Genomic DNA, 57,671 nt, shown 5'->3' with positions numbered 1-57,671 from the left:
CCCCGGCCGACAGCGACGTCAGGAACGGCGCGTACTCCGGATGCCTGCGGACGAGCTCCCAGCCCATGCCGTCCACCAGGAACACGCAGACCCGGTCCGCCGGCTCCAGCAGCAGCCCGCTCTCGAAGCCGGGCACGCCGAGGCCGGCCGCCACCGCCGGCAGCAGGTCCGCCAGCGAACCGCAGCCGTACGCCGGAGCCGGGGCGTCCGAAGGATCGAGGATCTCGAAGGCGTCGTAACCGAGCATGCGTGACGGCGGCCTCAGACCCGGTCGGCGATCGTCGCCTCGGACAGCGCCCGCGCGAACACCAGCGCCTGCGACACCGTCTCCGGACCGTCACCCGCCTCCGACACCCGCAGCGACAGGTCGTCCGCCGTCGCCGACCCCGTGTACCCGTGGTCCGCGTCGCAATTCGGGTCCGAACAACCCGCCGGCTCCAGGTCCAGGCGCTGCACCGCACCCCAGCCGATCGTGAGCACCACCTCGCGCGGCAGCGTCCCCGGCGTGTACGTCTCCGGGTTCGCCACCATGCGGCTCACCACCACCGAATTGATCCGGTCCAACCGGACGCTCTCGGTCGACGTCGTCGCGTACGGCACGGGGGTCGCCGCGTCGCCGTTCTGCTCGTCCGTGTGGCTCACCACGAAGCGCGACGGGGTCAGCACCAGCACCGTCACGTGCCGGCGGACCTCGTTCGCGTCGAACGTCGTCTCCTGGTGCACCAGGTAGGAGCTGATCGGCTCGGGGCCCACCGCGGACTCCACGGCCTCGGACACCAGGGCCGGGTAGTAGCCGCTGCGCTCGATCGCCGACCGCAGGTCCTGCGTGGTGGTGGTACCGGTCTTGGCCATGTCTCCATCCTGGCATGTCCCGCCGACGAAGCGGGCGGCACTGCGCCGAGCTTCCGGACCCGCCTTGCCGGGCCCGCCCTGCGGGGGGCTGGTCAGCGCCGCCGAGCGGCGCAGCCAAGCAAGGTTACAGGCTGCTCATCGCCCGCGGACCCAGATCCGTCCGCACCGGCAGCGGCGCGATCCGCACCACCGCCCCCAGCACCGCCAGCCCCTGCGGCGCCACCACCACCGGCTCCAGATCCACCGACGCCACCTCCGGCAGGTCGTCCACCAGCCGCGACACCCGCAGCAGCAACTCCTCCAGCGCCCCGGTGTCCACCGGATCCGCGCCCCGCCAACCGAACAGCAGCGGAGCCGCCCGCACCTCCCGGATCAGCGCCGCCACGTCCCGGTCCGTCGCCGGCACCAGGCGGTGCGCCAGATCACCCAGCAACTCCGCCGGCGCCCCCGCCAGACCGAAACTCAGGATCGCGCCCACCGCCGGATCCACCGCCGCCCCGATCACCGTGTCCACCCCGCGCGGCGCCAGCTGCTGCACCACCAGCCGCGCCTGCGCCGCCCCGCCCAGCAACGCGTCCAGCTCCCGGTGCGCCCGCCGCAGCCCCTCCTCGCCGTCCAGGTCCAGCCGCACGCTCCCCAGGTCCGGCCGGTGCCGCAGGTGGTCCGCCGTCGCCTTCAACGCCACCGGATAGCCCAGCCGCCGCGCCGCCCGCACCGCCGACTCCTCGTCCGGCGCCGGCAGCACCGGCCGCACCGCGATCCCGTAGCAGCCCAGCAGCGCCTCCGCGTCCGCCTCCGGCAGCGTGAACCGGGCCCCGCCCGGCTGCGTCCGCGCCGCCACCGCCAGCCGCGTGCCCAGCGCCCCCTCCACCAGCGCCCGCGCCCGCGCCTCGTCGATCCCCTCCAGCTCGGGGATCCGCGCCGTCCGCTCCGCCTCCGCGCTGCGCCGGCGCCACTCGGCGTAGTGCACCGCGTTCGCCAGGGCGTGCACCGCCCGCTCCGGCGCCGGGAACGCCGGGATCCGGCCCGCCCGCAGCCGCTCCGCCAGGCCTCCCAGTGCCAGGTGCGTCAGCAGCAGCGGCTTGCCCAGCTCCCGGGCCCGCTCCCCGGCGTCCAGCAGCGCCGCCGCGACCTCCGGCTCGTCGTCCGGCTCCGGTGCCCCGCCGCCGTGCACCCCGATCGGCGGGATCGCCACCGCGATCACCGCGTCCACCGCCGGGTCGCCCAGCGCCGTCCCCAGCGCGATCCGGAAGTTCTCCCCCGTGGCCGCCGTCGTCAGGTCCACCGGCGACCGCGGCCGCAGCCCGCTGCCCAGGCACGCGTCGTACGTCAGCAGCCCCAGCGAGTCCGAGTTCCCCACCACCGCCACCCGGTCGCCCGCCGGCAGCGGCTGGCCCGCCAGCAGCTCCCCCGTGTCGAACAGGTCGGTGATCGTCTCCACCCGCACCACCCCGGCCTGCCGGAACAGCGCGTCCACCGTCGCGTCCCGCAGCCGGCTCGACGCCGGCTGCACCGCGTGCCCCGGCGGCAGGCTCCCGGTGTGCCGCGCCCCCTTGACCACCACCACCGGCTTCGACGCGGCCAGCCGCCGGGCGATCCGCGTGAACTTCCGCGGATTGCCGAACGACTCCATGTACATCAGCACCACCTCGGTGGCGGCGTCCTCCTCCCAGAACTGCAGCATGTCGTTGCCCGACACGTCCGCCCGGTTCCCCACCGAGGCGAACGACGACACCCCGAGGCCCCGCCGGTGCGCCGCCTCCAGCAGCGCCACCCCGATCGCCCCCGACTGGCAGAACACCCCGAACGGGCCGCGGGCCGGCAGCACCGGCGCCAGCGACGCGTTCAGCGGCCGCTCCGGGTCCGTCGACACCAGCCCGAAGGCGTTCGGGCCCACCACCCGCATCCCCGCCGCCCGCGCCTGCCGCACCAGCGCCCGCTGCCGGTCCCGCCCCTCCGGACCGGTCTCCGCGTACCCGGCCGTCACCACCACCAGGCCCTGCACCCCGTGCGCGCCGCAGTCCGCCACCACCGCCGGGACGGCCGCCTCCGGCACCGCCACCAGCGCCAGGTCCACCGGCCCCGGGATCTCCAGCAGCGACCGGTGCACCGGCACCCCGTCCAGCACCGTCCCGTCCGGCGCGCTCCGGTTCACCGCGTACAGCTCGCCGTGGAACCCGGCCAGGCTGCGCAACAGGCCGCGCCCCACCGACTGCGGATTGCGCGACACCCCGACCACCGCCACCGACCGCGGCGTCAGCAGCCGCTGGACCGAGCGGGCCTCGGCCCGGTGCTCCCGGCCGCGCATCACCGCCAGCGAGGCCGCCGTCGGCTCCAGGTCGAATTCCAGGTGCACCACGCCGTCGGCGAAGCTGCGGTGCTGGGTGTAGCCGGCGTCGGTGAAGACCTTCACCATCTTGCGGTTCTCCGGCAGCACCTCCGCGGTGAACCGGCGGATGCCGCGCTCCTGGGCGACCGCCGCGATGTGCTCCAGCAGCGCCGAGGCGACGCCGCGGCCCTGGTGGGCGTCCTGCACCAGGAAGGCCACCTCGGCGTCGGTGCCGGTGGTGGAGGGGCGGCCGTCCTCGTCGATCCGGTCGTAGCGGACGGTGGCGATGAACCGGTCCCGCACCACCGCCGCCAGGCCCACCCGGTTCACGTAGTCGTGGTGGGTGAAGCGCCGCACGTCCTTGTCGGACAGCCGCGGGTACGGGGCGAAGAAGCGGAAGTACTTCGACTGCTCGGAGACCTGCTCGTAGAACTCGACCAGCCGCTCGGCGTCGGTCGGGGTGATCGGCCGGATCCGGGCCGCGCCGCCGTCGCGCAGCAGGACGTCGGCCTCCCAGTGCTGGGGGTAGCCGGTCTCGTCGGCCGGGTCGGTGCCCGGCTCGATGGCCGGTTCGGTGCTCGGCTCGGTGGCCGGGTCGGTGCCCGGCTCGGTGGCCGGGTCGGTGCCCGGCTCGGTGCGCGGTGAAGTCCCGGAGTCGTCCACAACCGCCAGGCTATCCGGCGGGGGCCGCGGCGAGCCGCCCGGCGGTGCCGGACCGGCGGGGCCAAGGTGGGAACGAGGGGTGCCGCACCGTTCCGGACGTGCGACGGACGTGCGACACTGGTCTAGACAACTGGCTCCACCCAGCACCACCGAAAGGCACGTCCCATGGCAGAGCGCCGCGTCACCGTCGGTTGGGCCGAAGGCCTCCACGCCCGTCCCGCCTCCATCTTCGTCCGCGCCGTCACCTCCACGGGCGTGCCCGTCACCATCGCCAAGGACGGCGGCAACCCCGTGAACGCCGGCTCCATGCTCGGCCTGCTCGCCCTCGGTGCCGCCGGCGGCGACACCGTCGTCCTGGCCTCCGAGGCCGACGGCGCCGACCAGGCCCTCGACCGCCTCGCCGAGCTCGTCCAGGAGGGCCTCGACGAGCTCCCCGCGGCCTGACCGCGGCCACGCGAAAGGGGTGCACCACGGCGGTCCCGCCGGGTGCACCCCTTCGCTCTGCCGGGTGCCGTCAGAAGACCGACCAGCCGGTCGCCGTGGTCAGCGCGTCCAGCGCCGCCACCCCCAGCACCGAGTTCCCCGCCGCGTCCAGGCCCGGGCTCCACGCGCACACCGCGCCCCGGCCCGGCAGCACCGCCAGCACGCCCCCGCCGACACCGCTCTTGCCCGGCAGCCCCACCCGGTAGGCGAACTCCCCCGCCGCGTCGTACGTCCCGCAGGTCAGCATCACCGCGTTGATCCGCTTCGCCTCGCTACGGGTCAGCAGCCGCGAACCGTCCACCCGCACCCCGTGCCGCGCCAGGAACAGCCCCGCCAGCGCCAGGTCCCGGCAGCTCGCCGTGATCGCGCAGTGCGCGTAGTAGTGCGCCAGCACGCTGTCCACCGGGTTGCGCAGGTTGCCGTAGCTCGCCATGAAGTGCGCCATCGCCGCGTTGCGGTGGCCGTGCCGCGCCTCCGAGGCGGCCACCGTGTCGTCCGTGGCCACCGCCTCGTTCCCCGACTCCCGCCGGAGGAACTCCCGGACCGCCCCCACCGCGTCGCCCGTCAGCTCCAGCAGACGGTCCGTCACCACCAGGGCGCCCGCGTTGATGAACGGATTGCGCGGGATCCCCTGCTCGGTCTCCAACTGCACCAGCGAGTTGAACGGGTTCCCGGACGGCTCCCGGCCCACCCCGCGCCACAGTCCGTCGCCGCCCTCGGCGAGGGCCAGCGCCAGCGTGAACAACTTGGACACCGACTGGATCGAGAACGGCTCCTCCCACGAGCCCGCCCCGAACACACCGCCGTCCACCGTCGCGATCGCCATCCCGAAGGCCTCCGGATCGGCCTTCGCCAGCGCCGGGATGTAGTCCGCCGACCGCCCGCGCGCCGGCGCCGCGAGCGCGGTCTCCATCGATTCCCGCAGAAGTCCCTGGTAGTCCACGCGGCCATTGTGTCCCCGGCCGCCCGTACCACCCCGCCGGGGTCCACGATCCGACATTTCGACTTGAGGACCACCACACCATCGGATGATCCGCCGACGAACCGACCCGCCGCCGGGACCACCCGGCGCAGGCTGGCGCCATGACCGGATTCGACCTCGAAAACCCCGACCACGCCTACATGTTCGGCTTCCTCCAGGCCGACGGGCACCTGCGCCAGGGCCTGGGCAACAAGGGCAGCCTCAGCGTGGAGCTCTCCGCGCGCGACACGCCCCTCCTGGAGGAGTTCAAGCGCATCTGCCCCTGGCCCAGCAGCATCCGTCACCGCACCCGCACCACCAACTTCGCAGCGAACCACACCTCGGCGACCTGGACGGTGTGCGCCCGCGAGTTCCGCGAACGGCTCGTGGCACTGGGTCTGCCGCCCGGACGGAAGTCCTCGACGGTGGAGCCACCACGGGCCCCCTTCGCCGAGCGGGACTACCTCCGCGGCCTGATCGATGCCGACGGCTCGCTCGGACGCACCGGCAAGGACCTGCCGTTCGTCAGCCTGACCACCGCGAGCGAGCCGCTGGCGGCCCACTTCTGCCGCTACGCCCACGCGCTGACCGGCGCCGTGCGCACAGCCCGGCGGAACCGGCGCGACGCGATCTACAACATCCTCTTCACCAGGGAGGACGCCGTCGCCATCGTCCGGCACCTCTACTACCCGGGCTCCCTCGCCCTGCCGCGGAAGCTGGCAGCCACGGCCGACGTAACGGCGTGGACCCGACCCGACGGGATGAGGAAGGTGCTGCGCCGCCCGTGGACGGCAGACGAGGACCGCCTCCTGCTGGCCGCCCGGAACGCGGAGGCGGCAGCAACCGTGCTCGGCCGGTCCGTCAGCAGTTGCTCGGCCCGACGATGGCGGCTGGTGGGACCGGAGAAGGCCGGGGTGCGCTTCCCGCGCACCCCGGCCTGAGCTCAACCCTTCACGCAGACGACCTGCTTGAGGTGGGCGACCACCTCGACCAGGTCGCGCTGCTGGTCCATCACCTTCTCGATGGACTTGTACGCGCCCGGGATCTCGTCGACGACGCCCGCGTCCTTGCGGCACTCCACGCCCTTGGTCTGCTCGACCAGGTCGCGCGTGGTGAACCGCTTCTTGGCCGCGGTGCGGCTCATCTTGCGGCCGGCGCCGTGCGAGGCCGAGTTGAACGCGGCGTCGTTGCCGAGACCGCGGACGATGTACGAACCGGTGCCCATCGAGCCCGGGATGATCCCGTAGTCGCCGGAGCCGGCCCGGATCGCACCCTTGCGGGTGACCAGCAGGTCGACGCCGTCGTACCGCTCCTCCGCCACGTAGTTGTGGTGGCAGCTGATCATCTGGTCGAAGGCCACCTTCGCCTTCGGGAACTCCCGCCGGACGACGTCCTGGAAGAGCGCCATCATGATCGCTCGGTTGCGCTTGGCGTAGTCCTGCGCCCAGAACAGGTCCTGGCGGTAGGCGTTCATCTGCGGGGTGTCCGCGATGAACACCGCGAGGTCGCGGTCGATCAGGCCCTGGTTGTGCGGCAGCGACCGGGCGACGCCCATGTGGTGCTCGGCGAGCTCCTTGCCGATGTTGCGCGAGCCTGAGTGCAGCATCAGCCAGACCGAACCGGACGTATCGACACATACCTCGCAGAAATGGTTGCCGCCGCCGAGCGAACCCATCTGCTGAGCCGCCCGCTCGCGCTTCCAGCGGACCTCCGGGGCGATGCCGTCGAAGCCGTCCCAGAAGCGGTCCCAGCCGCCGGTGGCGAGGTCGTGCAGCTTGCCCGGGTCGACCGGGTCGGTGTGCAGGCCGCGGCCGACCGGGATCGCCTGCTCGATCTTGGAACGGAGCCGGGACAGGTCGTCCGGCAGGTCCTTCGCGGTGAGCGAGGTCTTGACGGCGGTCATTCCGCAGCCGATGTCGACGCCGACCGCGGCCGGGCAGACGGCGCCCTTCATGGCGATCACGGAGCCGACCGTCGCGCCCTTGCCCAGGTGCACGTCGGGCATCACGGCGAGGCCGTGCAGCCACGGGAGCGAGCTGATGTTGCGCAGCTGCTGCATGGCCTGGCCCTCGACGGTGGCCGGGTCGGTCCACATCCGGATGGGCACGCGGATGCCGGGTACCTCGGTGTACGACATGGTGATTCGACCTCCACAGGTCGCTTGTTTCCAGCGTAGGGGGGTGCCGCGCGATGAGTCCCGGTGCGGCTCGGGGAAGGCTGTGGGGCCGCGCTCAGGCGGCTGTGCGCCGGGAGGACGGTCGTGGGGAGCATCGGTAGTCGCGCTCGACCCGCATGGTGACCGCCTCCTCTCGCGCTGTGTGCTGCGGCCGCGGGGTGCGGCTGCGGGGACCATCTACCCACGCGGCCGGGCCCCGGTGCAATGCAATAAACGCGCGGGCCCGGCGGAGCTGACGCTCCGCCGGGCCCGGGGTGCCGTACGTCAGTTGGCGACGACGGTGACCTCGCCGATGCCGAGGTCCCGGACGGCGTCACCGATGACGGAGGCGTCGCCGACCAGCACGGTGACCAGGCGGTCCGGCGGGAAGGCGGCGACGACGGCCTCGGTGGCGGCCTCGGTGCCGAGTTCGGCGAGCTGCCGGTAGACCTCGGCCTGGTAGTCGTCGGGCAGGTACTGCTCGACCTGGTCGGCGAGGGTGCCGGCGACCGAGCCGGCCGTCTCGTACTTCAGCGGGGCGACGCCGACGAGGAACTGCACGGCCTCGTCGCGCTCGGCGTCGGTGAGGCCCTCGGCGGCGAGGGTGCGCAGGATCGTCCAGGTGTCGGCGAGGGCCGGCGCGGTGGACGCGGTGTCGACGGATCCGCTGATGGCGAGCAGCGCGCGGCCGGAGCCGTCGGCGGCGGAGCGCAGCGGCTGGGCGAAGGCGCGGACGCCGTAGGTGTAGCCCTTCTCCTCGCGCAGGACGCGGTCGAGGCGGGAGGTGAGGGTGCCGCCGAGGCAGTAGGTGCCGAGGATCTGGGCGGCCCAGGTGGGGTCGTGGCGGTCGGGGCCGATGCGGCCGATGAGGAGCTGGGTCTGGACGGAGCCGGGCCGGTCGACGATGATCACGCGGCCCTTGTCGTCGGCGGTGACCGGGGCGTGGGCGGAGGGCTCGGCGGGGTCGGCCGTCCAGGTGCCGAGGGTGCTGTCGAGGAGGGCGGGGAGGTCCGTTCCGGTGAGGTCGCCGACGACGACGGCGGTGGTGGTGCCGGGGCGGACGTGGGCCCGGTAGAAGGCGTGGACGGCGGCGCGGTCGATGGTGCGCACGGTGTCGGCGGTGCCGCTGCGGGGGCGGGAGAGCCGGTCGGTGGCGTCGAAGAGGGCGGCGTAGAGGGCCTTGGCGGCGCGCCGGGCGGGGTTGGCGAGTTCGTGGGTGATCTCGTCGAGCCGGTTGGCGACGAGTCGTTCGATCTCGTCCTCGGGGAGGGCGGGGGCGCGGAGGGCGTCGGCGAGGAGGGTGAGGCCGCGTTCCAGGCGGGAAGCGGGGACTTCGAGGCTGACGCGGACGGCGGGGTGGTCGGCGTGGGCGTCGAGGGTGGCGCCGGCGCGTTCGAGTTCGGCGGCGAACTCCTCGGCGGTGTGGTGCTCGGTGCCTTCGTTGAGGGCGCGGGCGAGGATGTTGGCGACGCCGTCGAGGCCGGTGGGTTCGGCGGCGAGGGGGGCGTCGACGACGAGGTCGACGGCGACGAGCTGCTGGCCGGGGCGGTGGCAGTGCAGGACGGTGATGCCGTTGTCGAGGGTGAGCCGCTGGGGTGCCGGGAAGGCCCAGGGGGTGGCGGTGCCTGCGGCGGGCTGCGGGTGGAAGGTCATCTGGCTGGTCACGCGGCCGTCTCCTGCTCGGTGGTGTCGTCGGCGTCGGGGCCGGTGGTGGTGGGCTCGTAGGCGAGGACGGCCCGGTTCTCGGGGTGGAGGCGGGCGGCGGCGACGGCGCGGACTTCTTCGGCGGTGATGTCGAGGACCTTGGGGAGGGCCTCGTTGAGGAGCTTGGGGTCGCCGAAGAGGACGGCGTAGCGGCAGAGTTCGTCGGCGCGGCCGGCGACGGTGGTGAGCCGGTCGAGCCATTCGCGTTCGATCTGGGCCTGGGCGCGCTCGAGTTCCTCGGGGGTGGGGCCTTCGGCGGCGAAGCGGGCGAGTTCCTCGTCGACGGCGGTGCCGACGGCGTCGAGGGTGGCGTCGCCGCTGGTCTTGACGTCGAGCCAGCCGAGGCTGGGGGCGCCGGCGAGGCGCAGCAGGCCGAAGCCGGCGGTGACGGCGGTGCGGTCGCGGCGGACGAGCCGGTTGTAGAGGCGGCTGGATTCGCCGGAGCCGAGGATGGTGAGGGCGAGGTCGGCGGCGTCGGCCTCGCGGGTGCCGTCGTGGGGGAGGCGGTAGGCGGCCATGAGGGCGCGGCTGGGGACGTCCTCCTCGACGAGTTCGCGCAGTTCGCGGCCGATGGTGTCGGGGAGGGTGCCGTCGCGCGGGGGCTGCTTGCCGTTGTGGGCGGGGATGCTGCCGAAGTACTTCTCGACCCAGGCGACGGTCTGCTCGGGGTCGAGGTCGCCGACGATGGAGAGGACGGCGTTGTTGGGGGCGTAGTAGGTGCGGAAGAAGGCGCGGGCGTCTTCGAGGGTGGCGGCGTCGAGGTCGGCCATGGAGCCGATGGGGGTGTGGTGGTAGGGGTGGCCGTCGGGGAAGCTGAGGGCGGTGAGCTTCTCGAAGGCGGTGCCGTAGGGGACGTTGTCGTAGCGCTGGCGGCGTTCGTTCTTGACGACGTCGCGCTGGTTCTCCATGGAGGTGTCGTCGAGGGCGTCGAGCAGGGAGCCCATCCGGTCGGCCTCGAGCCAGAGGGCGAGTTCGAGCTGGTGGGCGGGCATGGTCTCGAAGTAGTTGGTGCGTTCGAAGCTGGTGGTGCCGTTGAGGGAGCCGCCGGCGCCCTGGACCAGTTCGAAGTGGCCGTTGTTGGAGACGTTGCGGCTGCCCTGGAACATCAGGTGTTCGAAGAGGTGGGCGAGGCCGGTGCGGCCCTTGACCTCGTGGCGGGAGCCGACGTCGTACCAGAGGCAGACGGCGGTGACCGGGGTGAGGTGGTCCTCGGAGAGCACCACGCGCAGGCCGTTGGCCAGGCGGTGTTCGGTGATGGCGAGGCCTCGGTGGGAGGCGGGGGCCGGCTGGGCCATGCGCTGTGGGTCCTTCCCTGGTGGTTGTGCAGGTCGGGGGCTGTGTGCGTGTCCCCATTGTGGTGCAACGCGCGGGGGCCCGGGATGTGTCCGCGCAGGGGCGGCGTTCGCCAGGGGCGGACGCGGTGGGGGTCGGCCGCGGCGGTGGGCGGTGCGGGTGCGGGGGCGGGGGCGGCGGGGGGGGGGGGGGGGGGGGTGGGCGTGGCTGTGGGTGGGAGGGTCCACAATGGGGGGCGCCGTGCCCCCGTAGGGTTCGACGCGGCGGCCGGTGGACGGCCGCCGTTCGACAGACGCAAGCCCGACACGCAAGGAGCCCCGCCGCGATGGCCCGCCGCAGTTCGCCCACCCCGCCGCCCGGTGACTTCGAGGAGCGGATTCTCGATGTCGACGTGGTGGACGAGATGCAGGGCTCGTTCCTGGAGTACGCGTATTCGGTGATCTACTCGCGGGCGCTGCCCGACGCGCGGGACGGTCTGAAGCCGGTGCACCGGCGGATCCTGTACCAGGCGAACGAGATGGGTCTGCGGCCGGAGCGCGGGCACGTGAAGTGCGCACGCCTGGTGGGCGAGGTGATGGGTCGGCTGCATCCGCACGGCGATGCGTCGATCTACGACTCGGTGGTGCGGATGGCGCAGCCGTTCTCGATGCGGCTGCCGTTGATCGACGGGCACGGGAACTTCGGTTCGCTGGGCAACGACGACCCGCCGGCGGCGATGCGGTACACGGAGTCGCGGCTGACGGCGGCGTCGATGTCGATGGTGGAGTCGATCCACGAGGAGACGGTCGACTTTGGTCCGAACTACGACGGCAGTGAGCAGGAGCCGCAGGTCCTGCCGTCGGCGTTCCCGAACCTGCTGGTGAACGGCGCTTCGGGCATCGCGGTGGGCATGGCGACGAACATGCCGCCGCACAACCTGGCCGAGGTGGTGGCGGCGGCCCGGCACCTGATCAAGCACCCGAACGCGGACCTGGACACGCTGATGCGGTTCGTGCCGGGTCCGGACCTGCCGACGGGCGGCCGGATCGTGGGTCTGTCGGGGATCCGGGACGCGTACGCGAACGGCCGGGGGACGTTCAAGATCCGGGCGACGACGGCGATCGAGAGCGTGACGGCGCGCCGCAAGGGGATCGTGGTCACCGAGCTGCCGTACAGCGTCGGGCCGGAGAAGGTGATCGCGAAGATCAAGGACCTGGTCAACGCGAAGAAGCTGCAGGGCATCGCGGACGTCAAGGACCTGACGGACCGTGAGAACGGTCTGCGCCTGGTGATCGAGGTGAAGAACGGCTTCGTGCCGGAGGCGCTGCTGGAGCAGCTGTTCAAGTTGACGCCGATGGAGGAGACCTTCGGCATCAACAACGTGGCGCTGGTGGACGGTCAGCCGCTGACGCTGGGCCTGAAGGAGCTGCTGGAGGTCTACGTCGACCACCGCTTCGAGGTGGTTCGGCGGCGCAGTGACTTCCGGCGGCGCAAGCGCCAGGAGCGGCTGCACCTGGTCGAGGGCCTGCTGGTGGCGCTGGTCGACATCGACGAGGTGATCGCGCTGATCCGGTCGAGCGACAACGCGGCGCAGGCGAAGGAGCGGCTGATCGAGCGCTTCTCGCTGTCGGAGGTGCAGACGGCGTACATCCTGGACACTCCGCTGCGGCGGCTGACCCGGTTCGACCGGGTGGAGCTGGAGGACGAGCAGCGGAAGCTGACGGCGGAGATCGCGGAGCTGACGGAGATCCTGGAGTCGGACGCGCGGCTGCGCAGCGTGGTCTCGTCGGAGCTGGGTGCGGTGGCGAAGCAGTTCGGTTCGCCGCGCCGGACGGTGCTGCTGGAGGCGGGGGCGGTGCCGAGTGCGGCGCTGTCGGTGCCGTTGGAGGTGGCGGACGATCCGTGCCGGGTGATGCTGTCGTCGACGGGTCTGCTGGCGCGGACGGCGGACGGCGAGTCGGTGGAGGTGTCGGAGCAGCGGGCGAAGCACGACGTGGTCGTGTCGGCGGTGGCTGCGACGGCGCGGGCGGACGTGGGTGTGGTGACCACGGCGGGCCGGGTGCTGCGGCTGCCGGTGATCGACCTGCCGCAGTTGCCGCCGGGGGGTGCGGCGTCGCTGGCCGGTGGTGCGGCGGTGTCGGAGTTCCTGCGGTTGGAGGCCGGGGAGCGGGCGCTGGCGCTGACGACCCTGGACGAGTCCTCGCCGGGTCTGGCGCTGGGCACGGTGCAGGGCGTGGTGAAGCGGGTGGTGCCGGAGTGGCCGTCGAACAAGGACGAGTTCGAGGTGATCGCCCTCAAGGAGGGTGACGAGGTCGTCGGTGCGGTGGAGCTGGCGACGGGCGAGGAGGACCTGGTCTTCATCGCCTCGGACGCGCAGTTGCTGCGGTACCCGGCGGGTCAGGTGCGGCCGCAGGGTCGCCCGGCCGGCGGTATGGCGGGCATCAAACTGTCGGAGGGGGCCCGGGTGCTGTCGTTCACGGCGGTGGATCCGGGTGCGGACGCGGTGGTGCTGTCGGTGGCGGCGGCGTCGGCGACGCTGTCGGGCGGTGAGCACACGACGTGGAAGGTGACGCCGTTCGAGGTGTATCCGCGTAAGGGCCGGGCGACGGGCGGTGTCCGTTGTCAGCGGTTCCTGCGGGGTGAGGACGTGTTGGCGTTCGCGTGGGCGGGTGCGGTGCCGGCGTTGGCGGCTGCGGCGAACGGTTCGCCGGTGGTGCTGCCGGAGCGGGATCCGCGCCGGGACGGTTCGGGTTCGCCGGTGTCCGCGCAGGTAGCGGCGGTCGGCAGCCGGCTGTAGGGCCGGTTCTGCGTGGGCGGGGGCGCTGCTTCGGCGGCGCCCCCGTCGGCGTTGCGGCGGGGGGGGCCGGTGGTGCGGCCGGGGCGGTGCTTCGCGGCCGGGGCTGCCGGGGGTGGCGAGGGTAGGCTTGCCTGGGTGAGCACCTGCGCGACGTTGTCGCTGGAACTGTCCGAGCCGTTGGCCGCGACCGCGGCGACGGCCTCGACCTGGCTGCTGTTGGAGCAGGCCGGGCCGTGGGGGGCGAAGGCGCTGGTGGAGAGCCATCTGGAGACCGCGGTGGGGGCGGCGTTGGAGGCGGCCGCGGCGGGTTCGGGGGTGCGGGTGGCGCTGGTGCGTTCTCCCGGCCGTCATGCGGACGCCCGGCCCCAGGACCGGCACCGGGTGGTCGTGGCGCACACGGTGCCGGGCCGGTCGTGGGTGCGGCGCTGGTCGGTGGCGGATCCGGCGGAGCTGCTGGGTCTGGACTTCGCGGCGCTGGGTGCGGGGGTGCACGGCGGTCTGGGGGTGGAGCACGACGGCGGTCCCCTCGCGCTGGTCTGCACGAACGGCCGCCGGGACCGGTGCTGTGCGCTGCTGGGGCGTCCGTTGGCGGCGGAGCTGGCGGCGTCGGGCCTGGGCGAGGTGTGGGAGGTGACGCACCTGGGCGGTCACCGGTTCTCGCCGACGATGCTGGTGCTGCCGTTCGGGTACGCGTACGGGCGGCTGTCGGGGGCGGCGGCGAAGGAGGTGCTGGCGTCGACGGCGGCGGGGCACACGGTGCCGGAGTTCTCGCGGGGCCGGTCGTGCTGGGACCGTCCGGGTCAGGCGGCGGAGCACGCGGTGCGCCTCGCGGTGGGTGAGACGGCGGCGGAGGCGCTGACGGTGCGCCAGACGGCGGTGGGCGGTGGCTGGTCGGTGGAGGTGCGGCACGTGGACGGCCGCGGCTGGCGGGTGCCGGTGACGGCGGGGGTGTCGGAGCCGCCGCGTCCGGAGAGCTGCGGGAAGGCGGCGGGGCTGCCGTCGCGGATGGTCGCGGGGCCGGTGGAACGGCTGTGACGGCCCCTCGCCCGCTGTCCGGGAGGGCGGGGGGCCGTCACAGGTCGCGGGGCCGGGTCAGCCGGTGGCCTTGTTGACGAACTCGGTGGTGTAGGTCTTGGCGAGGTCGATGCTCGCCTCCTTGCCCTTGACGTCGGGGTGGAAGGCGCCGAGGACGGCGAGGACGGTCTTCGGGCCGTCGGCGGGCATGACGCCGTCGGTGGTGAACATCGGCAGGGTGGCCTTGATGGCGGCCGCGTACTGCTCGGCGCCGCCCTGTGCGTAGTCGGCGGGCATCTTCGCGGCGATCTCCTCGGGGGTGTGGGTGTTCATCCACTTGAGGGTCTTGACGAAGGCGTTGGCGAGCTTCTGCACGGTGTCCTTGTTGCTGTTCACCCAGGCGGTGTTCATGTACAGCGAGGACGAGGGGTAGAGGCCGCCGAGGGCGGCCTTGGAGCCCTCGGGGGTGCGCATGTCGTACAGCACCGTGCCGATGTTCTTGGAGACGATGTTGGCGACGGTCGGGTCGGTGGTCATGCCGGCGTCGATGGAGCCCTGCTGCATCGCGGCGATGAAGGTCTGGCCGGCGCCGACGGCGATCGGGCTGAACTGGCTGGTGTCGACGCCGTTCTTGACGGCGAGGTACTTGGTGAGGAAGTCGGTGGAGGAGCCGATGCTGGTGACGCCGAGCTTGCGGCCCTTGAAGTCGGCGCCGCTCTTGATGGCGTCGGCCTGCTTGGCGGAGACGACCTCGACCTCGCCGGGGGCCTGCGAGAACTGGACGACGGACTCGACGCTCTTGCCCTTGGCCTGCAGGTCGATGGTGTGGTCGTAGAAGCCGACGGCGCCCTGGACGTCGCCGGCGAGGAGGGCGGTGGTGGCGTTGACGCCGGCGGGCTCGCTCATCAGCTCGACGTTGACGCCGGCCTCGGCGAAGTAGCCGAGCCGCTGGGTGAGCATGGCGGGCATGTAGATGACCTTGTCGAGGCCGCCGACCATGATCTTGACCTTGGGGCCCTCGACGGTGGGGCCGGCCGGGGCGGCGCCGTTGTGCGAGGTGGAGGCGGCGTCGTTGGCGCAGGCGGCCAGCGGCAGGAGGAGGGCGGCGGCGAGGGCGGCGGCGGCGGTTCTGCGCATGGGTGGGGGCCTTCCTGGGTGCGCGGGGGGAGTCTTCTGCGGGGGCTACTGCGGGGGACGTGCTGCGGGGCGTTCTGCGGGAACTGCGGGGTGGGGCTGCGGCTCAGCGGCCGTCGCCGGATTCGGCGGGCTTCCAGCGGAAGAGCCGCTTCTCGGCGAAGGTGAGCAGGCCCTCGGTGAACAGGGCGACCACGGCGAGGATGGTCATCGCGGCGTAGACGCCGGCCGCGTTGAAGGTGCCCTGGGCGGCGGCGACCATCAGGCCGAGGCCCTTGGTGGCGCCGATGTACTCGCCGACGATCGCGCCGATCAGGGCGAAGCCGAAGCTGACGTGCAGGCTGGTGAAGATCCAGGTGGTGGCGGCGGGGATGACGACCTGCAGGGTGACCTTGCGGTTGTCGGCGCCGAGGATGCGGGCGTTGGCGACCAGGTTGCGGTCGACCTCGCGGGCGCCCTGGAAGGCGTTGAAGAACACCGGGAAGAACACCAGGACGACGGCGGAGGCGACCTTGGACGCCGGGCCGAGGCCGAACCAGATCAGGAAGATCGGCGCGAGGACGATCCGCGGGATCGCGTTGAGGACCTTGATGTAGGGCCCGAACACGTCGGCGAGGAAGCGGATCCGGCCGAGCGCGATGCCCAGCAGGACGCCGGTGACGACACCGATCACCCAGCCGCTGAGCGCCTCGTACAGGGTGTAGCCGATCTGCTCGCCGAGCGAGCCCTGGGCGGTGCCGTGGGTGATCCACTGCCAGATCTGCGCCCAGATCTTCGACGGCTGGGAGAAGTTGAACGGGTCGATCACACCTGTGCGGGCGCAGACCTCCCACAGGCCGAGGAAGGCGACGAGCACACCGGCCCGGGCGGCGTACACGCCGTTGCGGCGGTTGCGGGCGGCCCGTTCGCGGACCTGGCTGCGGGTGGCGGCGGGGGCGGCCGCGGGTGCGGCGGCGGGGGCGGTCTCAAGCGGCACGACCCGCTCCTCTCTCACGGGTGATGCGGACTTCCTCGCCGAGGGAGGCCCAGATCTCGCGGTACAGCTCGACGAAGCGGGGCTCCAGGCGGACGGCCTCGACGGTGCGCGGCCTCGGCAGGTCGACGGTGAAGACCTCCTTGACGGTGGCCGGTCCCGCGGTCATCACGACGACCCGGTCGGCGAGGGCGATCGCCTCGTCGAGGTCGTGGGTGACGAAGACGACCGAGGAGCCGGTGCCCGCCCACAGCTCCAGCAGCTGGTCGGACATCAGGGCCCGGGTCTGCACGTCGAGCGCGGAGAACGGCTCGTCCATGAGCAGGATCTTCGGGTCGTTGACGAAGGTCTGGGCCAGCGCGACGCGCTTGCGCATGCCGCCGGACAGCTGGTGCGGGTAGCGGTCCTCGAAGGCGGCGAGGCCGACCCGGGCGAGCCAGTCGCGGGCCTTCTCGCGGGCCTCGTCGGCGCCGACGCCGCGGAACCGGGGGCCGGCGGTGACGTTGGAGAGCACCGTCCGCCACGGGAAGACGGCGTCCTGCTGGAAGACGAAGCCGACGTTCGGGTCGATCCCGTCGACGTGCTCGCCGTAGACCTTCACCTCGCCCTCGGTGGGCTCCTCCAGGCCGCTGACCAGGGTCAGGGTGGTGGACTTGCCGCAGCCGGTGGGGCCGACGACGGCGACGAACTCGCCGGGGGCGACGGTCAGGTCGAGGTCCCGGACGGCGGTGTGCAGGGTGCCGGACGGCGTCCGGAAGCGTTTGGTCGCCCCGGTCAACTCGATCGCCGGGACGGCGCCGGCCTTGTGCGGGCTCACGTGAACCACCTACCTCCTCGGCCGGCGTCGTCGCCGGCTCGGTGCTGTGCTCCGGGACGCTACGAGCGGCACCGGGCGCGGCGGGAGGCTTGCGGGCGTAACGCGGCTTTCCCGCGTTGAGGGCTGTTCTGCTCCTTTTGCTTCCGCTACAACGGCTGGGCGGGGCTGGCACGAAACACGGCCGAAACGTAGGGTGACCGTCCACCCCGCCCCCGCCGAGCACGGAAGGAGCACGCGATGAGGCGTCCGCACTGGCCACGCCGGGTCTTCGCGCAGCTCCTGCTCAGCCAGACCGTGGTCACGGTCGGTGTCACCGCGGTGACGGCGGGGCTGTTCCTCGCGCCGGTCAGCCGGGAGCTCGACCGGGACGCGATGCAGCGGGCCCTGTCGATCGCGCAGGCCACCGCCGCCGACGACGCGCTCGCCCGGGCGGCCGCCGCCCGGGACTCGCGGACCGCCCAGCAGGGCGCCGAGCAGATCCGGCTGGCCACCGGCGCGAGCTTCGTGGTGATCACCGACACCGACGGCATCCGCCTCTCGCACACCGACCCGTCCCGGATCGGACTGCGGGTGTCCACCGACCCCCTGCCGGCGCTGCGCGGCGAGTCGGTCACCGCGATCCAGGACGGCACGCTGGGCCGCACCGCCCGCGGCAAGGTGCCGCTGCGGCTCGCGGACGGGAGGATCGTCGGCGAGGTCTCGGTCGGGATCAGCGACGGCTCGATCCGCCGCCGGCTGCTGTCGATGGCGAACGGCATCCTGCTGTGCGCGGGCGCCGGCCTGGCCGCCGGCCTGGCCGCGACGCTGCTGCTCGCCCGCCGGCTCAAGCGCCGCACCCACAACATCGCGGTCGCCGACATCGCCGCGCTGCTCGTCGAGCGGGAGGCGATGCTGCACGGCATCCGCGAGGGCATGGTGGCCCTCGACGGGGCGGGCCGGATCCGGCTGGCCAACGACGAGGCGCTGCGGCTGCTGGCACTGCCGGAGGACTGCGCCGGGCGGACGGTGGACGCGCTGCTGCCGCCGGGGCGGCTCGCGGACGTGCTGACCGGGCGGATCACCGGCACCGACCTGCCGGCGGTGCGCGACGACCGGGTGCTGGTGGTGAACCGGACGACCACCGCCGACGGCGGCGCCGTCACCACGCTCCGCGACCGCACCGAACTCGAATCGCTGGTGCGCGAACTGGACAACACGCGAAGCCTCACCGAGGCGCTGCGGGCACAGGACCACGAGCACGCCAACCGGATGCACACCCTGCTCGGCCTGCTGGAGCTCGGCCGGCACGAGCAGGCCGCGGCGTTCATCTCCGAGCAGTCCGGGTCGCACTCCGCGCTGACCGCGCGGATCTCCGAGCAGGTGCAGGACCCGCACGTCGGCGCGCTGCTGGCGGGCAAGGCGGCGGTCGCCGCCGAGCGGGGCGTGGAGCTCGCCGTCACCGCGGACAGCCATCTGCCGGACGCCGCCGTCGACGCGCGGGCGCTGGTGACGGTGGTCGGCAACCTGGTCGACAACGCCCTGGACGCGGTCGGCGCCGGCCCCGGCGCGGTGGACGTGCGGCTGCGGCCGGTCGGCGCGACCCTGCTGGTCGAGGTCGCGGACAGCGGCCCCGGCGTGCCCGAGGAGCTGCGGACGCTCGTCCTCGAAGAAGGCTGGACGAGCAAGGACGCCCCGGCGCACCGGCCGCGCGGCCTGGGCCTGGCGCTGGTGGGCCGGGTGGTGGAGCGGTCCGGCGGCCGGCTGGCGGTCGACACCGGGCCGCGCGGCGGCGCCCGGTTCACGGTGGAACTGCCCGAGGCCCTGCACCCGGTGGAGACGGCATGATCGACGTACTGGTGGTGGACGACGACTTCCGGGTCGCCGAGGTGCACGCGGCGTACGTCGCCAAGGTGCCCGGCTTCCGGGTCACCGGGCGGGCGCACAGCGCGGCCGAGGCCCTCGCCAGCCTGGAGCGCTCCCCCGTCGACCTGGTGCTGCTCGACCACCACCTGCCGGACGAGACCGGTCTCGCCCTGGTGCGGCGGCTGCGCGAGGGCGGCATCGGCTGCGACGTGATGATGGTGACCGCCGCCCGGGACGTGACCACCGTGCACGCCGCGATGCAGCACGGCGCCCTGCAGTACCTGGTGAAGCCGTTCACCTTCGCCGGGCTGCGGGAGAAGCTCACCGGGTACGCCGAGCTGCGCCATGCCCTGGCCGGCGCGGCCACCCGGGAGGCCGGCCAGGACGAGGTCGACAGGATGTTCGCGGCCCTGCGGAGCGCCGCCGCGCCGGCCGCGCTGCCGAAGGGCCACTCCGCCCCGACCACCGATCTGGTGCTCGGGGCGCTGCGCGGAGCCGGGCAGTCGCTGTCCGCCCAGGAGGTCGCGGACGCCACCGGCCTGTCCCGGTCGACGGCGCAGCGGTACCTGAAGCAGCTGGCCCGGGACGGGCGGCTGCGGTTGAGCCTGCGGTACGGCGACACGGGCCGGCCGGAGCACCAGTACGGGCTCGCCGCCGGGCGGTAGGGCGAGGGGCGGCGGGGCGCGGCCGCGCCGCCCGTGGTCTGTCCCGGGGCCGGCCGGCCGAGGCGTACGCGGTTTCCCACGCCGTTGGCAGGGCAGCCGCCTGACGTTCGGTCATTTGTCGGGCACTCACGGTGGCGATTCTGTCACGGACATGACATAGTCGCCACAAGAAACCCGACAAGGCTCTGATTCAAAGGAGAACAGTGCCATGATTTCACGTATCGCAGGCCTGGCTGCCGCTGTGGCAACGATCAGCACCCTGACCTCGGGAACCGCGGCTGCTGCGCCCCAGCCCGCGTGCCCCGCGTCGATCACCCGGCCGTGCGTCTGGCAGCAGCCGAGCACCGAGGGCGTGGTGGGCGCGGCCCGCCTCGACACCGCGGACCATACCCGGCCCACGCTGCTCCGCGTCGAGGTGCGGATCCAGCGCGCCTGGGGCCGCCCCTGGGAGACGGTGGCCAGCTCCACGCTGGTCGCCAGCACCGGGACGCTCTCGCTGACCACCCCGGCCGTCCGCACCGACTACCGCACCATCGTCTGTGCCACCGGAGGCCCCGCCGACGCGCCCGAGCTGCACAGCACCAACTGCACGCTCTGACGCACCGTCACCGGCGCCGCGGGCAGGCCTGGAGCATCCGTGGGGGAGCTCTAGACCGCCCCGGCGCCGGTGAGCGAGCGGACCTCCATCTCGGCGAAGCCGTCCGGGTCGGCCGGCTCGCGGTCGGTCACCGTGCCGGTCCAACCCGCCAGGAAACCCAGCGGGATCGACACCAGGCCCGGGTTCTCCAACGGGAAGAGGTGGAAGTCCACGCCCGGCAGGAGGGACGCGGGCGTGCCGGACACCACCGGCGAGAACACCACCAGCAGCACCGCGGGCACCAGCCCGCCGTACACCGCCCAGACCGCACCGCGGGTGGTGAAACGCCGCCAGAACAGGCTGTACAGCAGGGTCGGCAGGTTCGCGGAGGCGGCCACGGCGAAGGCCAGGCCGACCAGGAAGGCCACGTTCAGGCGCTGCGCGAACAGGCTCAGCACGATCGCCAGCGCGCCGATCGCCACCGCGGACAGCCGCGCCGCCAGCACCTCCTGGTGCTCCGTCACCTGCGGGCCGTCGCCGCGCCGCCACGCCCCGGCGTACAGGTCGTGCGCGAAGGCCGCCGACGAGGCCAGGGTGAGCCCGGCGACCACGGCGAGGATGGTGGCGAACGCGATGGCCGAGATCAGCGCGAACAGCAGCACCCCGCGGGTGCTGCCGGTACCACCGCCGAGCTCCGCCGCGAGCAACGGCACGGCCGTGTTCCCCGCCGGGTTGGCGCGCCGCACCTCCGCGGAGCCGACCAGGGCGGCCGCGCCGAGGCCGAGCACCACCGCCATCAGGTAGAAGCCGCCGACCAGGCCGATCGCCCAGATCGTGGAGCGCCGGGCGGCCCGCGCCGTCGGCACGGTGTAGAACCGGCAGACGATGTGCGGCAGCCCCGCGGTGCCGAGCACCAGGGCGAGGCCCAGACTGACGAAGTCGAGCCGGCTGGTGAGGCTCGCCCCGTAGCGCAGGCCGGGCTCCAGGTAGGCGGCGCCGGCGCCGCTGCGGTCGGCCGCCGTCCGCATCAGCTCGGCGACGTCGCCGTGGAAGCGGACGAGCACCAGGACGGTCAGCAGCACCGAACCCGCGACCAGCAGCACCGCCTTGACGATCTGGATCCAGGTCGTCGCCCGCATCCCGCCGATCGTCACGTAGACGATCATCAGGGCGCCGACGCCGACGATCGTCCAGGCCTTCGCCGGGCCGTCGCCGGTGCCGAGCAGCAGCGCCACCAGGCTGCCCGCGCCGACCATCTGCGCCACCAGGTACAGCAGCGAGACCACCAGCCCGGCGGTGCCCGCGGCGGCCCGGACGGGCCGGGCGCGCATCCGCACCGCCAGTACGTCGGCCAGCGTGTAGCGCCCGGCGTTGCGGACGAGCTCGGCGACCAGCATCAGCACCAGCAGCCAGGCCACCAGGAAGCCGATGCTGTACAGCACGCCGTCGTAGCCGTACAGCGCGATCAGCCCGGTGACGCCGAGGAAGGAGGCGGCGGACAGGTAGTCGCCGGAGAGGGCGAGGCCGTTCTGCAGCGGACTGAAACCGCGGCCGCCGGCGTAGAAGTCCTCGGCGGCCCGGCCGCGGCGGCCGGCCCACAGCGTGATGCCCAGGGTGACCAGGACGACGACGGCGAACAGTGCGACGGCCAGCCCGTGGCGGCCGGGCGACCAGGCGCCCGCGGCGAGGACGGTACGGGCGCTCACCGGAGCCGGTCCTGGGTGTCCCAGCGCAGCTCCAGGGCGGCCCGGTCACGCTTGGTGCGGGCGTTGCGGGCGTACCGCCAGGTCAGCAGGAAGGTCGAGGCGAACTGGCCGAGGGCGAGCACCCAGGCGACGCTCAGCGGGCCCACCAGCTGACGGCGCATCACCTCCGGTGCGGCGGCCTGGGCGACCAGGTAGAGCAGGTACCAGCCGAGGAACAGCGCCGTCGCCGGGAGGACGAAGCCCCGGTGGTCGCGGCGGATCCGGGCGAACGCCTCGCTGGACTGCACCGCCCGGTAGACCTCGGCGGCGTCCGCCGCAGCGGGGGCGGGGACCGCCGGCGCGGGTGCGTCCCCGGCGCCCGCAGCGGACGCGGACGGGGCGGCCTGCGCCGGTACCCCGGCCCGCCGGGCGGCGGGCCGGCCCGGCAGCCGGTCGGCCCACCAGTCGAAGCTCTGCTGCTGCGCCACGAACGCTCCTGGACGGGGACGCACGCGCGCGCGGCGTCCGGCACGGCGCCGGAACGGAAGCCTCCGGCCGCTGACCCGACCAGAATGGGACCGCCGTCCGCCGCTGCGCCAATCGACGCAGGAACGTTCACCCAAACTGATGAGCGGGGTCCGGCCTCACGAACTCCGGGAAATTCCATGCCGATAGGCGTACGCCACGGCCTGCGCGCGGTCCCGCACCGCGGTCTTCGCGAAGAGGTTGTTGATGTGCGTCTTCACCGTGGACGGGCTGACGAACAGCTCGGCCGCGATCTCCGCGTTGGAGAACCCCTCCGCGATCAGCGCCAGCACCTCGGCCTCCCGGGCGGTCAGGCCGTCCGGCAGCACGGGCGGCGCCGACGAGCGCTGCGGCTCCGGGGGCCGCTGCGGCTCTGTGGGCCTCGGGTCGCGGGGCTGCCCCGACAAGCTCTCCAGCAGCCGCCGTTGCACCTGCGGCGACAGCCCGGCCTCACCGGAGCGGACGTCCGCGATCGCCCGGGCGATCTCCTCCGCCCCGGCGTCCTTCGTCAGGTAGCCGCGGGCGCCGGCCCGCAGCGCCGGGAAGAGCGAGTCGTCGTCGGCGTACGTGGTGAGCACCACCACCTCCGTGCCGGGGTGCCCGGCCCGGATCCGCCGGGTCGCCTCGACGCCGTCGCAGCGCGGCATCCGCAGGTCCATCAGCACCACGTCCGGCGCGAGTTCGGCGACCAGGCGCACCGCCTCCTCGCCGTCCGCGGCCGCACCGACCACCTCGATCCCCGGCAGCAGGCCCAACAGCATCACGATGCCCTCGCGCACCACGGTCTGGTCGTCCGCGACGACCACCCTGGTGACCGGCCCCGCGCTCACGCCGGCACCCTCAGCAGCACCCGCCAACCTCCGTCCTCGGGACCTGCGGACAGCTCACCGCCGAGCAGTTCGGCGCGCTCCCGCATCCCCAGCAGACCGTACCCGGAACCACTGTCGGCCAGCCCCTCCGGGGAGCCGCCGCGCGCCGGGCGGGAGTTGCGCACCTCCAGCTCCACGGCGTCCGGCAGGTAGGCGAGCCGCACCGCGACCCGGCTGCCCGGCGCGTGCTTGCGGGCGTTGGTGACCGCCTCCTGCGCCACCCGGCGCACCGCCAGGCCGGACTCGGCGGGCAGCGGCCGCGGCGGGCCCTCGATCGCCAGCACAGCCCGCTCACGGTCCGTCAGCTCGACCAGGAAGTCGCCGACCGGGGTGAGTTCGCCGCGCAGCGCGGACAGCGCCTGCCGGGTCTCCGCCAGCCCCTCCTGGGCCATCCGTCGGGCCGCCACCACCCGCTCGCGGACCTGCTCGCGCTCCGCACCGCGGTCCAGCATCAACCGGGCCGCCTCCAGGTGGACGAGCTGCGCGGAGAGGCTGTGCGCCAGCACGTCGTGGATCTCCCGGGCGATCCGGGCCCGCTCGGCGAGCGCGGCGCTCTCCGCCTCGGCCGCGCGGGCCGCCCGCTCCTGTTCGAGCAGCCGCCGCTGGGTGCCGCGCGCCTCGGCGTCCAGCCGCAGCAGGTAGCCGAGCAGGCCGAGCCCGCCGGCCGTGGTCAGACCCGCGACCAGCGCCTCTCCGCTCATCAGCGCGTACGAGACGAGGGCCGCGCCGGTGACGGCCGCCCCGGCGGCCAGCGGCAGGCGGACCAGCGCGAGGACGGCGAGGCCGCCCCAGAGGATCCCGGCCAGGGTGTCCGCGCCGCCGTCCTTCGCCAGTGCGGCGATCACCAGCAGGCCCGCCGCGCAGGCCAGCGCGGGCCACAGCCGGCGGGCCCGGGAGGCGAGGTGGAAGCCGACCAGCAACGCGGCCGACTCCGCCATCCAGCCGCCCGCGACGACGGCCGCCCAACCGGTGAACCGGCCGGTGGAGAAGGTGCCCCACACCACCACGGCCAGCAGGACCAGCCGGCCGCCGGCGGTGATCACCTGCCGGGGCCGAGTGGCCGGTTCCCGGTGGGACGCGCTGCCGGCGGGCCAGCCGAGCCAGAACTCCAGGGTCACCCAAGGCTCCTCACGCACGGTCAGAGGACGGCGGGCCGGTCGAAGGTCTGCGCCACCCGCAGCTTCAGCACCGCACCGCGGACCAGCAGCAGCACGCCCAGCGACAGCAGCAGCACGGCGGTGCTCTGGTGCACGTGCAGTGCGCCGCCGAGGGCGTACCAGCCGATCCTCAGCACGATCATGCCCACCCAGGCGGCCACCGTGGCGCGGGTGCCCTTCGCCCAGACCGTGCCGTCGGCCTCCTGCCACAGCCGCACCGTCCACCCCCAGACGCAGCCCATGGCGAGCACCGTCAGCAGCGAACCGGCCAGCACGGCCACGGCCGCCACGCGGTGGTCGCGGTCGATCAGCGCCGGGTCGCGCAGCGCGACCACGGCCAGCACCAGCGGCACCAGCCAGAAGCGGCCCCCGGTCTCGATCAGGCGCGCCTTCATCTGGCGGGTGACCACCAGGGCGACCACCGCGAGGGCGACCAGCACGTTGGCGAGGGCGGCGAGGGACGACATGGCGGGCTCCCGGTGAGAGGTCGGCTGACCTCTCCGACGCTACGGACCGGGCGTCCCGCGCACCTCGGAGCGCGGGTCGAGATCCGCGACGACGTCGTGCCGGGGGTTCTCCACCCGCGGGTGGAGAACCCCCGGCACGACGGGGCGCGGACCCTGGACCGGGCCGGTGGCCGGCTCAGGCGTCGATGCGCGAGCGGTCCAGGGTCGCCGCGGAGTCCACGATGAACTCCTTGCGCGGGGCCACGTCGTTGCCCATCAGCAGGTCGAAGGTCTTCTCCGCCGCCTCCAGGTCGCCGAGGTTGATCCGGCGCAGGATGCGGTGGCGCGGGTCCATGGTGGTCTCCGCCAGCTGGTCCGCGTCCATCTCGCCGAGGCCCTTGTACCGCTGCACCGGGTCCTTCCAGCGCAGCCCCTTGGACTGGAACTCCAGCAGGGTGCGGCGCAGTTCGGCGTCCGAGTAGGTGTAGTGGTACTTGCCCTGGCCGCGCTTGGGGTTGGTGAGCTCGATCCGGTGCAGCGGCGGCACCGCGGCGAACACCCGGCCCTGCTCGACCATCGGCCGCATGTACCGCTGGAAGAGCGTCAGCAGCAGGCAGCGGATGTGCGAGCCGTCGACGTCGGCGTCGGCCATGAAGATGACCCGGCCGTAGCGGGCCTGGTCGATGTCGAAGGTGCGGCCGGAGCCCGCTCCTATGACCTGGATGATCGAGGCGCACTCGGCGTTCTTGAGCATGTCGGCCACCGAGGCCTTCTGCACGTTCAGGATCTTGCCGCGGATCGGCAGCAGCGCCTGGAACTCGGAGTTGCGCGCCAGCTTGGCGGTGCCGAGCGCCGAGTCGCCCTCGACGATGAACAGCTCGCTGCGGTCGACGTCGTCGCTGCGGCAGTCGGCGAGCTTCGCCGGCAGCGAGGAGGTCTCCAGCGCCGTCTTCCGGCGCTGCGCCTCCTTGTGCTGCCGGGCGGCGACCCGGGTGCGGGCGGCCGCGACGACCTTCTCCAGGACGGCCCGGGCCTGGAGCTTCTCGTCCTTCTTGGCGGAGGTGAGGAAGGCCTTCAGCTCCTTGGCGACCACGGCGGCGACGATCCGGTTGGCCGCCGAGGTGCCGAGCACCTCCTTGGTCTGGCCCTCGAACTGCGGCTCGGCGAGCCGGACGGTGACCACTGCGGTGAGGCCCTCCAGGGCGTCGTCCTTGGAGATGTCGTCCTCGGCGACGCGCAGCAGCTTGGCGCTGCGCAGCACCTCGTTGACGGTCTTGGCGAGGGAGCGCTCGAAGCCGGTGACGTGGGTGCCGCCCTTGGGGGTGGCGATGATGTTGACGAAGGAGCGCATCGTGCTGTCGTAGCCGGCGCCCCAGCGCAGCGCGATGTCCACGCCGAGGTGGCGGGTGACCTCGGTCGGGGTCATGTGGCCGAGCTCGTCCAGGACGGGCACGGTCTCCTTGAAGTTGCCCTCGCCGTGCAGCCGCAGCACGTCGCAGATCGGCTTGTCGGGGGCGAGGAACTCGCAGAACTCGGCGATGCCTCCGTCGAAGCGGAAGGTCGTCTCGTCGACGGCCTCGCTCTCCGTCCGCCGCTCGTCACGCACGACGATCGTCAGGCCGGGGACGAGGAAGGCCGTCTGCCGGGCGCGGGCGTGCAGGCTCTCCAGGGAGAGCCGGGCGTCCTTGAGGAAGATCTGCCGGTCGGCCCAGTAGCGGATCCGGGTGCCGGTGCGGCCGCGCGGGGCCCTCCCCTTCTTGGTGAGGCCGCTGGCCGCCTCGAAGGGGGCGTCCGGGGAGAGCTCGGTGAAGTGGCCGGGGGTGCCGCGTCGGAAGCTGATCGCGTGGGTGTGGCCGCTGCGGTCGACCTCCACGTCCAGGCGGGCGGAGAGCGCGTTGACGACCGAGGCGCCGACGCCGTGCAGACCGCCGGAGGCCGCGTAGGAGCCGCCGCCGAACTTGCCGCCGGCGTGCAGCTTGGTCATGACGACCTCGACGCCGGACAGGCCGGTCTTCGGCTCGACGTCGACCGGGATGCCGCGGCCGTTGTCGCGGACCTCGACCGAACCGTCCTCGTGCAGCAGCACCTCGATCCGGTCGCAGAAGCCGCCGAGGGCCTCGTCGACCGAGTTGTCGATGATCTCCCACAGGCAGTGCATCAGACCGCGACTGTCGGTGGACCCGATGTACATGCCCGGCCGCTTGCGGACGGCCTCCAGGCCCTCGAGGACGAGCAGGTGCCGAGCGGTGTAGTTGGAACCGTCGTCTTTGGCCAGCAGGGCGGACGGCACTGATTCGGCACTCATGCGGCGTTGCACTCCTCAATGAAGTTCTCTGACTCGTCTGCGTGGGCGCCCTCTTGCCCCCGGCCCGCTCTCACAGGGCGAGACGGCGGGGTGTGGCGCCCGTCGCAGCCTGTACGCGCTGCGCGAACACGACCTTGGCCGGGCACCGGCGCCCCGGGGCGCCATCTCCTCCTGCCACCACGGTTCCTGGCGGACCGTGGCACCGGGCGCAGGCGGCGGAGCTGCTGCGATGCAGGCTACCGGTGCTCGGGACGGGGCTTATGCTCCAACCCAGCAGAGGATTATGCTACGCGGACCTCGGACATCGCCTCGATCGGGCGTTCGAGGAGGGGTGGCCGCCACGGGAATCGGCACGCATGAACCGCCGGGCCCCGGGGCACGTCCTCATCAACAAGCAGAATCCTCAGAGAAGAAAAGCCACGAGCGGGAACGAAATCGACCTGGTTGGATGTTGACCCTGGTACGACAGCTCGTCGAGCTAGAGAAGAGGCGACGTGACTACTGTTCTGACCCCTGCGAGCCCGCTCACCGCGGCTGACCGCTGCGACCGTTGCGGCGCCCAGGCCTACCTGCGCGTCGTCCTCGCAAGCGGCGGAGAGCTGCTCTTCTGCGCCCACCACGGCCGGAAGTTCGAGCCCGAGCTCAAGAAGATCTCTGTGGAGATACAGGACGAGACGGGTCGTCTGGGCACGACGCCCTCGACGGCCTCCGACAACGAGCGCTGACCGCAGCGCTCCATCGGCGAGCCGGGTCCACCCGGGGCACGGGGCCGGGCGGCAGGTCGAAAGGCCTGCCGCCCGGCCCTTTTGCACACCCTCGTGCGTGCCTGCGCGCACACCCGGCGTCGCGTTCCGTGAGGGCGCGCCCACGCAGCGGAACCGCCTGCGCACGGACTGCCACCGGCCGCAGGCGGACTGACACCGCGTCGGACGGTGACCGTCAGAGTGCGGAGCGCACATCGTCCGCCACCGCGGCGAGCCGGGTGTAGACCCCCGGGTGCGTCGCCTCCGCGCAGCCCGTCCCCCAGGACACCAGCCCGACCAGCCGCCCGGCCACCACCAGCGGCCCGCCGCTGTCGCCCTGGCACGCGTCCCGCCCGCCCTGCTCGGCACCGGCGCACACCATGACCCGCGCGTCGTAGGGACTGTCCCCACCCGCGGGGTAGGCGCGCGAACACACCTCGTCGGAGACCACCGGCACCTCGACCGACCGCAGCGTCGGCGAGTAGCTGCCGTTCCCGCGGGTGTCGCCCCAGCCGTAGACCCGCGCCTCGGTGCCCGCGGCGTACGGCTCGGTCTCGCCCTGGGCGACCATGCCGATCACCGGCCGGCCTGCCTGCGGCTCGGCCAGGGTGAGCACCGCCACGTCCCGCAGGTTGCGGGTGAAGTCGTACCCGGGATCGATCCACACGTTGCGCACGGTGACCTCCCGGCCGTCCCGGTCGCGCAGGTCGTCACGGCCGATCACGGCCTGCAGCCCCGGCCGGTCCGCACGGTGGCCCGTCCGCTCGTCGTAGAAGCAGTGCGCGGCGGTGACCACCTTGGTGGCCGAGACCAGCACGCCGCCGCAGAACTGCCCGGAGCGGCTGCTGCCGAACTGCTGGCGGCTGGCGACGGCGACCATCCACGGGTGGTCGGAGGTGGAGGAGGCCGTACCGCCGACGATCCGGCGCTGCGCCGCGGCGGGGCCGGCCGCACCGAGCACCGCCAGCGATGCGGGGAGCGTGGCGAGCAGCGCCACCGCCACCGCCCGGCGGGTTCGGCGGCCGCCGGCACGGGCCGCGGCCGTCCGTCCGGGGTCGCTGCGGGGATCAAGGGGGCGGGGCCGGATGGCGGGGACGTCCAGGGAGGGCACCGGATCTCCAAGCTGGCTCGACGACGGACAACCGGCACAGCGTAGTCGAGCCGTTACCCAACGTGGCGTCACCTTGCGTGCGGCCACCCGTACGAGGGACACCGGCGGTGCGGCCGGGCGGTGCGGCTCGCCCGGCCGGGCGGTGCGGCTCCCCCGGCCGTAGGGAGAGTGGGCCCGGGCGTGCCGAAGGGCCCGGAGCGTGGTGCTCCGGGCCCTTCGGGCCTGTCTCGTCGCCGGGCCGCCGTGGCCCCGGGGATCAGTCCAGGTAGTCGCGCAGGACCTGCGAACGCGACGGGTGCCGCAGCTTCGACATGGTCTTCGACTCGATCTGGCGGATGCGCTCACGGGTGACGCCGTAGACCTTGCCGATCTCGTCCAGCGTCTTCGGCTGACCGTCCGTCAGGCCGAAGCGCATCGAGACGACGCCGGCCTCACGCTCGGACAGGGTGTCGAGCACGGAGTGCAGCTGCTCCTGGAGCAGGGTGAAGGAGACCGCGTCGGCCGGGACGACCGCCTCGGAGTCCTCGATCAGGTCACCGAACTCGCTGTCGCCGTCCTCGCCGAGCGGGGTGTGCAGCGAGATCGGCTCGCGGCCGTACTTCTGGACCTCGATGACCTTCTCGGGGGTCATGTCGAGTTCCTTGGCCAGCTCCTCCGGGGTGGGCTCGCGGCCCAGGTCCTGGAGCATCTGGCGCTGGACGCGGGCCAGCTTGTTGATGACCTCGACCATGTGCACCGGGATGCGGATGGTGCGGGCCTGGTCGGCCATGGCGCGGGTGATCGCCTGGCGGATCCACCACGTGGCGTAGGTCGAGAACTTGTAGCCCTTGGTGTAGTCGAACTTCTCGACCGCACGGATCAGACCGAGGTTGCCCTCCTGGATGAGGTCCAGGAAGAGCATGCCGCGGCCGGTGTAACGCTTGGCCAGCGAGACCACCAGGCGGAGGTTGGCCTCCAGCAGGTGGTTCTTGGCCCGGCGGCCGTCCTCGGCGATGATCTCCAGCTCGCGCTTGAGCTTCGGGGCGAGCTTGTCGGCCTGGCTCAGCTTGTCCTCGGCGAACAGGCCGGCCTCGATGCGCTTGGCGAGCTCGACCTCCTGCTCGGCGTTGAGCAGCGGGACCTTGCCGATCTGCTTGAGGTAGTCCTTGACCGGGTCGGCGGTGGCACCGGCGACGGCGACCTGCTGGGCCGGCGCGTCGTCCTCGTCGTCGTCGGAGAGGACGAAGCCCTCCGACTCCTCCTCGGGCTCGCCCTCGGCCTTGTCGCCGGGGAGCGCCACCTCTTCGAGCAGCTCCTCCTCGCCGATGGCCTCCTCCTCGCCGGCCTTGCCGGTCTTGGAGGCGGTGGTCTTCTTGGCGGCGGTCTTCTTGGCGGGCGCGGCGGTCTTCTTGGCCGCGGCCTTCTTCGCCGGGGCGGCGGCCTTCTTCGCGGCGGTCTTCGCCTCGACGGCCTCGACGGAACCGGACCCGATCACGGTGGTCTCCGCGGCGACCGCGGCCACCACGGCCGGGGCGGCCACGGGAGCGGCCGGCGTGGCGGCCGGTGCGATGCGCACCGGCGGCTTGGCCGGGGCGGCCGGGGTCCGAGTGGTGACCGTCTTGGTCGCGGTGCGCTTGGTGGTGCTCTTGGCCGCGACGCTCTTGCGCTTGGAGCCGGCCGGTTCGGCCGCACTGACCATGAGGTCCACTCCTTCCTCAATCAGCACCTGGTTGAGGCTGCGCATGACGTTCTTCCACTTGGTGACCGGGATCTGGTCCGCCTCGAACGCCTGACGCACGTCGTCACCGGCGATCTGCCCCTGGGCCTTGCCCCGCTCGATGAGCGCGAGCAGTGCTGCGGACTCGGCGATCTCGGGGGGGAGCGAACGGGATGTGCTGGCCGACACGAACAACCTCTCGGACGATGAGTGGACTCGAACCCGTACCCGACCGTACGAGAGGACGGGGGACGATCACGCACGATCACGTGCGGGGTCGACTCCGACCGGCTCGGACTTGAGGACGAGGACTGGGTTTGCGGGACGGCAGCAGCGCCGCAGACCAACACAGCATTCTGACATGGTGGTGGTATTCCGGAGCTGCTTCCGCTCCGTACACATCGCTGCCACCCCTCAAGTGTTACGCATCCCGTTCGTGGCGCGGGTCACACCACCGGCGGAACCGCCGCGGACCCCCTGCGGCCTCGGGCGGAACGGCCCTCGACACCGGGCGACACGGCCCTCCGGCCGCCCCGGGGGACGGGGCTCGGGCGGCGGAAGGGCCGTGCGGCATCGGTGCTGCGGGGCACTGCGGGGCGGTGCAGGTCGGTGCGGCCGTGCGGACACCGGGTGGTGCGGGTTGGTGCGGCCGTGCGGGCTTCGGGTGGCGCGGGCTTCGGGTGCGCGGGGTGCGGCCTCGGATCCTGGTCCGGACGCTCCGCTCAGTGCTCGCGCGGGGCCGGGACGGCGTGCTCGATGTCGGGATGGACGGTGAGCAGCGCCCGGACGGCCGTCTCCGCGGCGGTGCCGTCGCCCGTGCCGAGGGCGTCGACCAGGCGGACGTGCAGGCTGATCGCGGCGTCCGAGGGGCGCTCGCAGGTGGAGCCGGGGCCGCCCGACACCTGCAGGGCGCAGGAGACGATGCCGGAGAGGTGCTCCAGCATGCGGTTCCCGGCCATCTGCAGCACCAGGTTGTGGAGCTCGGCGTCGGCCCGGCCGTAGCCGAGGCCGTCGCCCTGGGTGGCGGCGTGGCCCATGATCTCGGTCAGCTCGACCAGCCGGTGCTGGACGTCCTCCCGGCCGTGGCCGGCGGCGAGGCGGGCGGCCAGCGGCTCGATCGCCCAGCGCAGCTCGAACAGCTCGCGGCGCTGCTCGTCGCGCTGCGGGCCGAAGGCGCGCCACTCGATGATGTCCGGGTCGAGGAGGTTCCAGTCGGCGACCGGGCGGACCCGGGTGCCGACGTTCGGCCGGGCGCTGACCAGGCCCTTGGCCTCCAGCACGCGCAGCGATTCGCGGACGACGGTGCGCGAGACCTCGAACCGCTGGCCGATCTCCTCCGGGACGAGGGGGCGGTCGGCGCCGAGGTCGCCGGAGACGATCATCTGGCCGAGCTGCTGGACCAGCTGGCCGTGCAGGCCGCGACCGCGGCTGCTGGTGGTCTTGCGGCCGACCCGGCCGAGCTCGGACTCGGCGCCCTCCCAGCGGGGTGCGGGCGGGACGGGCCGTTCGGCGTAGGGGAAGCGGTCGATCTCGGCGGCGGCGATGCTGTCGGCCGTACGGGCGGTGGTCATGGCGGGGTGCGCAAGGGTACTCACACGTCCTTTGTCGGCGATCGCCCCACCCGGCTTGAGGATTCTCGTGAAAAGCACACGAAAGGGTGATCGCCTGCGGCTGGATCATTGACTTCTTATCAGGCAGACCGTCCCCTTTCGATCACTCGGACGCCAGTTCCGGTCATGGCCCGGCGGCGGACGGGCGGCCGTCGCCGAGCCCCTTCCCGCGGCTCACGGCGTCCGTTCTCACAGCTCACGGCGCCGGAGCTGGAGCGCGACCGCCGCCGCCAGCCCCAGGGCGGGCGGCACCAGCAGCAGCGCGAGCAGCAACGGGAGCGGCAGGTGCAGGACCTCGGCCACCGCGCGGCCGTCGCGGACGCGCAACCTCTCCAGCCCGTCGTGCAACGGCAGCAGGGTCTTCAGCGTCGGCAGGGGCCGTAGCAGCCGCAGGCCGGGAAGGATCTGCAGCCCTTGGACGACGGCCGGGCCGCCGAACCCGTCCACCCCGCCCCCGGACCGGCGCAGCAGCAGGCCGGCGAACAGCTCCCCCGGTACGGCGACCGCTGCCACCAGCACCAACCCCGCGGCGGCCTGCCGCACCAGGGAGGTCGCGACCAGGCCGGCCCACCCCGCCAGCACCACCACCGCGGCGAACACCCCGAACGGTCGGCCGACCGCCGCCAGGGCGGTCTCCCAGCCCAGGGCGGTCCCCCACGCCGGGGAAGCCGTCCACGCCGGGGCGACGACGGTCTCCTGGTGTGCGGCCGGAGCGGGGGTCGCACCCGGGAGGAGTGCGCCGGCGTCCACGCCGGCGGGCAGGGCGAGCCACAGCACCGCGGTGTTCACCAGGACGGTGACGGCGGTGAGCAGGAGGCCGGCCCCCCCGATCGCCGTCAGCTTGGCGAGGATCAGCGCCACCCGGCGCGACAGTGCGACCCGGGAGGCCGGCAAGCCCGGGTGTCCGACCTCGTGGGCGTAGGAGAGCGCGCCGAGCAGGCAGACGCCGAGAGCGGCGACCGGCAGCGGCACCAGCGGGACGACGGCGGCGACCGGCAGCGGCACCAGCGGGACGACGGCGGCGACCGCCTGCAGCCCGGCCGCCGCCGACAGCGGGCCCGGAGCCTGCTGCCGGGCCGCCACTGCGGCCACCGCCGCGCCCACGGACAGCACGGCGGCCGCGATCAGCCAGGTCGAGCGCAGTCCGCGCAGCCGCCTGACCTCGTACGACAGGGCGTGGAACGGCAGGACGTGGAACGGCAGCGCGCTCACGGGGCCTCACTCCGGTGGTGGTCTCCGTCGGACAGCGGACGGGCGGACTCGTCCGGGGCCGGGTACGGGTGGGCTGTGGGGGCTGTGGGGGCTGTGGGGGTGGTCGCGGTGGGGAGTCCCGGCCCCGGCGGGACGGCGGGTCCTCGGCAGCGGGTGCGGATGCAGGGGCGGGTGCTGCACATGCGGGTGCTGCAGGTGCAGGTGCAGGTGCTGCGGTCGGTACCGGCGGTCGGCCCGTGCGGGAGAACCATGGGGTGGACGAGAGCGCGGACGGGGGCGTCGCGGACCCGGCCGGCGCGGGCACGGGTCTCAGACGGGGTCCGGTGGTGGGCGCGCCGACGGTCGGCAGCGCTCCGGGGCGGTGCCTGGCGGTGTCGTGGTCGTCCTGCGGGTCCGGTGACGGTGCGGACTGCGAGGGGGGTGAGGTCTGTGACGGGGGTGAGGTCTGTGACGGGGGCGAGGGCTGTGAGGGCTGTGAGGGCTGTGAGGAAGGCGCGGTCGGTGAGGACGGTGAGGACGGCACGGGCTCGGTGCGGTGCAGTCGGACGACCTCGCCGGATCGGCCGGATCCGGAGGACAGCGCGGGGTGGGGCAGCGGGCGGCCGATCGCGCGGTCGGCGAGCTCGTGGAGCAGGATGCCGTGGCGGTGCGCGAGTTCGCCGATCTCGGCGCGGGCCAGACCGCCGACCGCGATGCCCGATCTGCCGTCGGGCCGGACGCGTGCGCCCCGGGCGAGCAGCAGGTCGGCGAACCGGGCCGTCTGCGGCCCCCGCACCACCACCTCCGGGCAGAGCCGGGTGCCCCGGAACTCCGCGGCACTCTGGTCCGCCACCTGGCGCCCCCGGGCCAGGGTGATCACCCGGTCGGACACCGTACCGGCCTCCTGCGGGGAGCGGGTGGTCAGCAGCACCGTGCCACCCGCTGCGGCGAAGGACCTCAGGAAGGCGTGCAGCCACTCGGTGCTGCGCGGCGAGAGTCCGGCCGTCGGGTCGTCCAGCAGCAGGGCCTGCGGGTCGCCGAGCAGGGCGGTTGCCAGGGCGAGCCGACGGTTCATGCCGGGTGAGAAGGACCGCAGCCGGTGGGAGGCCACGCCCGCGAGCCTCGCCTGTTCCAACAAGTCGTCGGCACGGCGTGCGGGCACGCCGATCGCGGCGGCGAGCATCCGCAGGTGGTCCGCAGCCTTCCGGCCGGGGTGCCCGGGACAGAACGGCCCGGCGTCCGGCACCAGGCCGACCCGGGTCTCGGGGCGACGCAGCCGGCGGTAGGTGCGGCCGTCGAACAGGGCTGCGCCGCGGCCGCGTTCGAGCTCCACCATGAGCCGGATCGCGGTGGTCTTGCCCGCGCCCTCGTCGCCGAGCAGGGCGGTGACCGTGCCAGGACGGGTGTCGAAGGTCAGGTCGAGCAGCGCAGGCGGGGCGCCCCGCCGGTGGACCTTGGTCAGTCCGGTGATCTGGATCATCGCTGCCTGCTCCCGTGCCTCGGCCGACCGGGTGCGCCGGCCCTGGGGGCGCGGCGCTCCGCTGCCCGCGCCAGCACCCTAGGCCCCGGCGGGGAGGATTCCGGGCATTGCGCATGCCGACGGGGAGCGTGCCCGCCGAGCCCACTCGATCAGGTGACGTAACCGGTGTTCTGACCGATCGTCAGTGCGGTCGGAGCTGCTCGGGGAACGTGCTCCCGAGCGGGACTCCGGCCCTGCTCGGGAGCGGCGGTCAGGCCTCGGGGCGGAGCATCGGCGGGTTGAGGACGGTGGCCCCGCCCGCGGTGAACAGCTGTGCGGGACGCCCGCCCTGCCGGGTCGTCGTACCGCCGGACGGCAGAAGGAAGCCGGGGGTGCCGGTGACCTTGCGGTGGAAGTTCCGCGGGTCGAGCACCACGCCCCAGACGGCCTCGTAGACACGGCGCAGCTCCCCCACCGTGAACTCCGGGGGGCAGAAGGCGGTGGCCAGCGAGGAGTACTCGATCTTCGAGCGGGCGCGTTCGACGCCTGCCCCGAGGATCTGGCCGTGGTCGAAGGCCAGTGGGACGCCGTCCGCCGGGCCGTCGTCGAGCAGTTCGTGGACGGGGGCCCAGCGGGCGCTGCTGGCGTCGCCGCCGGGGCGGGGGGTGGGCAGATCCGGCGCGAGCACCAGATGGGCGACGCTGACCACGCGCATCCGCGGGTCGCGCTGGGGGTGACCGTAGGTGGCGAGCTGCTCCAGGTGCACCCCGGCCGCGGACTGGCCGGGGGCGGACGCGCGCAGGCCGGTCTCCTCCGCGAGTTCGCGGGAGGCCGCCTCGGCGAGGCCCTCGTCCGGGCGGACGAAGCCGCCGGGCAGTGCCCAGTACCCCTGGAACGGCGGCTCGCCCCGTCTGACCAGCAGCGCGCACAGTTCGTGGTCCCGGACCGTCAGTACCACCAGGTCGACGGTGACGGCGAACGGGGGGAAGGCCGACGGGTCATAGCGCGACATGGCGATGATGATAGTCGTCTCTCTGACGATAAACACAGAGCACCGGTGAGGGCCCCGCAACTCCGGTACGGAATCGGCCGGGCACGGCGGCCGACCACGCCGCGTCGGCGATGCACGCCCACCGCACCGGCCGCGCTGGCCCCGCAGATCCGTGGCTCCACGGCACCACCGCGTCGGGAGGCGGGGTGGTGCCGTGTTCCCGGTGCGGCGGCGTGGCGCGGTGTGGCGGTCCGGCACCGCGCGGTGCGGCGGTCCGGGGCTGAGCCGAGCCGGGCCAGACCGACCCGGCTCAGCCCGCGCCGAGCTGGAGTTGGGGCGAGGCCTCCTCGACGACGGCCACGCCGATCCGGCTGACCCGGGCGGAGAACGGCTCACCCGCCACCCGCAGGCCGGTGAGCTGCAGTTCGCCGAGCGGTGTGCTGGAGGCCGGGCGGACCACCACCCGCCCACCGGGGGCGTCCGGCCGGATGCCGGCCATCGACAGGACGAGGTGGACGCCTGCCGCCGCGGACAGTGCAGCCGGTCGGCAGGCCGCCGGGTGGGGCACCGGCGGACACCCCGTCACCCGCTGCTCCCCGGCGTACATCTCCGGCAGTCGTCCGTCGAAGTGCTCGGCCGCACCCAACAGGCCCTCCAGCAGCTGACCCGCCTCGCGTTCGAATCCCGCGTCGGCGAGGCCCGCCACCGCGAGCGCCGTCTCGTGCACCCGGACGGCACCACTGCGGTGGCCGAGCGGGTTGAACCTCGGCGACTTGGCGCTGAGGGTCCGCAGCCCCCAGCCGCAGTCCAGCTCCGGGGCGGCGAGGCGCTGGGCGAGGAGCCTCGTCTGCTCCCGGTCGAGCAGGCCCTCGTGCAGACCGCCCTCGCGGGAAAGGCCCACGTCGAGCAGGTGGACGAAGGAGGAGGCGACCGCGGGGACCGTCCGCCCGCCGCCGAGCAGCGCCGCCGCGGGACGGCCACCCGCCAGGTCGTCGATCCAGAACCGCTCCCGGAAGCGCTCCCGGAGGGCCGCGGCCCAGCTCAGCCACTCGGCCGCACCGGGCCGGGCGAAGGCCGCGAGCAGCTCGGCGCCGTGCAGGGCGGCCCGGTACGCCTGCGCCTGCACCTCGCACCGGGCCACCGCGGTGCGACTCGACCGCTCCTCCGGGGCACGGCTGAGGTCGACGACGAAGCCCTCGGGCCCGTCCGGTCCCTCGGCGACGGAGGCGCGCAGCGACGCCAGGGCCCGCTCCATCGCCGGCAGCAGCTCTATCACCTCGTGCCGCGGCAGGCCCCAACGCCACGCCTCGGCCAGCACGGTGACGAACAGCAGGGTGGCCTCGGTGGCGGTGCAGGTCGGCGGGAGCTCCGGACCGCCGTGCCGCATCGGGCCGGGGATCAGCCCCTCCCCCGGTCCCGCAGCAGCAGCCCCGGCCGGGGCTCCGGACGGCGTTGCGGTGCCGGGTCCGCCGTGGCGGCCCGCGTGCTGACGGCGCGCCAGCGCCCGCAGGCTCCCCGCCGCCAGCCGGGTACCGAAGGGCAGCGTCCAGCGCGCGGCCCACAGGGCGTCGGCGGCGGTCAGTCCGAACCGCCAGGGCGCGCCGGAGGCGGCGTAGAGGTCGGTCGGGCGGTCGGCGTCGGCGAGCAGCAGGGCGGCCAGCGCGTCGAGCGAGGCGGGGACCAGGCGCTGCGCCCGGGCGTCGTCGCACCGCACCTCGGGCTCGGACCAGGGCAGCGGGACACCTTGGCCGCGTCCGGTGGGCGGGCGTCCGCCGGGCGGGACGCTCTCCAGCTCAGCCTGCAGGTCGACCGACCAGCGGGCGCCGGGCTGCACCTCCAGGTCCCAGCGGAGTACGCCCGCGCCGGCCAGGACGGCGTGCGGGGTGGGGCGCGCCGAGACGGACGCGCTGCGGCCGTGCCCCGCCCAGCGCAGGCCGGCCGACTGGACCTGGCTCGGCAGGTCGGCGCTGCGCTGGCCGGCCGCGATGTCGCCGAGCAGGCCGAGGTCGGTACCGAAGGTGATCTCCAGCGGGAGGCGGGCGGGCCGGCCACCGGCGTTGCGGACGGTGACCGTCTCCGTCCCGTCGGCGTGGCGCAGCCGTTCGACGGTGAGCGCCGGGTCCGGATCGGGGTCGCCGGGGATGCGGACGCTGCCGACGAAGCGGGCCTCGGCGGCGGAGGTGAGCGCGCCCTGCAGCGGCATCGGTTCGATGCCGCCGAGGCGCAGCTCCATCCGGGCCAGGGTGCGGACACCGGACCGGTAGAAGCCCTGGAGTCCCTGGCCGCGGAGCTGGCCGTCGGTCCCGGACGCGGCCAGGGCGGGGGCGGCCGCACAGATCAGCAGGTCGTGGGCGGCGGCCGCCTGGGTACGGGGCGGCGCCGGCGGTCTCGGCTGGCCGGGAGCGGTGCCGGGCGACGCACCCGGGGGCGGCAGCGGCACGCCGTACGGCGGGGTCCCGGCCGCGTAGGGCGGGGTCGGGACACCGTACGGCGGGGTCTGCGCGGTCGGGGGGAGGGGGACGCCGTAGGGCGGCGTTCGGGGGGACGGGGGGCCGAGGGGCGGGCTCGTCGGCGGCCGGCCGGGGGGTCGGCCCGGGGCGGTCGGTGCGGCGGCGTGCCCGAACGGTGCCGGTGGGGTGGGCGGGGCGGCGGGGGCCGCGGGTGCAGGCGGTGCCGCAGGAGCGGGAGGCACGGGGGCACCCTGCGGTACGGGGGGCGCGAGGGACACCGGCGGTGCGGCCGGGCGGTGCGGCCGACCGGGTGCCACGCCCCCGGTGGGCGGTGCGGTCGGTGCGGGGGGAAGAGGCGGCGCCGACGGGGCGCTCGACGCCGAGGAGGGCGCCAAGGGCGCACCCGGCGCCGGGTTCGGCTCGGTGGCCGGCGGCGGTGCTGCCGGCTGTGGTGGCCTGGAAACGGTCACCGGGCTCTCCTCCCCTCGGTCGGCCGGCTGCTGCTGGGCCGGTCGACCGCGAGCGTGTTCGTTCGCGGTCTGTGCTGCTGCTCTGCCGGTGCGCGGCAGTCGATCGACGGGAGCGGGCCTGAGCCGCACCGACTCCGGCGCGGCCGGGTCCGGCCGGTGCTCCGCCCGGACGGACGCGCTGGGGTCCGCGCGCACCGGTGGTGCGGTGCGCTTCGACTCGGTGCAGGGCCTGCGGGCGGACGATGCCGCCCGCGCCCCGATGATGAACGTCCTGCACGTGCCACAGGTCACGCCGACCGGCGCGGCGGCGATGGCGCGCAGGCGAGGTGCGACCGCCCGGCCCACCGCGTCGCCCCCGTCGACGCTGCCCGGCCCGACCGCCGACTGCGGCGCGGCCACCTCGATGGCCCTCCCCCGTCGGCTCCCGTCCGCCGCCAGGATACGGTGCGATTCGGCGGCGCCCGTACCCGGAACATGGTTGACGCGCGTCGCATCGCGACTGCGACCAGCACGTACCGAGGAGCTGCATGTCCACCGTCGGCCGACTGCCCGGAATCGTCACCACGGACCATGTCTTCCGGGTGCCGCTCGACCACGAACGGCCGGAGGGCGAGCGGATCGAGGTGTACGCCCGGGAGGTCGTGGCGTCCGGGCGGGAGAACGACGACCTGCCCTGGCTGCTCTACCTGCAGGGCGGGCCGGGCGGAAAGGCCGGGCGGCCGCTGGGACGCGACGACTGGCTGAACCGCGCCCTCGACGACTACCGGGTGTTGCTCCTCGACCAGCGCGGCACCGGCCGGTCCACCCCGGCCAACCGGCAGACCCTCGCCCGCCGTGGCGGCCCGGCCGAGCAGGCCGACTACCTCGCCCGCTTCCGTGCCGACTCGATCGTCCGGGACGCCGAGCTGATCCGCCGCCTCCTGCTGGGTGAGGAGGGCAGGTGGAGCCTCCTCGGCCAGAGCTTCGGCGGCTTCTGCACCCTGACCTACCTGTCGCTGGCGCCGGAGGGCCTGCGCGAGGCGTTCGTCACGGGCGGCCTGGCCGGCCTGCGCTCCTCGGCGGACGACGTCTACCGCGCGGCGTACCCGCGGGTGGCGGCCAAGAACGCGGCGCTCTACGCCCGCTACCCGCAGGACGTGGCGGCCGTCCGCCGGATCGCGGCCCACCTCGCGCAGCAGCCTGCCCGGCTGCCGGACGGCGGGCTGCTGACCGTCCCGGCCTTCCAGGCACTGGGCCTGATGCTCGGCGCCGGGTCGGGCTCGGGCGCGCTGCACTACCTGCTGGAGGAGGCCTGGGTGGAGGGCGTGGACGGGCCGGAACTCTCCGACACCTTCCTCACCGGGGTGCAGGCGCAGCTCTCGTTCGCGCAGAACCCGCTGTACGCCGTGCTGCACGAGTCGATCTACGGCCAGCGCTCGGTGGACCCGGCGGGCACCGGGTGGGCGGCCGAGCGCGTCCGCAAGGAGTTCCCCGCCTTCGACGCCGACGCCGCCCTCGGCGGCGACGCCCCGGTGCTGTTCACCGGCGAGATGATCTACCCCTGGATGTTCGAGACCGACCCGGCGCTGCAGCCCCTGCGCGAGACGGCCCAGGTGCTCGCGGAGCGCCGCGACTGGCCCGACCTGTACTCCCCCGAGCGGCTCGCTGCCAACACGGTGCCGGTGTACGCGGCCGTGTACTTCGACGACATGTACGTCGACACCGCGGACTCGCTGGAGACCGCACGGGCCGTGGGCAACCTGCGCTTCTGGCTGACCAACGAGTGGGAGCACGACGCCCTGCGGGTGAGCGGCCGGGTGGTGCTCGACCGCCTGGTGCGGATGGCGCGCGGAGAGGCGTAGCAGCAGGGCCCGGGCGCCGGGTCGGCGGTGCATCTCAGCCGCCGCCCGGGCGTCGGGCGGGCCACTGACCGGTCGGGCGCTCGTGCCCCTGCGGGGCCGTCGGCCGCGGCCTGCCCCCGGCCGGCCCGACGGGTCGGTGCAGCGGGGTGCGGCACGGGGTGTGCGGCGAGCTGCCGGGCGGCCTGGCCGCCGCGGGGCGGGGCGCGGCGTCGCTGCCGTGTCCGGACGGTCGGCGGCCCCGCGCGGTGGTGCGGCCTGCTGCAGGTGTGGGCGTGGGGCCAGGTGTGGGCGTGGATCCCTCGGCGGGCGGCGCCGCGGGCTCCGAACCGCTGTCGCAGGCCGCCCCGGCGGGTGCGGCGTCCGTGCCCGGGCCGCCGTGGTCCGACGATCGGTGCTCCCCGGAAGCCCCCGGTCGGGCGGATGCGGTGGCCGCTGCGCCCGGTGCCGACCGGTGGGCCGGGGCCGGCCCGGGCACGGCCGGGCGTTGGGCACCGGCCGGGGGCGCGTCGGACCCGGCATCCGCCGGTTCGGTCGCGGGACGGACCGCAGGAGCTCCCCGGGCCGCCCGGGCTTCCTGGGCCGTGCGGCTGGCGCGCTGCTCCCGGACGCTCGCCAGGAGCCGCTCCGGTGCCAGGCCGCTGTTGATCGACTCGTACAGCAGCAGGGCGAGGGTGTAGCGCGGATCCACCTCCAACGCCCGGGAGAGCATGATCCGGGCGGTGGCGGTGTCGCCGGCGATCCAGGCCGTCCAGGCGAGCAGGGTGAGCGGCGGCGCCGCGAGGTGCTCGAACGGGCTGACGCAGCGCTGGACGAGGAACCGCCACACGCGCTGGGCGACGGCCAGCTCGTCCGGCTCGGCGAACTCGGCGCCGCGGTCCCGGCCGAGCTTGTCCTGCAGGCCGAGCAGCAGGCGGGCGGTGCGCTCGGCGTCGATCTCCCGCGCGCCGGCCCGGAACTCGGCCATCACCTCGGTGATCATCTCGCCCGTCCGGTCGACCGTGGACGTCCGCCCGGCGGCGAGCTCCTGGAGGAAGCCGGGGCCGGCCCGCTCGATCTCCTGCCGCTGGACGTCCGCGAGCGGCGGCCCGACGGGCGCCAGCCCGGCGACCATCGCCCGCCGGCTGCCGCGCGGGGCCAGGCCGGCGAAGGCCGCGGCGGCCGCGACGGGGCTGGGCCGATGGGAGGGCCGGATCGGTGTGCCGGCCGGGTCGCAGCATCCGGTGCGGGTGCACAGGAACGACCACCAGCGGCCGCCGGAGACGAACAGGGACTCCTTCACGGCGACCCCGGCCGCCCGGAAGGCACCGGCCAGGCCGTCCGCGAGCGGACGCAGCGCCTCGGCCGACCGCGGCCCGTCACCGGGCGGTGCGCCGCTCTGCGCGGACGCCGGGTCGGCGGGATCCCGGACGAGGTAGAGCAGCACCTGGTCGGGGCGGCGGTCGCGCTTCTCGGAGAGGTCCAGCAGCAGCGCGGCGGTGTCGCGGGCCACCGGCGCCCACTGCTCGGGCGCGTCCGGGAGGTCCACCCGGACCACGGCGCCCTGGTGGAGCGAGGGCCCCTGCAGGCCGACGGCGACGATGCTGTCGTCGGGGAAGAAGCCGAGCAGGTAGGGCAGCATCTCGGCCATGTCGGCCGGGCCTCGCATCGGCGTGGGCAGCAGGGTGGCGGGCAGCCCCTGAACGGGGGCGGCGGGCGGGGTGCGGTGTTCGTCGTGGTTCATGGCCCGAAGCATGCGGCTTTTTCCGGCCGCGTGTTCAGCCTGTGGATAACTCCGGATTGCGGATTGTTCCGCGGTTGTTCCGTGCGCCTTCCGGGCCGATCATTCCGCGGGAATTCCAACGCCCGGACCGTACCGGCCTTTCCCGTCAACCGATCTGATGACAGGTCATCCACAGGCCGGGCACTGCATTGGCCCATTGTCGGTCGCACGCGGTATGCATGGGGCCATGGACGAGCGCAGCACCCGCCCCGAATCCGAGCCCGTGGACGCACCGGCCACACCGGACCGCACCGGCAGCCGGTCGGCGGCCGGGCACGCCCCCGGCGACGGGCACGCGACCGGTCCGGCCGACCCCGCCGGGCAGGACCGCGCTGCCGTCCGCGAGCGCGCCGAGGCCGTGCTGCGCGAGCTGGCCGGGCCGTCCGCGGTCCTCCGGGAGGACCAGTGGCGGGCCATCGAGGCGCTGGTCGTGGACCACCGCCGGGCGCTGGTGGTGCAGCGCACCGGCTGGGGCAAGTCGGCCGTGTACTTCATCGCCACCGCGCTGCTCCGCTCCGCCGGCGCCGGCCCCACGGTGATCGTCTCGCCGCTGCTGGCCCTCATGCGCAACCAGGTGGACTCGGCCTCCCGGGCCGGCATCCACGCCCGGACGATCAACTCCGCCAACCCGCAGGAGTGGGACGAGATCCAGGCCGAGGTGGCCGCCGGGGCGGTGGACATCCTGCTGGTCAGCCCGGAGCGGCTGAACAACCCGGACTTCCGCGACCAGGTCCTCCCCAAGCTCGCCGCCTCCACCGGCCTGCTCGTGGTCGACGAGGCGCACTGCATCTCCGACTGGGGCCACGACTTCCGGCCGGACTACCGGCGGCTGCGCACCATGCTGGCCGACCTCGCCCCCGGCGTCCCGGTCCTCGCCACCACGGCGACGGCCAACGCGCGGGTCACCGCCGACGTGGCCGACCAGCTCGGCACGGGGGCACCCGACGGCTCGGGCGGGCCGCCGGCCGACCGCACGGCGCTGGTGCTCCGCGGCCCGCTGGACCGGGAGAGCCTCAGTCTCGGGGTCCTCTCTCTGCCCGACCCGGCGCACCGCCTGGCCTGGCTGGCCGACCACCTGGCCGAGCTGCCCGGCTCCGGCATCGTCTACACCCTCACCGTGGCGGCGGCGGACGAGGTGACCGCCTTCCTGCGCTCCCGCGGGTACCCGGTGGCCTCCTACTCCGGGCGGACGGAGGACGCCGAGCGCCGCAGCGCGGAGGCGGACCTGCTGGCCAACCGGGTCAAGGCGCTGGTCGCGACCTCGGCCCTGGGCATGGGCTTCGACAAGCCCGACCTGGGCTTCGTGGTCCACCTCGGCTCGCCGGGTTCGCCGATCGCCTACTACCAGCAGGTCGGACGCGCCGGCCGCGGTGTCGACCGGGCCGAGGTGCTGCTGCTGCCGGGCCGGGAGGACGAGGCGATCTGGCGCTACTTCGCCTCGCTGGGCTTCCCCCCGGAGGAGCAGGTCCGGCGGACGATCGACGCGCTCGCCGAGGCGGGCCGCCCGCTGTCCACCGGCGCCCTGGAGGCCCGGGTGGACCTTCGGCGGAACCGGCTGGAGACCATGCTCAAGGTGCTCGACGTCGACGGCGCGGTCCGCAAGGTCCGCGGCGGCTGGGAGTCCACCGGCCGCCCCTGGGCGTACGACGCGCCGCGCTACGCCAAGGTCGCGGCCGCGCGGGAGGCCGAGCAGCAGGCGATGCGCGAGTACGCGGCGTCGGCCGGCTGCCGCATGGAGTTCCTGCGCAGGCAGCTCGACGACCCGGAGGCCGTGCCCTGCGGGCGCTGCGACAACTGTGCGGGCCCGGCACACGGCCCCGAGGTGTCGGCGGAGGCGCTCGCCGCGGCCCGGGCGGCACTCGGCCGGCCCGGTGCGGAGTTCGAGCCGCGCCGGCTGTGGCCGACCGGGATGGACGCGCTCGGCGTGCCGCTCAAGGGCCGCATCCCCGCCGGAGAACAGGCGGAGACCGGCCGGGCGCTCGGCCGGCTGTCCGACATCGGCTGGGGCACCCGGCTGCGCACGCTGCTCGCCGAGTCGGCGCCGGACGGCCCCGTCCCGGCCGAGGTGGTCGACGCCCTGGTGAGCGTCCTGGCCGACTGGGCGCGCGGTCCCGGCGGCTGGGCCGGACCGGAGGGCCCGGACGGCACGCGCCTCGCCCGACCGGTCGGCGTGGTCACCATGGCCTCGGCGACCCGGCCCCAGCTGGTGGAGAGCCTCGGCGCACGGATCGCGGCGGTCGGCCGCCTGCCGCTGCTCGGCCGGATCGAGTACGCGGCCGGCCGGCCGCCGCACGGCCCGCGGAGCAACAGCGCACAGCGGCTGCACTCGCTGGCGGGGACGCTGGTCGTCACGGAGGAGCTGGGGGCGACGCTCGCCGCGGCGGGCGGCCCGGTGCTGCTGGTCGACGACCTGGTGGACTCGGGCTGGACGGTGACCGTGGCCGCCCGGCTGCTCCGTCGCGCCGGGGCGACGGGGGTCCTTCCCTTGGTCCTGGCCCTCCAGGCCTGAGCCCGGGCGAACCGGACCCCCTGCGGGGAGGACGCGCTGTTCACCGGAAGGACACCTCGGGGCAAACCGGACTTCGACCACCCGTCGTCCGCCCGTCGGACGGCCGTCAGGCGAATGGACGCATGACCGTGACGGAATATATCCGGCAGAACACTGAATTTCGGGCGGCGCTCGGCATTTCATCATTGCCGCTTCGACCGATCTGACGGGAGAATTGAGGCCGTACCCCACACCTGGTCGGAAGACCCGGTATTCGGCGTACCCACGTCACCGCCGTGCCAGCGGGCCGGAAGGAGGATCGTGATCAACCGCAGAGACCACGGTCAGGACCCTTCCACCGCCAGACGGAGCATCGACCCGAAGGCCTGGTCCGAGGCCGACGTGCCGTTGCTGCGCGCCCCGCGCGACTTCGTCCGCGAGCTGCACCAGCGGCACCTGCCGCAACCGGGCACCACGGTCGTCGCCGTGCTGGACGCCAGGCACCAGCTGATCGCCTCGGCCTCCTTCAGCACCCGCCAGCACCTCACCGACGGGTGGCAGCACCGCAACGCGATCCTGGCCAACCTCCGGCAGGTCGTCCCGCACGACCTCCGGCTCGCCGCTCCCGTCCGCACGGCCGTGCTGCTGCGCTGCCGCGAGGGCTCGCCCGAGTGGACGGCCCAGGACGGCGCGTGGATGTGGGCCCTCCAGGACGCCGCCGCGCTGCACGGGCTGCGCTGCGGCTCCTACATCGCGCTGGCACCCGCCGGCTGGCACGTGATCGGCGACGGGCGGCGCGGCCGCAACCCGCACTCCGGGTCGTGGTCCGACGGGCCGTTGCACACCGTCACCGAGCTGCCGCCGCGCCACGCGCGGGAGCCGGTCCGGCGGACCGCACGGAACCCCCATGTCGCAGCGGTGACGGCGCTGGACGCGTTGCGCCCCGCGGCCTCGCACTGACCGTTCGCGCGGCCGCCCGCCGATGAGGCGGGCGGCACCGCGACGACGGACGGTGCCGGACCCTCCGGGCACCGCCGCGGGCGAAGCCCCAGCAACGGCCGGCACCGGTCACCGGGCCGGAACGCCCCGGACCGGAACGCCCCGACCCGGGCCGACACGCGCCCGGACGAGCGGGCTCAGGCCGGCACGGGCCGGTCCGCCCCCGGGAAGAGCGACGCGACGGCGTCCGTGCCGCCGCAGATCACCAGCAGCGAGCCCGCGCGCTCCGCGGCACGCACCGCGGCACCCGCGATGCGGTTGACCCCGGAGCCGTTGACCACCAGGACCACCACGTCGCGGCGCAGCGGCCGGGTCGTGGCGGCGTCGGCGTAGAACACGTCACCGGCCTCGGCGAGCTGCGCCCAGTAGCGCTCCTCGCCGAAGGACAGCTCGTGCTGCTGCCACGGGTGCGGTTCGCCGACCGTGAGCACGAGGACGTCGCCGGGGAGGCGACCGGACTCGAGCAGCTGGTCCACCGTCTCGTCGGCGCGCTCCAGCGCCTCCTGCGGATCGGCGGGGACCAGCCGGACGGCCGGGGACGAGGGGTCGGGACCCGGACCGGGCTTCGGCCCGGGGCGCGGGCCCGGAGTGGCGCCCGCAGCTCTCGGCGGAGCGGGACGGGGCGGCGCCGGGCGGGGCGGCGCGGGCCGCTGGCCCGGCACGACGCCGGACGCAGCAGGGTTGACGGAAGGCGTACGGGGGCTGGATGCGTCCGACTTGTGGGGGAAGGGAACGCCGGGGCCCGGGATACTCTCGTGAATCTCCGGCTCCTCGGGGAAGACAGGCATACCCGGATATCTATCAAATGCCGGTCGGATGCGCACGGGCGCCCCACCTGTTGGGCACCCGGCGGGGCTCGCGGAGGGCCGCCCCGGGGTCCGACGGAGCGTCAGAAGCCGAGCGACAACTGCTCGTCCGCGGGCTCCGCGATCCGGCCGCGCTTGAGGTGGCGCCACTGCGGGAGCCCGTCGAGATAGGCCCAGGACAGGCGGTGTTCCGAGGTCGGACCGAATTCCTCCAGGGCGGCGCGGTGCACCGGCGAGGGGTATCCGGCGTTGTCCTCGAAGCCGTAGGCGGGGTGGTCCGCGGCGAGCTCCGCCATCATCCCGTCCCGGCGGACCTTGGCCAGGACGGAGGCCGCGGAGACGCAGACGCAGGACTGGTCGCCCTTGATCACCGTGCGGACCCGCCACGGCCCGCCGAGGTAGTCGTGCTTGCCGTCGAGGATCACGGCGTCCGGTCGGACCGGGAGCGCCGCCAGGGCGCGTTCGGCGGCCAGCCGCAGCGCCGCGGTCATGCCGAGTTCGTCGCACTCCTGCGGGGAGGCGTGGCCGAGGGCGTACGCGGTGACCCAGTCGGCGAGCACCGGGGCGAGCGCCTCGCGGCGCTTCACGGTGAGGAGCTTGGAGTCGGTGAGGCCCTCCGGCGGGCGGCGCAGTCCGGTGACGGCGGCGCCGACGGTGACCGGGCCGGCCCAGGCGCCGCGTCCGACCTCGTCGAGCCCGGCGACCACGGCGGCTCCGGCCCGGCGCAGCGAGCGCTCGACCGAGTGGGTCGGGGGGTCGTAGGGCATGGCTGGTCCATTCGTGTCGCTCCGGCAGCACCAGCCTACGTCCCCGCCGGGACCGCCCCGGACGGCCTGCACCCGCCCCGACCCGTCCGACCCGCGGCCCCGAACGACCCACCGACCCCGAACGACCCGCGACCGACCGAGCCGCGCGGACCGGCCGACCCGGCGACGACCCGCCCGCGGCCCGGCCCGCCCCGGGGCCGGTCCTCGAAGGCGTGCGGGTGCCTGGGCGCCCGATGGCGACGCGTGGAGGCACCTCCCGGCAAGGAGGCCGGAGGAGAACTGCGCGGTCCGGGAGCGGTGTTCCCGGCGGATCCGGATCGCCCCGGTCCGACCGGTGCGCCGCATCCAGACGGCGCGGTTCCCCGCGCCCCTGGAGTGACCGCCCGAACGCCCCTGGAGCCGCTCCCTAGTAGGCGCTCACCAGGGGCATGAGCACCTGGTCCACCAGTTCGGTGCAGAAGGCCTCGTCGACCACGCCCTCGCAGACCTTGGCCCGGTAGAGCAGCATCGCCGGGGCGACGTCGGCGACGATCGGCGTGGCCGCGCCGGGCCGGACGTCGCCGCGCCGCTCGCCGCGGCCGAGGATGCCGAGGATCGCCGCGTTGGCCGGCCGCATCACCCGGCCGTCGAGGAAGTCCTTGAAGGCGACGGCCTGTTCGTGGTCGAGCTCGGCCATCAGCACGCGGATGGCGGTGCCGGCCGGCGAGCACATGATCGCGCCGAAGCCCGCCATGAGCTGCATCAACTCGGCACGGACCGACCCGAGGTCGGGGATGTCCACGGGGGGTGGCAGAGTGGCCCCCAGGGCGTGCACGACCAGATCCGCCTTCGACGCCCAGCGGCGGTACAGCGCGGCCTTGCCGGTCTGCGCCGCCCCGGCGACGCCCTCCATGGTCAACCGGGCGAAGCCGCCGGAGACCAGGAGTTCGAGGGTCGCCTCGAAGATCGCGGCCTCCAGGGCGCGCCCCCGCCGTCGGGCCGCGGCAGGCGCCGCCGGCTCGACGGGCGGCACCGCGGGACCGACGCCCGGCATCCCCGGCCCGACGGGCGGCAGCACGCCCGCCGGCTCGGCCGACGCCTCGGCGCCGGCCTGCAGTGGTACGGCCCGCGTCACGCCGGCGGGGGCGGACGGCGCACATCCGGCCGCCACCGCCCCCGACGGCCCGACCGACGCCTGACGCCGCACCAACTGATCCATCGTCACCACCCTAGAGAACGCTTGCGTTCACAATCTCTTTCCGGATATCGTCCACATGATAGTGAACGGCTCCGTTCCTTCACAGTGTCCGCGCACCGCCACCGGCCGTGCGCAGTCGCACAACCGCGCACGTCACGGGCGCATTCTCCGGCACCACCCCACGGTGCAGGACCAACAGGGGGCAATCAGTGGCAATCTCCGACACGGTCGGCGCACCCGCACCACCGAAGGCGGGACGCACCCAGCGCAAGGGCATCACCCTCACCGTCATCGCCGCGACCCAGCTCATGGTCGTGCTGGACGCGACGATCGTGAACATCGCGCTGCCGCACATCAAGAACGACCTCGGCTTCTCCGACACCACCCTCTCCTGGGTGATCAACGCCTACACCCTCACCTTCGGCGGCCTGCTCCTGCTCGGCGGCCGTCTCGGCGACATCCTCGGCCGGCGGCGGGTGTTCATCGTCGGCACCCTGCTCTTCGGCTTCGCCTCGCTGCTCGGCGGCTTCGCGCAGGACTCGACCATGCTGCTCGCCGCACGCGCCCTGCAGGGCCTCGGCGGCGCCGTCTGCTCACCGACCGCGTTCGCCCTGATCGCCAGCAACTTCGAGGAGGGCCCCGAACGCAACCGAGCCTTCGGCGTCTTCTCCGCGGTCGCCGGCTCCGGTGCCGCGATCGGCCTGCTGGCCGGCGGTCTGCTCACCGAGTACCTCGACTGGCGCTGGGTGTTCTTCGTGAACGTGCCGATCGCCGTGCTGATCGCGCTCGCCGCGCCGCGGTTCATCAACGAGTCGGAGCGGACGGAGGGCCGCTTCGACCTGCCCGGCGCGCTCACCTCGACCCTCGGCCTGGTGGCCCTGGTCTACGGCTTCATCCGCGCCGCGTCGGACGGCTGGAGCGACGCCCTGACGCTGGCCTCGTTCGCCGGGGGCGTGGTCCTGGTGGTCGCGTTCGTCGTCATCGAGCGGCGGACGGCGCAGCCGATCACCCCGCTGCACCTGTTCCAGGACCGCAACCGCACCGGCGGCCTGATCATGATGCTCTGCCTCGCCGCGGCGATGTTCGGCATCTTCTTCTACATCACGATCTTCGTGCAGACGGTCATCCACTACAGCCCGCTCAAGGCGGGTGTGGCCTTCCTGCCGATCAGTGCCGCGATCATCGTGGCGGCGCAGATCGCCTCGGCGCTCCAGGCGAAGCTCGGCCCGAAGGTGTTCATGGCCGGCGGTGCCGCCCTGGTCACGGTCGGCCTGAGCTGGCTGACCCAGCTCAAGGCGGACAGCGGCTACGTGGACGGGATCCTCGGCCCCACGGTGATCTTCGGCTTCGGCATGGGCCTGATCTTCGTCCCGGTGATGCTGATCGCGGTGTCCGGTGTGCCGAACAACGAGACCGGGGCGGCCTCCGGCCTGCTCAACTCGGTGCAGCAGATCGGCGGCGCCCTCGGCCTGTCGATCCTCACCACCGTGTTCAGCCACGCGGCCAAGTCCAAGGCCACCGAGCTGGTGCCGGGCTTCCTGCAGTCCGCCACTCCCGAGCAGGCGCAGCACTTCCAGAAGGCGCACGAGTTCCCGGTGGGCAGTGCCGCGTACAGCGAGACGCTGGCGCACGGCATCGGCCAGGCGTTCATCGTGGGCGCCTCACTGGCCGTGGTCGCCCTGCTGGTGGCGCTGTCCGTGGTGAAGGCGAAGGCGAGCGACCTGCCCTCGGAGGGGGCGGCCGGCGTGGCGCTCTGACGCACCGCGTGGTGGCGGGCCCCGGCAGGCCCGCCACCACACACCGGTCCTCACGACTCGACCGCGACCCCCCGGAGCCGGACCGGCCCCGAGTACGGGCGACACCGGCACGCATGAGCAGGCGTCAGCAGACGCACGCAGGCATCAGTGGGTGTCAGTAGTCGTAGTCACCGCCGTAGTACGGGTCGCCCAGGCGGACACCGGCCCGGCTGCAGGCGTCGCGTCCGATGAGCGGCACCGAACGGTCCTTCAGGATCTCGCGGGCCCTGGCCTCGGCCAGGCTGGTGGCGTACCAGGGCAGCCGGTCGTCGTCGAGGTCCCTCGCGATCTTCTGCAGGGCGCAGGCGCGCTGGTCCTCCGGGAGCCGGTCCAGGGCGGGCACGGCGTCCGCGGAGAGGTCGCGGAGGTAGCCGACGTCGATCCGGCCGGTCTGCTCGAAGCGGTGGACGTTCTGCTCGGCGATCATCGCGTCCGGGCTGATCAGGCCGAAGACCGCGGTGGCGGCGGCGGCGCTCAGCACGACCGCCCGCGGCAGCCACTTGGCGGAGGCGAGGATCCCGCCGACGAGCACCAGCAGCAGCACCACGCCCAGCCAGATCTCGACCGTGGCCACCGAGATCCGCAGCCGGGTCAGGCCGAAGTTGTCCACGTACCGCTGCATCCGGTACAGCGCCGAGGCGACCACGACCAGCGTCTGGCCGCAGAGCAGCGCGAGCAGCGTCTTGGCCATCACCCGGTCCCGCGGGGTGGAGCGCGGCGCCCAGCGGCCCGCCAGGGCCAGCAGGGCCAGCACCAGCAGGGTGACGATCAGCAGCTGCCAGAAGCCCTGCCGGGCGTAATCGGCCGGGATCATCCCGGGCTTGCTCATGACCGACTCGTAGCCGCCGACGAACACCACGGCCTGGACGGCGACGAAGACGCCGAAGAGCAGGTTGAGGGCCACCAGCGGCACCGCCCACTCCAGCCGGCCGCGTTCGCGGCCCGGCTTCACCGGGAAGCGGTCGAAGCGGCGCGGCCCGGCCGCCGTGTGCGCGGCCGCCAGGGCGACGAGCAGACCGACCACGAAGAGCAGGACCTGCATCGGCAGGTTCTCGGTGTCGATGCTCGGCACGAGGTCGCCGAGGAGTTCGGCGACCGCGGCGTCGGCACTGGCGAACAGTGCGCCGAAGACCACCAGCAGCGCCAGCGAGACGGCCGCCGCCTTGACCACGGCCACCACCCGGGCGCGGGCCGGGTACTGGCGGTTGCGCAGCGAGAGCAGACCCCAGGCGAGGCCGGGAATCAGGTGCGGCCACATGCCGAACGCGCCCAGCAGCACGCCGGGCCAGCGCTTGCCGCCGTGCAGGGCGAGCGATCCGGCGCCCGCGGCGGCGAGCAGCGCCAGGACGACCGGCCAGGAGGCCTCCACCAGGGCCGGGACGAGCAGCAGCACCAGGGCGGTGACCGTCCACACCACCGTCCACGGCCGGACCTTGCGGCCGGCGGCCGAGGCAGCGAGCCCCGCGGCGACCGTACCGACCAGCGCCCAGAGCAGCACGTTGACGCCGAGGCCGTCGGTCAGCAGGACCGCGGCGAGCAGACCGGAGGCGAGGCCGGCCCCCAGTACCCCGAACCCCGGCAGGGCGGGTCGGGTCGGCGCGGTCGCGGTGATCCACAGCGGGTCCGGCGGCGGGGCGGGCGGCAGCCACACGCCGGGGCCGGTCCCCGGACGAACGCCGTACGCGGGGCCTGCACCGGGGCCCGCACCGGGGCGCACGCCAGGGCCTGCTCCCGGTCCCGCACCCGGCCGCGGCCCGCTCCCCGTTCCGGCGGGCGTCCCACCGCCACCGGGACCCGGCGCCGGACGAGGCGCCGGGCGAGACGCCGGACCGGCGGCCGTGGCCTGACCGGGCTCCGCGGCCCCCTTGCGGAACTCGGCGGCGACACGGCCGGCTTCCGCTCCCCCGTCCGCACCGCCCGTCCCACCTGTCCCGCCCGCGCCGCCCGCGCCGCCCGCACCGGTCTCCCCGGTCGTCCCGTCCGCGACCGGACCGACGCGCCCGCTGTCGGGCTCCGTCCGTGCTCCCGGCACTCCGGCACCGGGAACGGCTGCGGCCGCCCCAGCGGCACCGGGTGCAGCGGCACCAGGTTCAGCCGCACCCGAGGAAGCCTTGGACGGCCCGGACGACTCGCGAGACGCGGTCGGCTCGGACGACGCGGACGAAGTGGCAGGTGTGGACGGAATGGCAGGTGTGGACGGCGGTGTGCTGTCTGACGGTGTCGACATGAGTCCCCCTCAAGCGTCACGGGACACGCGGCGGCCGACGTGCGGCCCCGCGGCGGGTGACCGCGACTCTAGGGCGCGGAGGACAGTTCTGAACAGGTTCAAAAGTACTGCGGGGCGCTTGTGTCGCAGAGTTGTGACACAAACGCCCCGCAGCGGGGCGGGCGGTCCGGCCCGCGGTCCGACCTGCGGCCGGAGCGAACGGACCGGCCAGATCGGCCAGATCGGACGGATCGTCAGTACGCGCCGTACAGCGAGTAGACGAGGCTGTCCTTGACGGCGGTTCCGAAGGCGGTGGGCCAGGTGCCGAAGGGCACCACCGTGTTGCTGTAGGCCCCGGAGCCGGCCGCGCCGGTCGAGTAGTGCATGTTGTTCACCGTCGAGCTCGTCCCGTTGCTGTTGTAGACGAACCAGTAGCTGGTGTTGGGCGCGAGGGTGGTGGTCACCGGCAGCGAGTTCCAGGCGTTGGGCGTCAGGGTGCCGGAGGCGGTGGAGACCACGAGGGTGCCGGGCGAGCCGGCGTTGTCGGTGTAGACGGCCAGCTGGTACTGGTTGTTGGGCGCCGCGCTGACCCCGCCGACGTGCACGCTGAGCGAGGTGAGGGCGACGGCCGTCGAACCGGTGGTCACCTTGGAGCCGTTGAGGTGGTTGGAGTCGGTGTCGTCGACCAGCGTGCCGACCGTGCTGGACCCGATGGTCTTGGGCGGCAGCCCGGCGGTGGTGAAGGCGGCGGTCACCGGCCCGGCGAGGGTGTTGCCCGCCAGGTCCTTCACGCCCTGCACGGTGGCGGTGTAACCGGTCGTCAGCGCCAGGTCGGCGCCCGGGGTGAAGGCGGCGGTGCTGGTGGCCGCGTCGTAGGTGACGGTGCCGGTGACCGGGGTGCCGCCGGTGGTGGTCCTCAGGGTGAGCGCCGAGCCGGTGACCGTCGCCGGGTCGAGCGGCTCGCTGAAGGAGAACTTCACCGCGGTGCCGGCCGCCACCCCGGTGGCGCCGTTGGCGGGCGCGGTGCCGGTGACGGTGGGCGCGGTGGTGTCCTGCCCGTAGGTCGCGGTGTAGGAGCCGACCGCGCCGTCGAAGAAGGCGTACGCCGTTCCCTTGATCGTCTCGATCCGGTAGGGCACGGCCTGGCCCTGCTTGGAGATCCCGGTGAGGGTGCCGGAGGCGGAGTTCACCGGCACCATGGCGCGCAGGCCGCGGGCGCCGCCGGTGATGTCGAAGGTCAGCGAGTTGCCGCTCCAGGCGAGCTTGGAGAAGGCGGAGCCGTTGCGCCCGTCCAGCCAGGTCAGCATCTGCCGGCCGGAGACCACCGGCACGCCGCGGGCCTTGGCCGCCGCGATCACCGCGTCCGAGGCGCTGGAGGCCGCGAAGTCGGTGTGGATGTTGGCGCCGATCGCCGCGTAGTAGCCCTTGGCGCCGTACGCGCCGTCGAGCAGGGTGGTGACGGTGGACGGGTAGGACTGGCCGGACTCGTCGGTGAGCTGGGTGGTGGCCTGGTACTCGTCGATGACGCTGCCGTCGGTGTCGGCGAACTTCATGATCATGCCGGTGCCGTTGAAGTAGCCGGGCCGGTCCTGCACGAAGGCGGACGGGTAGTAGTAGTAATCCATGTCGAGCCGGATGCCGTTGGCCAGCTTGGTCTTGGCCTGGGTGGCCCAGTCGTCCCACTCCACGCAGTGCGTCCGGCTGCTCGACGGGTTCGGCAGCGAGCCGTACTTGGCCTTCCAGACGCCCAGCTGGTCGCTGTAGAGCTGCTGCAGGTTGGCCGTGGTGCCCCAGGGCTTGCAGTTGGTGGTGACGTGCACGCCGACCTCGAAGCCCTCGTCGGTGTAGGACTGCGCCTGGGCGGGCGTCATCGGGTCGTTGGTGTAGATGTACGACGAGCCGCGCACGCACTCCCAGTCGGCGACCGAGCAGCCGGCCGGGGACTGGGAGGTGTAGCTGTCCCAGCGGCCGACGGTGCCGCCGATGCCGTGGTCGTCGCCGCTCATCACGACGACCGCCTTGACGTCCCGTGGGAAGTACCAGAACCGCGGCAGCGGCTTCTTCGCCGAGTCCATCAGGGTGATCAGGTTGGTGAGCAGCCGCTGCTGCTCGTCGGCGATCGGGATCAGGGCCTTGTCGAGGTCGTTCCAGTTCGGCTGGCCGTTGGTGCCGAAGAACATCTCGCTGGCCTCGTAGCCGTCGGTGGAGTCGCGCTGCTGGCCGGCCCAGGCGATGTTGCCCTGGCGGGTCTGCACCACGGACTTGGCGAGGTCGAAGGTGAAGGCGGCGGCCCGGCCGCTGCCGACGGTGCGCAGGGTGACGGCGGGGTTGCCGCTCGCCGTGGTCGCGTCGTCGTAGAGGGTGGCGACGGCGGTGGCGCCGTTCAGCGTCCACCGGTCGGCGGTGCCGTGGAAGCCCATGGTGTCGGCGGTGAGGCCGGCGCCGGGGGCGGCCGAGGTGTCGATCTTCAGGTAGGCGTCGGCGAGGGTGCCGGTGGTGGCGGTGAGGCCGAGCAGGCCGGCGAGCTGCCTGTCGGGGCGCATCGCGACGAGCCGTCCGCCGCCGTTGGTCCAGGTGGTGAACATGGAGACCTGGGCGGGGGTGAGCGCGCTCTCGCCGAGCAGCACCACGTCGTAGTTCGCGAGCGTCGCCGCGGTGACCGCCGACAGGTCGGTCTGCTTGTAGTAGTTGAGGCCCTCGGCCTTGAGGATCTCGGTGTAGTAGGCGGTGTACGGGTTGGCCGCGTTGCCGACCAGCAGGATCGGGCCCTCGGCGCCCGGTCCGTTGCCGGGCGGGGTGGTGCCGCCGCCGTCGGGGGTGTACGTGGCGTAGATCGAGAAGGTGGCGCTCATGGTGCTGCTCGCGCCGAAGGCGGTCGGCCAGGTGCCGAACGGGGCGCCGCCGGTGGAGTAGCCGCTCGTTCCGCCGCTGCTGTAGTGCAGGTTGTTGACGGCGGCGCTCGACCCGTTGCTGTTGTAGGCCAGCCAGTAGGCGGTGTTGGAGGCGAGCGTGCCGGTCAGCGGCAGGGTGTTCCAGGCGTTGGCGGTGAGCGTGCCGGAGGCGCTGGAGGCGACCAGGGCGCCCGGTTTGCCCGCCGCGTCGGCGTAGACCGCGACCTGGTACTGGTTGTTCGGCGCGGCGCCGACCGCCCCGACGTGCACGCTGATGCCGTTCAGCGCACCGCCGTTGGACCCGGTGACGAAGCGCGAGGTGTTCATGTAGTTGGAGTCGCCCGAGTCGGTGGCCGAGCCGACCGCGGTGTTGCCGAGGGTCGCGGTGCCCGCCGCCCCGGCCGGTGCGGCGGCCAGGACGGCTCCTGCCAGCACGGCGGCCACCAGGCACGCCAGACGTCTTCTGAACCTCACGCCATCCCCCACTTGTCGGACAACCGGATCGGCGGCGGAATCGCCGCTACCGGTGTACCGGCTGTGCGGGTGGCGCGTCCTCGAAATCCCCACATTCCCGGTCCATGTCACGGGCCGTCAGGAGTCGGACGCGCGACGCCCCCGCGCACGGGGCACGGGGGCGTCGCCGGAGCAGGGGCGCGGGGCCGGAGCGGGGCCGGCTCAGCCCTTGACCGAGCCCGCCAGCAGGCCGCGGACGAAGTACCGCTGCAGCGCGAAGAAGACGATCAGCGGGATGATCAGCGACAGGAAGGCGCCGGCCGTGAGCAGTTCCCAGCGGCCGCCGAAGGAGCCGCTCAGCTGGGCCAGCCGGACGGTCATCGGGGCGACCTCGGGGGTGCCGCCGGCGAAGGTGAGCGCCACCAGCAGGTCGTTCCAGACCCAGAGGAACTGGAAGATCGCGAAGGAGGCCAGCGCCGGCGCGCACAGCGGCAGCACGATCGATCGGAAGATCTTGAAGTGGGTGGCCCCGTCGACCACCGCCGCCTCCATCAGGTCGCGCGGCAGCTGGGCGATGAAGTTGTGCAGCAGGAAGATCGCCAGCGGCATCGCGAACATGGTGTGCGCCAGCCAGACCGGGGCGTAGGTGCCGCTGAGGTCGAAGGCCGGGATCACCGTGACCGAGCCGATGTGCGCGCCGCCGGAGAACAGCTGGAGCAGCGGGATGAGCGCCATCTGCAGCGGCACCACCTGCAGCGCGAAGATCGCGAAGAAGACCACGTCGCTGCCCCGGAACTTCACCCAGGCCAGCCCGTACGCCGCCATCGCGGCCAGCACCAGCGGGAAGACCGTCGCCGGGATGCTGATCGCCAGCGAGTTGACCATGTACGGCATCAGGCCGCCGCTGACGCCGAACCCGCCCTCGAAGAGCACCGTGTGGTAGTTCTCCAGGGTGAGGTTCGGGTCGCCGAAGACCGTCCACCAGCCGCTGTCGGAGACGTCCTCCTCGGGGCGGAGCGAGGTGACCAGCAGGCCGATCGTGGGGATCGTCCAGAGCACGGTGACCACGACCATGAGCAGCGAGGCCAGCGGGCTGCTGAACACCCGCCGGACGGCCTTCACCGGGGGCACGCGGTCCTCCGCCCCCGACTGCGGGGCCGGGGCGAGCTGCTCGCTCATCGGTGCTCACGCTCCTTGCGCAGCTGGACGATGTTGTAGGCCACCAGCGGGATCACGGCCAGGAAGAGGATCACTGCGAGCGCACTGCCGCGGCCGACGTTGAACTGCACGAAGGACTGCGAGTACATCTCGTTGGCGAGCACCTGGGTGCCGAAGTTGCCGCCCGTCATGGTGCGGACGATGTCGAAGGCCTTCAGCGTAGTGATCATGACGGTGGTCAGCACGACGATCAGCGTGGTGCGGATCATCGGCACCGTGACGTGCCGGAAGAGCTGGAAGCCGCGGGCGCCGTCGAGGCGGGCGGCCTCGGTGATCTCGTCCGGGATGGCCTTGATCGCCGCGGAGAGCACCACCATCGCGAAG

The 57,671-nt window shown here is 73.8% G+C and carries 43 protein-coding genes and 1 pseudogene (2 of these 44 cut by a window edge); 13 read left to right on the top strand and 31 right to left on the bottom strand.

Annotated elements, in window-relative coordinates; translation table 11 throughout:
* The 3 genes from ABD353_RS10750 to ABD353_RS10740 form a co-directional block, all read right to left on the bottom strand.
* Positions 1–247, bottom strand: the 5' end (the start) of a protein-coding gene (locus tag ABD353_RS10750; protein WP_344623279.1) for an alkaline phosphatase family protein. The gene continues 911 nt to the left of window position 1, outside the view; the window shows 247 of its 1,158 coding nt (coding positions 1–247); it begins with the start codon at positions 245–247; the stop codon falls past the left edge of the window.
* Between the two features lie 14 nt (positions 248–261).
* Positions 262–852 carry a DUF5998 family protein gene (locus ABD353_RS10745; protein ID WP_030277377.1) on the bottom strand — a complete coding sequence of 197 codons (591 nt, stop codon included), beginning with the start codon at positions 850–852 and terminating at the stop codon, positions 262–264.
* Between the two features lie 124 nt (positions 853–976).
* Positions 977–3,745, bottom strand: coding sequence for a bifunctional acetate--CoA ligase family protein/GNAT family N-acetyltransferase (locus ABD353_RS10740; protein ID WP_344623291.1), 2,769 nt, complete (start codon positions 3,743–3,745; stop codon positions 977–979).
* Between the two features lie 264 nt (positions 3,746–4,009).
* On the opposite strand from ABD353_RS10740, the gene ABD353_RS10735 reads away from it, so the two are divergent.
* A complete protein-coding gene (locus tag ABD353_RS10735; protein ID WP_344623278.1) occupies positions 4,010–4,288 on the top strand; it encodes an HPr family phosphocarrier protein in 279 nt (92 codons plus the stop codon).
* Between the two features lie 70 nt (positions 4,289–4,358).
* On the opposite strand, the gene ABD353_RS10730 is transcribed toward ABD353_RS10735, so the two are convergent.
* Complete coding sequence (locus ABD353_RS10730) at positions 4,359–5,270, bottom strand: glutaminase (protein ID WP_344623277.1); 912 nt, start codon at positions 5,268–5,270, stop codon at positions 4,359–4,361.
* 140 nt (positions 5,271–5,410) lie between these two features.
* Between ABD353_RS10730 and ABD353_RS10725 the strand changes: the two genes are divergently transcribed.
* Complete coding sequence (locus ABD353_RS10725) at positions 5,411–6,229, top strand: LAGLIDADG family homing endonuclease (RefSeq protein WP_344623276.1); 819 nt, start codon at positions 5,411–5,413, stop codon at positions 6,227–6,229.
* Between the two features lie 2 nt (positions 6,230–6,231).
* Here the strand turns inward: ABD353_RS10725 and ABD353_RS10720 are convergent, their stop codons facing one another.
* The 3 genes from ABD353_RS10720 to ABD353_RS10710 form a co-directional block, all read right to left on the bottom strand.
* Entirely contained in the window at positions 6,232–7,425 is a 1,194-nt protein-coding gene (locus tag ABD353_RS10720; RefSeq protein WP_344623275.1) for an RtcB family protein, read from the bottom strand.
* 303 nt (positions 7,426–7,728) lie between these two features.
* Positions 7,729–9,096 (bottom strand): M16 family metallopeptidase, encoded by a 1,368-nt coding sequence (locus ABD353_RS10715; RefSeq protein WP_425555122.1) that lies wholly within the window; start codon positions 9,094–9,096, stop codon positions 7,729–7,731.
* An 8-nt stretch (positions 9,097–9,104) separates the two neighbouring features.
* The gene (locus ABD353_RS10710; protein WP_344623273.1) at positions 9,105–10,442 is read right to left on the bottom strand and encodes a M16 family metallopeptidase; all 1,338 of its coding nucleotides are present in this window, start codon (positions 10,440–10,442) and stop codon (positions 9,105–9,107) included.
* A gap of 323 nt (positions 10,443–10,765) precedes the next feature.
* Between ABD353_RS10710 and ABD353_RS10705 the strand changes: the two genes are divergently transcribed.
* Together ABD353_RS10705 and ABD353_RS10700 are read left to right on the top strand one after the other, a co-directional pair.
* The gene (locus ABD353_RS10705) at positions 10,766–13,216 is read left to right on the top strand and encodes a DNA gyrase/topoisomerase IV subunit A (RefSeq protein WP_344623272.1); all 2,451 of its coding nucleotides are present in this window, start codon (positions 10,766–10,768) and stop codon (positions 13,214–13,216) included.
* 135 nt (positions 13,217–13,351) lie between these two features.
* Positions 13,352–14,251, top strand: coding sequence for a ferredoxin family protein (locus tag ABD353_RS10700; protein ID WP_344623271.1), 900 nt, complete (start codon positions 13,352–13,354; stop codon positions 14,249–14,251).
* A 57-nt stretch (positions 14,252–14,308) separates the two neighbouring features.
* Here ABD353_RS10700 and ABD353_RS10695 read toward each other — a convergent pair whose 3' ends face one another.
* The 3 genes from ABD353_RS10695 to ABD353_RS10685 all read right to left on the bottom strand — a co-directional run bounded on the left by ABD353_RS10695 (position 14,309) and on the right by ABD353_RS10685 (position 17,154).
* Positions 14,309–15,367 (bottom strand): ABC transporter substrate-binding protein, encoded by a 1,059-nt coding sequence (locus tag ABD353_RS10695; protein ID WP_344623270.1) that lies wholly within the window; start codon positions 15,365–15,367, stop codon positions 14,309–14,311.
* Between the two features lie 103 nt (positions 15,368–15,470).
* Positions 15,471–16,340, bottom strand: coding sequence for an ABC transporter permease (locus ABD353_RS10690; RefSeq protein WP_344623269.1), 870 nt, complete (start codon positions 16,338–16,340; stop codon positions 15,471–15,473).
* Entirely contained in the window at positions 16,330–17,154 is an 825-nt protein-coding gene (locus ABD353_RS10685) for an ABC transporter ATP-binding protein (protein WP_344623268.1), read from the bottom strand. The genes ABD353_RS10690 and ABD353_RS10685 overlap by 11 nt, the downstream gene beginning before the upstream one ends.
* A gap of 237 nt (positions 17,155–17,391) precedes the next feature.
* Here ABD353_RS10685 and ABD353_RS10680 point away from each other — a divergent pair, with 237 nt between their 5' ends.
* The 3 genes from ABD353_RS10680 to ABD353_RS10670 all read left to right on the top strand — a co-directional run bounded on the left by ABD353_RS10680 (position 17,392) and on the right by ABD353_RS10670 (position 20,259).
* Positions 17,392–18,978, top strand: a complete 1,587-nt coding sequence (locus ABD353_RS10680) for a sensor histidine kinase (RefSeq protein ID WP_344623267.1) — start codon at positions 17,392–17,394, stop codon at positions 18,976–18,978.
* Positions 18,975–19,661: a response regulator gene (locus ABD353_RS10675; protein WP_344623266.1), complete on the top strand. Its 687-nt coding sequence runs from the start codon at positions 18,975–18,977 to the stop codon at positions 19,659–19,661. Before ABD353_RS10680 ends, ABD353_RS10675 begins: the two co-directional genes overlap by 4 nt.
* A 208-nt stretch (positions 19,662–19,869) precedes the next feature.
* Positions 19,870–20,259, top strand: a complete 390-nt coding sequence (locus ABD353_RS10670) for a hypothetical protein (RefSeq protein WP_344623265.1) — start codon at positions 19,870–19,872, stop codon at positions 20,257–20,259.
* Between the two features lie 50 nt (positions 20,260–20,309).
* On the opposite strand, the gene ABD353_RS10665 is transcribed toward ABD353_RS10670, so the two are convergent.
* The 6 genes from ABD353_RS10665 to ABD353_RS10640 all read right to left on the bottom strand — a co-directional run bounded on the left by ABD353_RS10665 (position 20,310) and on the right by ABD353_RS10640 (position 27,225).
* Entirely contained in the window at positions 20,310–21,944 is a 1,635-nt protein-coding gene (locus tag ABD353_RS10665; RefSeq protein ID WP_344623264.1) for a solute symporter family protein, read from the bottom strand.
* Entirely contained in the window at positions 21,941–22,411 is a 471-nt protein-coding gene (locus ABD353_RS10660; RefSeq protein WP_344623263.1) for a DUF485 domain-containing protein, read from the bottom strand. Before ABD353_RS10660 ends, ABD353_RS10665 begins: the two co-directional genes overlap by 4 nt.
* A 156-nt stretch (positions 22,412–22,567) precedes the next feature.
* Positions 22,568–23,209, bottom strand: coding sequence for a response regulator (locus ABD353_RS10655; protein WP_425555121.1), 642 nt, complete (start codon positions 23,207–23,209; stop codon positions 22,568–22,570).
* Between the two features lie 65 nt (positions 23,210–23,274).
* Positions 23,275–24,435, bottom strand: coding sequence for a sensor histidine kinase (locus tag ABD353_RS10650; protein WP_344623261.1), 1,161 nt, complete (start codon positions 24,433–24,435; stop codon positions 23,275–23,277).
* A 20-nt stretch (positions 24,436–24,455) separates the two neighbouring features.
* A complete protein-coding gene (locus ABD353_RS10645) occupies positions 24,456–24,941 on the bottom strand; it encodes a DUF1453 domain-containing protein (RefSeq protein WP_344623260.1) in 486 nt (161 codons plus the stop codon).
* Between the two features lie 175 nt (positions 24,942–25,116).
* On the bottom strand, positions 25,117–27,225 hold the full coding sequence (locus tag ABD353_RS10640) for a DNA gyrase/topoisomerase IV subunit B (RefSeq protein WP_344623259.1): 2,109 nt from the start codon (positions 27,223–27,225) through the stop codon (positions 25,117–25,119).
* Between the two features lie 494 nt (positions 27,226–27,719).
* On the opposite strand from ABD353_RS10640, the gene ABD353_RS10635 reads away from it, so the two are divergent.
* Positions 27,720–27,950 carry a DUF7455 domain-containing protein gene (locus ABD353_RS10635; RefSeq protein WP_344623258.1) on the top strand — a complete coding sequence of 77 codons (231 nt, stop codon included), beginning with the start codon at positions 27,720–27,722 and terminating at the stop codon, positions 27,948–27,950.
* A gap of 214 nt (positions 27,951–28,164) precedes the next feature.
* Here the strand turns inward: ABD353_RS10635 and ABD353_RS10630 are convergent, their stop codons facing one another.
* The 4 genes from ABD353_RS10630 to ABD353_RS10615 form a co-directional block, all read right to left on the bottom strand.
* Positions 28,165–28,971 (bottom strand): S1 family peptidase, encoded by an 807-nt coding sequence (locus ABD353_RS10630; RefSeq protein WP_425555120.1) that lies wholly within the window; start codon positions 28,969–28,971, stop codon positions 28,165–28,167.
* Between the two features lie 364 nt (positions 28,972–29,335).
* Positions 29,336–30,970 (bottom strand): RNA polymerase sigma factor, encoded by a 1,635-nt coding sequence (locus ABD353_RS10625; RefSeq protein WP_344623256.1) that lies wholly within the window; start codon positions 30,968–30,970, stop codon positions 29,336–29,338.
* 527 nt (positions 30,971–31,497) lie between these two features.
* Positions 31,498–32,370 (bottom strand): FadR/GntR family transcriptional regulator, encoded by an 873-nt coding sequence (locus ABD353_RS10620; RefSeq protein ID WP_344623255.1) that lies wholly within the window; start codon positions 32,368–32,370, stop codon positions 31,498–31,500.
* Between the two features lie 204 nt (positions 32,371–32,574).
* Positions 32,575–33,597 (bottom strand): hypothetical protein, encoded by a 1,023-nt coding sequence (locus ABD353_RS10615; protein ID WP_344623254.1) that lies wholly within the window; start codon positions 33,595–33,597, stop codon positions 32,575–32,577.
* Between the two features lie 535 nt (positions 33,598–34,132).
* Between ABD353_RS10615 and ABD353_RS10610 the strand changes: the two genes are divergently transcribed.
* Positions 34,133–34,660 (top strand): hypothetical protein, encoded by a 528-nt coding sequence (locus ABD353_RS10610; RefSeq protein ID WP_344623253.1) that lies wholly within the window; start codon positions 34,133–34,135, stop codon positions 34,658–34,660.
* Here ABD353_RS10610 and ABD353_RS40370 read toward each other — a convergent pair.
* From ABD353_RS40370 to ABD353_RS10600, 3 genes and pseudogenes are all read right to left on the bottom strand, one after another.
* A pseudogene (locus ABD353_RS40370) lies at positions 34,544–35,056 on the bottom strand (ATP-binding cassette domain-containing protein); the annotation flags it as partial. The gene ABD353_RS10610 and the pseudogene ABD353_RS40370 sit on opposite strands and share 117 nt — an antisense overlap.
* Before the next feature lie 250 nt (positions 35,057–35,306).
* Positions 35,307–36,047: an NUDIX hydrolase gene (locus ABD353_RS10605; RefSeq protein ID WP_344623252.1), complete on the bottom strand. Its 741-nt coding sequence runs from the start codon at positions 36,045–36,047 to the stop codon at positions 35,307–35,309.
* Positions 36,048–36,336: 289 nt separating this feature from the next.
* Positions 36,337–38,466 carry a glycogen debranching N-terminal domain-containing protein gene (locus tag ABD353_RS10600; RefSeq protein ID WP_344623251.1) on the bottom strand — a complete coding sequence of 710 codons (2,130 nt, stop codon included), beginning with the start codon at positions 38,464–38,466 and terminating at the stop codon, positions 36,337–36,339.
* A gap of 1,007 nt (positions 38,467–39,473) precedes the next feature.
* Between ABD353_RS10600 and ABD353_RS10595 the strand changes: the two genes are divergently transcribed.
* A complete protein-coding gene (locus tag ABD353_RS10595) occupies positions 39,474–40,787 on the top strand; it encodes an alpha/beta fold hydrolase (protein ID WP_344623250.1) in 1,314 nt (437 codons plus the stop codon).
* A gap of 34 nt (positions 40,788–40,821) precedes the next feature.
* Here ABD353_RS10595 and ABD353_RS10590 read toward each other — a convergent pair whose 3' ends face one another.
* Positions 40,822–42,507, bottom strand: coding sequence for a DUF4192 domain-containing protein (locus ABD353_RS10590; RefSeq protein WP_344623249.1), 1,686 nt, complete (start codon positions 42,505–42,507; stop codon positions 40,822–40,824).
* A gap of 226 nt (positions 42,508–42,733) precedes the next feature.
* On the opposite strand from ABD353_RS10590, the gene ABD353_RS10585 reads away from it, so the two are divergent.
* Together ABD353_RS10585 and ABD353_RS10580 are read left to right on the top strand one after the other, a co-directional pair.
* Positions 42,734–45,055: a RecQ family ATP-dependent DNA helicase gene (locus ABD353_RS10585; protein WP_344623248.1), complete on the top strand. Its 2,322-nt coding sequence runs from the start codon at positions 42,734–42,736 to the stop codon at positions 45,053–45,055.
* Between the two features lie 300 nt (positions 45,056–45,355).
* On the top strand, positions 45,356–45,994 hold the full coding sequence (locus ABD353_RS10580) for a hypothetical protein (RefSeq protein WP_344623247.1): 639 nt from the start codon (positions 45,356–45,358) through the stop codon (positions 45,992–45,994).
* A gap of 176 nt (positions 45,995–46,170) precedes the next feature.
* Here ABD353_RS10580 and ABD353_RS10575 read toward each other — a convergent pair whose 3' ends face one another.
* The 3 genes from ABD353_RS10575 to ABD353_RS10565 form a co-directional block, all read right to left on the bottom strand.
* Entirely contained in the window at positions 46,171–46,509 is a 339-nt protein-coding gene (locus tag ABD353_RS10575; protein WP_344623246.1) for a hypothetical protein, read from the bottom strand.
* 413 nt (positions 46,510–46,922) lie between these two features.
* Positions 46,923–47,606, bottom strand: a complete 684-nt coding sequence (locus tag ABD353_RS10570) for a ribonuclease HII (protein WP_344623245.1) — start codon at positions 47,604–47,606, stop codon at positions 46,923–46,925.
* A gap of 406 nt (positions 47,607–48,012) precedes the next feature.
* Positions 48,013–48,804 carry a TetR/AcrR family transcriptional regulator gene (locus tag ABD353_RS10565; protein ID WP_344623244.1) on the bottom strand — a complete coding sequence of 264 codons (792 nt, stop codon included), beginning with the start codon at positions 48,802–48,804 and terminating at the stop codon, positions 48,013–48,015.
* 188 nt (positions 48,805–48,992) lie between these two features.
* Here ABD353_RS10565 and ABD353_RS10560 point away from each other — a divergent pair, with 188 nt between their 5' ends.
* Complete coding sequence (locus tag ABD353_RS10560; RefSeq protein ID WP_425555116.1) at positions 48,993–50,540, top strand: MFS transporter; 1,548 nt, start codon at positions 48,993–48,995, stop codon at positions 50,538–50,540.
* A gap of 154 nt (positions 50,541–50,694) precedes the next feature.
* Here the strand turns inward: ABD353_RS10560 and ABD353_RS10555 are convergent, their stop codons facing one another.
* The 4 genes from ABD353_RS10555 to ABD353_RS10540 all read right to left on the bottom strand — a co-directional run.
* A complete protein-coding gene (locus ABD353_RS10555; RefSeq protein ID WP_344623243.1) occupies positions 50,695–52,230 on the bottom strand; it encodes a DUF4153 domain-containing protein in 1,536 nt (511 codons plus the stop codon).
* Between the two features lie 809 nt (positions 52,231–53,039).
* Positions 53,040–56,150 carry an Ig-like domain-containing protein gene (locus ABD353_RS10550; RefSeq protein WP_344623242.1) on the bottom strand — a complete coding sequence of 1,037 codons (3,111 nt, stop codon included), beginning with the start codon at positions 56,148–56,150 and terminating at the stop codon, positions 53,040–53,042.
* Positions 56,151–56,351: 201 nt separating this feature from the next.
* Positions 56,352–57,308 carry a carbohydrate ABC transporter permease gene (locus ABD353_RS10545; protein ID WP_344623241.1) on the bottom strand — a complete coding sequence of 319 codons (957 nt, stop codon included), beginning with the start codon at positions 57,306–57,308 and terminating at the stop codon, positions 56,352–56,354.
* Positions 57,305–57,671, bottom strand: partial view of a carbohydrate ABC transporter permease gene (locus ABD353_RS10540; RefSeq protein WP_344623240.1) — the final stretch only. The gene runs 644 nt beyond the window's last position; only the last 367 of its 1,011 coding nucleotides appear in the window; its start codon lies off the right edge, out of view — the gene reads right to left on this strand; the stop codon is at positions 57,305–57,307. The genes ABD353_RS10545 and ABD353_RS10540 overlap by 4 nt, the downstream gene beginning before the upstream one ends.

This window comes from Kitasatospora arboriphila (genome assembly GCF_039528095.1).
GTDB lineage: Bacteria > Actinomycetota > Actinomycetes > Streptomycetales > Streptomycetaceae > Kitasatospora > Kitasatospora arboriphila.
This window is presented reverse-complemented; position numbering and strand designations above follow the sequence as displayed.

Bases quoted from the DNA above. Each gene is read 5' to 3' on its own strand.
- ABD353_RS10745 (WP_030277377.1), bottom strand. From the start codon at position 852: ATGGCCAAGACCGGTACCACCACCACGCAGGACCTGCGGTCGGCGATC.
- ABD353_RS10735 (WP_344623278.1), top strand. From the start codon at position 4,010: ATGGCAGAGCGCCGCGTCACCGTCGGTTGGGCCGAAGGCCTCCACGCC.
- ABD353_RS10725 (WP_344623276.1), top strand. From the start codon at position 5,411: ATGACCGGATTCGACCTCGAAAACCCCGACCACGCCTACATGTTCGGC.
- ABD353_RS10720 (WP_344623275.1), bottom strand. From the start codon at position 7,425: ATGTCGTACACCGAGGTACCCGGCATCCGCGTGCCCATCCGGATGTGG.
- ABD353_RS10715 (WP_425555122.1), bottom strand. From the start codon at position 9,096: ATGACCTTCCACCCGCAGCCCGCCGCAGGCACCGCCACCCCCTGGGCC.
- ABD353_RS10710 (WP_344623273.1), bottom strand. From the start codon at position 10,442: ATGGCCCAGCCGGCCCCCGCCTCCCACCGAGGCCTCGCCATCACCGAA.
- ABD353_RS10705 (WP_344623272.1), top strand. From the start codon at position 10,766: ATGGCCCGCCGCAGTTCGCCCACCCCGCCGCCCGGTGACTTCGAGGAG.
- ABD353_RS10695 (WP_344623270.1), bottom strand. From the start codon at position 15,367: ATGCGCAGAACCGCCGCCGCCGCCCTCGCCGCCGCCCTCCTCCTGCCG.
- ABD353_RS10680 (WP_344623267.1), top strand. From the start codon at position 17,392: ATGAGGCGTCCGCACTGGCCACGCCGGGTCTTCGCGCAGCTCCTGCTC.
- ABD353_RS10675 (WP_344623266.1), top strand. From the start codon at position 18,975: ATGATCGACGTACTGGTGGTGGACGACGACTTCCGGGTCGCCGAGGTG.
- ABD353_RS10670 (WP_344623265.1), top strand. From the start codon at position 19,870: ATGATTTCACGTATCGCAGGCCTGGCTGCCGCTGTGGCAACGATCAGC.
- ABD353_RS10655 (WP_425555121.1), bottom strand. From the start codon at position 23,209: ATGCTGTTGGGCCTGCTGCCGGGGATCGAGGTGGTCGGTGCGGCCGCG.
- ABD353_RS10645 (WP_344623260.1), bottom strand. From the start codon at position 24,941: ATGTCGTCCCTCGCCGCCCTCGCCAACGTGCTGGTCGCCCTCGCGGTG.
- ABD353_RS10640 (WP_344623259.1), bottom strand. From the start codon at position 27,225: ATGAGTGCCGAATCAGTGCCGTCCGCCCTGCTGGCCAAAGACGACGGT.
- ABD353_RS10605 (WP_344623252.1), bottom strand. From the start codon at position 36,047: ATGTCGCGCTATGACCCGTCGGCCTTCCCCCCGTTCGCCGTCACCGTC.
- ABD353_RS10595 (WP_344623250.1), top strand. From the start codon at position 39,474: ATGTCCACCGTCGGCCGACTGCCCGGAATCGTCACCACGGACCATGTC.
- ABD353_RS10590 (WP_344623249.1), bottom strand. From the start codon at position 42,507: ATGAACCACGACGAACACCGCACCCCGCCCGCCGCCCCCGTTCAGGGG.
- ABD353_RS10585 (WP_344623248.1), top strand. From the start codon at position 42,734: ATGGACGAGCGCAGCACCCGCCCCGAATCCGAGCCCGTGGACGCACCG.
- ABD353_RS10570 (WP_344623245.1), bottom strand. From the start codon at position 47,606: ATGCCCTACGACCCCCCGACCCACTCGGTCGAGCGCTCGCTGCGCCGG.
- ABD353_RS10565 (WP_344623244.1), bottom strand. From the start codon at position 48,804: ATGGATCAGTTGGTGCGGCGTCAGGCGTCGGTCGGGCCGTCGGGGGCG.
- ABD353_RS10545 (WP_344623241.1), bottom strand. From the start codon at position 57,308: ATGAGCGAGCAGCTCGCCCCGGCCCCGCAGTCGGGGGCGGAGGACCGC.